Origin of the sequence: Micromonospora trifolii (genome assembly GCF_050516465.1) — a bacterium.
Taxonomy (GTDB): Bacteria; Actinomycetota; Actinomycetes; order Mycobacteriales; family Micromonosporaceae; genus Micromonospora; species Micromonospora trifolii.
Genome location: NZ_CP191526.1, coordinates 55,385 through 112,576, shown reverse-complemented (window position 1 = coordinate 112,576; position 57,192 = coordinate 55,385). Strand labels below are relative to the sequence as shown.

Here is a 57,192-nt window from a genome sequence, read left to right as displayed (position 1 = left end):
TCGGGATCGGTGACCAGTGCCGCAACCTCGATCAGTTTGTCCCTGCCGAGGTCCAACCCAGTCATCTCACAGTCGATCCAGACGAGGAGATCAGCCACCGGGACAGCCTACGCGCAGCCCACGCCCCGCGGCTGCGCGCTCTCGGCGGACCGGACCGCTAGGGTTTCGGGGTGCCAGCAGAACCCGTCGCACCGCCCGCCGTCACCGAAGACGATCCCGGCGGCCGTACGGTCCGTCGTCTGGTCGCGGTGGTGGCCCTCGGCGCTGTGCTGCCAGCGCTCTACCTGCCCGGCCTCGTGCACAACTTCTTCGATCTCAAGATTTACATGTCCGCGATGGACTGGTGGCGCGTCGGCCACCCGCTCTACGACTACGTCCAGCCCGATCGGGTGCAGGGCGAGTTGTACTTCACCTACCCACCATTCAGCGCGCTGCTGCTGTGGCCGTTCGGTCTGCTGCGGCTCGGCGCCACCGTGGCGATCTTCACGGCGCTCACCGTGCTGGCCGTGGTGCTGACCACCCGGTGGCTGGTGGCACCGGTGATCGCCCGACACGACCTGCCCCGAACGTTCACCCTGATCGCCGCCGTCCTGCTGGTGCTGGCCGTGGAGAGCATCCGCGAGACGATCACCTTCGGCCAGATCAACATGCTGCTGGTCGTGCTGATCCTGGCCGACCTGCTGTTCGCGGTACCGCAGGCGCGACGCTGGGCCGGGGTGGGCGTGGGGCTGGCGACGGCACTCAAGCTCTTTCCCGGCATCTTCATCGTGTACCTGCTGGCCACCCGGCGGTGGCGGGCCGCGGCGGTGGCGAGCGCGACCGCTGCGGCGGCGACCCTGCTCGCGGCGGCGATCGCCCCACGTGACTCGTGGCGGTTCTGGACGCACGAGCTGTGGACCACCGAGCGGGTCGGACGCACCGACATCGTCGGCAACCAGTCGCTGTTCGGCCTGCTCAGCCGGTTCACCGAGCCGGAGAAGCCGGACCGGCTGCTCTGGCTGCTGCTGGTCGCCGCGGTCGCCGGCTACGGGCTGTGGCGGGCCGCCCGCGCGGCGCGGGCCGGTGACGCGTTGACGGGCCTGACGTTGACCGGGTTGGTCGGCTCGCTGGCGAGCCCGATCACCTGGACCCACCACATCTACTGGTTCGTGCCGGCGGTGGTGCTGCTCGCCGACGCGGCGTTGAGCGCCGACCGCCCGGACGAGGCACGCCGACGTCGGTGGCTGGCCGGGCTCGCGCTGGGCATCACCGCCGTGACCATCTACGGGGTGGTGACGTTCCAGGCCTGGGGTGCGGGACCGGTCCGCACACATGATCCGGTGGACTTCGTCGTGCAGAACACCTACGTGCTGCTCAGCCTGCTGCTGCTGGCGGCGTTGCCGGTGCGCTCGGGGCTCGGTGCGGAAAATCGCACCAATTGGACAGACCTCCCGAGTAGCCATGTTCGGCGCTAACCTGTCCTCATCTACCTCAAGCGTCGCTCGGGTAGCACCGATCCCCCGGTGAGAGTGGCCCTCCGCGTCGGCAGCGCGGAGGGCCACTCGCCGTCTCACCCACCGCCACCGGCCGAGCCGTCATCCGGCCGAGCCGCCACGGGCCGGGTCGTCGCCCGGTGCGGCCGCCACCGGCCGGGCGGTGGGCTCGACCGCGTCGGCCGGCGGCCAGGCGAGACTCAGCGTCACCTCCGGTGGACGGGGCAGCCGGACCGGTTCGTCCAGGTCAGCGAGGGTGGCTGCGCGCGCCGCGCCGATCGCCGGCCGGGCGGGTTCCGCCGCTCCGAAACCGACCGGAGCGAGTTGTCGTGCCGGCAACGGCGGGGTCGGCTCGGGTCGCCGGGGGCCCAGGCCACTCAGCGAGGTGACCCCGAGCCGGCCGGCGAGCACCGGCACCTGATCCGGCTCGACCACGAAGATCACCTCGCGTGGCCGCAGCGGCCGCAGCAGGAGCAGCGCCGCGCACACCACCAGCAGCACGCCGACGGTCAGCAGACCCCAGGTGGCCGGGCCGGTCCACCCGGCCCGCAACTCGGCGCGCAGGTCCAGGGCCAGGTCCGCCTCGCCGTCGGGGCGCATCACCACCAGGCTCATGGGTTCGCCAGCGAGGTCGTCCGCGCTCCACTCCAGCGAGCCGATCCCCTCGCGTACCCAGAAGGGCCGGCCCAGCGGCGTGACCGGCCCGTCCGCCGTCGCGACGCCCGGGGTGTCGGCGGCCGGTCCGGCCGGGTCGAGCCGGACCGGCAGCGGACCCCGGGCCAGCGCCACCCGGCGGACCGTGGCGTGCGGCGACGCCTCCAGCCAGCCACGCACCTCGGCGGTGGGCGCCAATCCGACGAAGGCCGGCCCGCCCGTGGTGCGGGCGTCCAGGCGCAGCCGGGTCTGCGCGGTACGCGCGAAGGGCGCCTCCTGCCGCAGCAACCGGTCGAGGTCGGTGACCACGACCGCGTGACCGGGCGTGCGGACCGTTTCGAAGCGGGCGGTGAAGGACCCGCCAGGGTCGGCGTGTCGGGTCACCAGCCACAGCCCGCCACCGGCGAACAGCGCCGGAATTCCCACGACCAACAGCAGCACTCCGGCGATCACCCGCACGAACCGCATCCGCACCGTCCCCCTCCGTAGCCAAATACCCGGCCGACCTTACCGACGTACACGGTCTGATCAGGGGATATCCACGGCACGGCCGACATCGGCTCCGGAAAGCGCGCTGGCCCGCCGGAAGATCCGGCGGGCCAGCGGGTGGAACAGGGTCAGGTCTTGGCGACCGGCTCCCGGCGGGTACGCGCGAACGCCAACCCACCCAGCACCAGGCCGGCCAGACCGGCGACGAGACCGGCCACACCGAGGCCGACGGCGAGCCCGTTGCCGTCGTCGTCGTCATCGTCGTCGGGCGAGGCCACGGCTGCGGTCGGCGTGGCCGAGCCCGCCGGCGCCGCCGCGGCGGCCAGGGTGAGCACCGGAGCCGGGTGCTCCGGCTCCTCGGCGCCCGGCGCCGGGTCGTCGATCCACCGCGAGATGTTGCCGTCCGAGTAGGTCTGCAGGGTCTTGAAGATCATCGAGTCGACCTGCGGCAGCGGCCCCATCGAGACGGGGAACTCCTGGAACTGACCCGGCTTCACCCCCGCGTCACCGGAGGCCGTCCAGGTGATCTTGGAAACCGCTTCGGTGAGCTGACTGCCGTGCACCTCGATCGGCGGGTCCACCTTGCGCTTCTCCGTGGTGACCGTCCAGCCGGGCACCGGCATCGTCGACACCGAGCCGACCGGGGCGTTCTCCGGCAGCACCACCTCAAGCTTGATGGTCGACGCGGTGTCGCTCTCGTTGGGCACCCGGAACGCCACCCGGGCGTAACCGCCCTGGGTCGCCTCCTTCGGGTTCACCGTGACGTGCGCGGACGCCGGTCCGGCGAAACCGAGCACAGCGGTGGCGGCGGCGGTGAACGCCAGGGCGGCAGCGGCGGTTGCGGTACGCCGGAATCGGGTCATGGGTTTCGCGAACCTCTCTAACGGATGGGCACGGTGGCGGTCACCGTGGCCTGGTCGATGTCGGTCGTTCGGGCGGTGATCTTCAGTTGCCATTCGCCGGCGGTCGGCAGGCTGATGTCGCCGTAGGCGTGACTGTCCGTCAACCGCAGCAACGGCACCTCGATCGGCTCGATCCCGGCCGAGGGCAGCGCGACCGTCGCCTTCCACTCCGCGACCAGCAGTGGCTGGTTGGCCTTGTCGTACGCGTACAGGTGCACCGAGTTGTTGCCCCGCTCGGCGGGGCTCACCTCGACCTCGACGGACAGGAGCGGGCTGGAGAGCCTGGTGCTGAAGAGGCCGGCCTCGGCCCCGGCCGACGGGGCGGCTCCGGCGGTGCGCGCGGGCGTGGTCTGCACGAGCGTGGCGGACACGGCCAGCACCACCACGGTGACGGCCAACTCCACCAGGACCGCCCGGCGCACCGGCACCGGGCGTTGCGCCGCGACGCGGCTACGCACCAACTTCCGGGAGTACGCGGCCACGGCGATGACCAGCGCGAACAACCCGATCTTGGCGAGCAGCAAGCGCCCGTACGTGGTGTCGAAGAGCGCCTGCAGGGTGGCCACCTCGATCAGCGCCTGGACGGTGCCGGCCAGCAGCAGTGCCGAGACGGCCAGCGCCGCCCAGCGCGACCAGATCGGCAGGATCGCGCCCAACTCCCGCTCGTCGGCCTGACGCAGCAGGAAGACGGCGAGCATGAGCAGACCACCCAGCCAGACCGCCATGCTGCCCAGGTGGACCGCGTCGACCACCACAGAGACCGCCGGCGCCGGGGAGGCCGCCGGGTGTCCGGCCAGCGGCCAGGTCAGCAGGGCGGCGCCGCCGAGCACGGCCAGGATGATCGCGTCCGCGCGGCCGGCGGGTCGGGCCAGCAGCGGGCGGAGCAGGAAGACGGACGCCGCCAGCAGGCCGAGCCGGACCAGGTGGGCGGCACCGAAGGCGCTGCCGAACACACTGCCGAACCCCTCGCCCGTGACGTCGAAGAGACCACCGCCGGCCGTGTAGGGCACCTGCAACCACAGGTCGGCGAGGGTGGCGACGGCCACCAGACCGAGGCCGGTCCAGGCCAGCCGGGTCGGCCCCCGCCGGGAGAGCCGTCGTGGCCAGAGCGCGGCGAGCACCAGTGCCGGCCCCACCAGCAGCACCAGGCCGGCGTAGCCGAGGAAGCGGGCCACCTTCACCGCCGTCTCCACCACCGGGTTGGCGCGGCTGTCCGTGCCGGAGTCGACGGGTGGGGTCGAGGGTGCGCCGACCGAGTAGGTGAACGCCCCGGAGACCGGATGGCTGTCGGCGGAGATCACCCGGAAGCTGACCAGGTAGGTGCCGCGGGCGCCGGCCGGGTCCACCGGGATGGTCACCACGCCGCCGTTGAACGACGGTTCGCCCCGGTCGGCCCGGGAACCGTCCGGCGCGATGATCCGGATCTTGCCGGGCACCTTGCGGACCGACTCGCTGAAGGTGAGGACCACCTCGGAAGGCCCGCTCGGCACGATGGAGGCGGCGGCCGGGCTGCTGCTCTCCAGAACCGCGTGGGCGCTGGCGGAGGTGGCTGGCGCGATCAACAAGGCGACGACGGTGACCAGGAGGCCGGCGGCTGCGGCCAGCCTGGCGGCCCAGCGGCGGGGGGCGACAGTCATGCCGGCCATGGTCGCCGATGGGTGTTCCCTTCGGCGACCCGAGGGGGGTGGGGGCGTCGGTGGTCGCACGTCATGAACTGGTAGTCGGCCCGGATCGGGGAAAAGTTCCCGACGTGGCGCAGACCATCCAAGGGCCGAACGACCCTGACGCGCCGCCGACTGCCGCGTAACCTGATGTGTCGTGATCCCTGTCCCGCGTGACCCCGGTGCCGCCGGTCCGGCAGAACCGGTCGACGAGGTCGCCCGGGACCCGGCAACCGAGTGGGCGCTGACCGCCCGCGACGGTGACCCCACCGCCCAGGCGGCGTTCGTCCGGCTGACCCAGGCCGAGGTCTGGCGGTTCGCCGCCGCCCTGGTCGACCCGGACAGCGCCGACGACCTGACCCAGGAGACCTACCTGCGGGCGTTTCGGGCACTCCCCACCTTCGAGGGTCGCTCCAGCGTCCGCACCTGGCTGCTCGGCATCGCCCGCCGGGCCTGCGCCGACCACCTGCGCACGGTCATCAGGCGTCGGCGGCTCGACGAGCGCCTGGCGGCGAACGCGTACACCGACCGGCCGCACCCGGACCCGGCCGGCCAGTTCGGCGCCGCCGACCTGGTCCGCCGCCTCGGCCCCGAGCGGCGCTCCGCGTTCGTGCTCACCCAACTGCTCGGCCTGTCGTACGCCGAGGCCGCCGCCGTCGAAGGGGTGCCGGTGGGCACCATCCGGTCCCGGGTCGCCCGGGCCCGGGACGACCTGGTCGAGGCGGTCGGCGACGCCCTGACCGGCTGAACGGGGAACTTCCGGCGCGGACGGGACGACAAATGAGCGTGACAGCACCTTCCACCCGGGGTGGCCGTTGGCCCCTGGTCCGCCCGTGGCTCGGCATCGCGGCCCGACTCGGCCTCGCCGCCGTCTGGCTGCTCGCCGGTGCGTCGAAGGTCAGCGATCTCGCCGCCTCCGGGCGGGCGGTCAACGCGTACCAGGTGATGCCGTACGACGTGGCGACCGTGATCGGCGCTGCCCTGCCCTTCGTCGAACTGGCGTTGGGCGTGCTGCTGCTGCTCGGGCTGGCCACCCGGCTCGTCGCCGGGGTGTCCGCCGCGCTGCTGGTGGTCTTCATCGTGGGGATCGCCTCGGCCTGGACGCGTGGGCTGGCCATCGACTGCGGCTGCTTCGGCAGCGGCGGGCAGCTGGCGGCGGGGCAGGCACCCAGTTACCTCCCGGAGATCCTCCGGGACCTGGGATTCTTGGTTCTGGCCGGATTTCTGCTGATCTGGCCGCGTACGCCGGTATCGGTGGACGGGTGGTTGTCCGGCGAACCCGTTGTGGAGGACGAGGATGAGTAGTCGCAAGGGGCAGCGGGACGCCGCCCGGGTGGTCCGCGAGCAGTTGGCCCGCGAGCGGCGTCGCCGCCGCACGATCTGGGTCTCCGCCGCCGCGGTCGTCGTCCTGGTCATCGCCGGTGTCGTCGGCTGGGCCGTCTGGTCCAACCAGCGCTCCGACAGCTTCACCACCCCACCCGGCGCCAACGCGGAGGGCACCGGCATCGTCACCGGCGGCGGGCCGGTCACCGTCGACGTCTACGAGGACTTCCTCTGCCCGGCCTGCAAGCAGTTCGAGCAGACCAGCGGGTCGACGCTCGAACAGTTGGTGGCCGAGAACAAGGCGAAGGTGGTCTACCACCCGGTCGCGTACCTCAACCGTTTCTCCACCACCGAGTACTCCACCCGCTCCTCGGCCGCCTCCGGCTGCGCGGCGGCGGGCGGCAAGTACCACGAGTACGCCAAGGCGCTCTTCGCCCAGCAGCCGCCGGAGGGCAGCGCCGGGCTCACCGACGAGCAGCTCATCGACATCGGCACCGGCGTGGGCCTCGACCGGGGCTCCTTCGGCAGCTGCGTGAAGGACAAGACGTACCGGACCTGGACCGAACACGTCACCGACGACGCCAGCCGGAGCAACGTCACCGGCACACCGACGGTCAAGGTCAACGGTCAAGCCGTCGAGAACCCCACCCCGGACGCTCTCACCGCAGCCGTGGCGGCGGCCGGCAAGTGATCCGTACCCTGCTGGGCCGCGCCGGCCTGGTCGCCGCCGCAGCCGGCTTGGTGACAGTGACCAGCGCGGCGCCCGCCGCCGCGCACGGCGCGGACGCACCGGACGGCACCGACTACCGCACCCGGACCACCGGGGTCGCACCGGCGCGGCCAGGGCTCGAGGTACGCGTCATCGAGGCGGGCGCCCGACTGGAGCTGACCAACCGCACCGGCCGCGCCATCGAGGTCATCGGCTACTCCGGTGAGCCGTACCTGCGCGTGGGCCCGGACGGGGTCTTCGAGAACAGCCACTCCCCCGCCACGTACCTGAACCAAACCATCACCGGGGACACCGCCCTCCCGGCCGAGGCCGACCCGGCCGCCGCACCGTCCTGGCGACGGATCGACGACGGCACCACCGCGCGCTGGCACGACCAACGCGCCCTCTGGCAGGAGTCGGCGCCACCGACCGCGGTACGCGCCGCGCCGGACCGCGAGCACCGGGTCCGGGACTGGACCATCCCACTGCGCGACGGCACCGACCCGGTGGTGATCGGCGGCACGCTGGACTGGGTGCCGCCGCCGGACGCGTACACCTGGTGGGCGGTGAGCATCGTGGGGCTGCTCGCGGTGGGCGCGCTCGGCCTGTTCGCCGCCACCGCCCCGGCCGGCGCCCGCGCGCTGTCCGCGCTCGGCGTGCTGCTGATCGTCGGCGGCGCGCTGGCCGTCGGGTACCCGGTAGGGCGGGAGTTGGACGCGGGGGCCCAGGGCGTGGGCGGGGTGCTGGTCGGGCTGCTCTCCGGGCAGATCTGGCCCCTGCTCACCGGCCTCGGCGCGATCACCGCCGGCTGGTACGCGCTGGGCCGCCGCCCGGCCGCCGACTTCGTGGTCGCGCTGGCCGGGGCCTGCCTGGCGCTCTTCGCCGGGGCGTCGAACGCCGCCGTGTTCGCCCGCGCCATCGCCCCGGTGCCGTGGTCACCCGCGGCCGCCCGGGTGATGGTGGCGCTCTTCCTGATCACCGGCGCCGGCGCGACAGCCGCCGGCATCCTGCGCCTGCACGCCACCTCCCGCACCACCGCACCGGTCGTCCCAACCCCCTAGCCCCCGCCCGCCCGCGCCCCCACACCGCGCCGCGCCGCCCGCCCGCGCCGATCTTGCACTTTGGGTTGGCCATATGCGGCTTTAGCCCCAAAGGCGGGGACAGAAAGTGCAGGATCGCGCGAATGAGGGGGTGGGACGGGGCGGCTAGGGCTGCGGGGTGAAGCCGTGGGGGAGTTCCAGTCGGTGTCTGGCCAGCAGGGGGGCGTCGTTGAGCAGGGTGTTGGTGGGGGCGTCCGCGACGATCCGGCCGTTGTCCAGGATCACCGAGCGCTCGCACAACTCCGCCGCGTACGGCAGGTCGTGCGTGACCATCAGCAGGGTCACCGGCAGGCCGCGCAGGATCTCGGCGAGCTCCCGACGGGCCGCCGGGTCCAGGTTCGACGACGGCTCGTCGAGCACCAGGATCTCCGGATGCATGGCGAGCACGGTGGCCACCGCCACCCGGCGACGCTGCCCGAACGACAGGTGTTGCGGGGCCCGGCCCCGGTGCTCACTCATCCCCACCGCGGCGAGCGCCTCGTCCACCCGGGCGGCCAGCTCGGCCCCGCGCAGACCCAGGTTCGCCGGCCCGAACGCCACGTCCTCCGCCACCGTGGGCAGGAACAACTGGTCGTCCGGGTCCTGAAAGACGATGCCCACCCGGCGGCGTACCTCGGCCAGGGTGGCCCGATCCGGGGTGACCGTCAGCCCACCGACGCTCACGCTCCCCTCGGTCGGGGCGAGAATGCCGTTGAGGTGCAGCACCAGCGTGGTCTTGCCGGCGCCGTTGGGCCCGAGCAGCGCCACCCGGTCGCCCCGCGGCACGTTCAGGTCGACCCCCTGAAGGGCGACGTGCCCGTCCGGGTACGCGTAACGAACACCCCGAACGTCCAGCGAGACAGCGGTCTGCACGACACCGATCATGACAGCACGACGGCGGCGGCGGCGATGGAGGCCGCCAACACCGGCACGGTCGCCGCGACCAGCCACTGACCGGCGCTCGCCGCACCCTCGCCCTGCCACACGGCGGGCATCCGCCCGGTGTAGCCCCGGGACAGCATCGCCAGATAGACCCGCTCGCCGCGCTCGAAGGCGCGCAGGAACAACGCCCCGATCCCGGCGGCGAAGCCGCGCAACTGCCACAGGAAACGCGGGTCGTCGCCTCGGGAGATCCGGGCCACCCGCATCCGCCGCGCCTCGCCGACCAAGACGTCGAGGTAGCGCAGCATGAACGTGGCGATCTGGGTGAGCACCTGTGGGCAGTGGAGCCGGTCCAGCCCCACGATCAGGTCCCGGGTGGTGGTGGTCGCGGCGAGCAGCAGCGAGGCGAGCACCCCCAGGGTGCCCTTGGCCACGATGTTCCACGCGCCGTGCAGCCCGTCCTCGGACAGCCGCAGGCCCAGCACCTCGACCCGGTCGCCGCTGCCGAGGAACGGCAGGGCGACGGCGAACAACACGAACGGCAGCTCGATCAGCGCTCGGCTGAGCAACCACCGCGGCCCCACCCGGGCCAGCGCCGCCACCACCGCCACCAGCACGGCGTACGCGCCGAAGGCCCAGAACGCCTCGCGTGGGGTGGCCACCACGGCGAGGGTGAAGACCACCATCGCCACGATCTTGACCTCGGGCGGGAGCCGGTGCACCGGCGAGTCCGACTCGCGGTACAGCACGTGCCCGTGACCAGCCCCCATCCGCGTACCCCTGCTCAGCTGGCCGCGTCGGCGCGGCGCCGGACGTCGCCGGACGTCGCGGGGTCGCCCTCGGTGGGCGTCGCCGCGTCAGCGTCGGTCGGCGTGCCGCCTCGACGGCGCAGCAGCCAGAACCCGCCGGCCCCGATCGCGAAGGTGACCAGCACACCGAGCACCCCGGAGAGGCCGGTGGAGACGAAGCTGTTTCGCACGCCTCGTATGCCGTAGTCGGCGAGTGGGCTGTCGGCCAACTCGTGGTCACGGGCCTGCTGGGCCGGGCAGCTACCCCCGACGATGTTGTCGTCGGCGTCGACGGTGCAGCCCTTGAGCAGGGACGAGTCCAGCCCGTCCGGGTGGGAGGAGGCGTAGTTGCTCACCACACCGGCGAGCAGCAGGGCGACCAGCAGACCGCCGGCCAGGAAGGCCCAGGAACGGTTCTTCATCGGACACCTCCGGCGACCGGGACGGCGGGGGCTGCGGGCGCGCGCAGGGAACGCAGCGCGTACACCAGGTCGGGGCGCACCTTCGCGACGGTGAGCACCGTGGTCGCGGTGATCAGGCCCTCGCCGATGCCGATCAGCAGGTGGACGCCGGCCATCGTGCCGGCCAGGCCACCCAGGTTGTTGCCCAGATCGGTGGTGCCGCCCAGCCAGTACTCCAGGACGAAGCCCTGCGACGCCACCACCACGCTGATCGTCGCGGCGACGAACGCGGTCACGGCCAGACCGGCCCGCGTGCGGGGCAGCACCCGCAGCAGCAGCGCGATCAGCGCGTACGCCGCGGCGGTGCCGAGCAACGCCATGTTCGTGATGTTGAGGCCAAGCATCGCCACGCCGCCGTCGCCGAAGATCAGTGCCTGCACGATCAGCACCACGGCCACGCAGAGCGCGCCGACCCAGGGGCCGACCAGCATGGCGGCGAGCGCGCCACCGAGCAGGTGGCCACTGACCCCGGCCGTGAAGATCGGGAAGTTGAGCATCTGGACGGCGAAGATGAACGCCGCCACCAGGCCGGCCATCGGGGCCAGCCGGTCGTCCAGGTCGCGCCGGCCGCGCAGAACGCAGGCGGTGAGCGCGGCAAGAGCGAGCGCAGCGAAGATCGCTGCCACGGGACCGTCGATGATCCCGTTCGAGATGTGCATCGCCAGTGTCTCCACGCGACCTCCCACGCGTCAGCGGGCCCGACCGGGCCGGCGTGGGTCAGCCTATTTCCCAAGCATCGTTGTTGCCAGACTCTGGCAACAACGCATGGGCTTGATCACTCCAGGCCCGGCCCCGCCAGCCCATCGGTGCTCGGCCGGTCGGCGGCACGGCGGTAGGGTCGGGGCCATGACCTCGCCCGACCGCCTCTCCCCCGGTGACCCCGCACCCGAGTTCACCCTCGCCACCGACACCGGCGACCAGCTCTCCCTCGCCGGCCTGCGAGGTCGCAAGGTCGTCCTGTACGCCTACCCGGCCGCGATGACCCCCGGCTGCACCAAGCAGGCCTGCGACTTTCGCGACTCACTCGCCTCACTCCAGGCCGCCGGCTACGAGGTCGTCGGCATCTCCCCGGACAAGCCGGAGAAGCTGGCGAAGTTCCGCGAGCGCGACGCCATCACCTTCCCGCTGGTGTCGGACCCGGACAAGGCGGTGCTGACCGCCTACGGCGCGTACGGCGAGAAGCAGCTCTACGGCAAGACCGTCACCGGCGTGATCCGCTCGACGTTCGTGATCGACGCCGACGGCAAGATCGAGCGGGCGCTCTACAACGTCAAGGCCACCGGGCACGTCGCCAAGCTCCGCCGCGACCTCGGCCTGGACTGACCTGTCGTACCGGTTCGCTACGGTCCGTCAGTGGTTCGATACAAGTACACGCCCGAAGCGCTGGCCGCCGCTGCCGCCGTCGCCCGCAACATCACCGAGGTGATGCGGTTGCTCGGCGTACGCGTCAGCGGTGGCTCGCACGCGCACATCAGCCGGCAGCTCAAGCGGTTCGGCATCGACACTTCGCACTTCACGAGGCAGGCCCACGACAAGGGGCGGCGTGGCGAACGGCGCACCACATCAGCGCAGCTCCTGCTTGTCCTGCCCGACGGGTCCCGCCGGACGCCCGGCGTGCGGTTGAAGTGGGCGCTGGGCACACTCGGCGTGCCGGAGGAATGCGAGGAATGTGGGATAGGGCCGGTGTGGCGTGGCGCGTCGCTCATCCTGCACGTCGACCACATCAACGGGGATTTCCTCGACAACCGGCCACCTAACCTACGGATCCTCTGCCCGAACTGCCACAGCCAGACCGCCACCTACGCCGGCCGGCGAAACCGGGCTCGTGACCTCACCATTCCCACGGCAACGGCGACCGGTGGCGAGGAGCACTCGTACGAGGCAGCAAGTTCCGGTCGCAGACCAGCAACGCTAGAAGAGATCGTCGACCTGTTCGGTCGGGTCGACGCGCAACAGATGACGGCCCTTGATGCGGCACGACACCTGGGCTACCACCCGGCATACCTGTACAAGGTCCGGCGCACACTCGAGCAGGAGGGCGTGCTGACACCGCGTCCGGACCGCCGCTGGCGTACGAGGGCTCATCGCGACGCGGTGATTGAACAGGCGCTGGCCAATCCGGATGCTGGACCGAAGCGGCTGTCGGGGATCCTCCGCGACCTGCCTGGCGGGGCATGCAAGGTGAGTCATGGCACGGTCTCGACCATTCTCAAGGAGGCCGGGCTCAACACCGTCGGAGCCAGACACTCTAGACTCAGGCAGTTGGCGGGAGTGGCGTAACGGCAGCCGCGCAGGTCTTAGGAACCTGTATCCGGAAGGATGTGGGGGTTCGAATCCCCTCTCCCGCACAGGGCAACGAACACCACGTGCTGGACGGTGGTTGTCGGGTGCGTCACTGTCGCGGGTCGTGGCCCTGGTCGTCGGGTCAGGATGGCCAGCGTGAGTCTGCGCTTCGTCCTCGACCCCGCCCTCACCCCGCAGCTACGTGCCGAGATCGTCGACCTCTGGGTGGACGTCAGCAACGCCGGCGGGGCTGTCGGTTTCGTGCCACCGGTCACCGCCACCGACGTGCACGTCACCGCCGATCCGACTTTCGCCGGCATCGCCGACGGACCGGACCGGCTGCTGGTCGGCTACTCCGGGGACCGGCTGGCGGCAATGCTGATCTTCAGTGACAACCGTTTTCCGCTCACTGCGCACTGGTGTGTGGTGAAGCGGGTGATGGTCCACCCGGACACCCAGGGCACCGGCTACGGCTCGGCGCTGATGGTGGAGGCCACCCGGCTGGGCAGGGCGTTGGGCCACGAGGCGCTGCACGTCACGGTGCGCGACGGGCTGGGGTTGGACAAGTTCTACGGCCGCCTCGGGTACCGGGAGATCGGCCGGCTGCCGGGCGCGTTGCGGGTCGCTCCCGATGACGACCGGGACGAGATTCTGATGTGGCTCGATCTGACGGACGCCGACTGAGCGGTCAGCCCGCGCACCATCTGGCGTTGGCCCGGGCCGAGCTGGTGGTCGGCGCGTCGGTGGCCGGGGCGCTCGTCCTCGCCACCTCGACCGAGCGACGGGTCGGCGTCGGCGTGACGGCGGGCCGGTTGCTCGGTGGTCGGGTGGACGCGGACGGACGACGTGGGGCCGCCCCGCCGCCGGGTGCGTACATCCGGACCGTGCTGTTCTGCACCTGGCCCGGCGCCATCCGGATGCCGCCGACGGTGGCCCGCTTGCCGTACACGTCGGTGATCCGGACGTTGAACGGTCCCGGCCCGGCGCCGGAGGCGATCAGCCAGTAGTTGTAGTCCTGCCGGGCGGCCGACTGCCAGGGGTCGCTGTCACGCTGCCGGACCTCGACGGACCGCAGCGGGTTGCCGTGGTTGCCGACGCGGACGGCGAACCACCACTGCGACGCGCCCTCCTTGATCCGGAAGGTGAGTGGTCCGGGCAGCGGCGGGTTGACCACCGCGCGGTAGGTGACCGGAACGAGGCCCTGGACCGGGTCGGCGATCCGGGCGAACGCCTCGCGGGACAGGTCGAGGTGGCCGGGCTCGCACTCCGGGCACTGGTCCATGATGAGCACCCGGACGGTGCCCTTGGGGCCGACGACGTCGAGGAATCCGCCGCAGGCGGCACCGGCGGAGTATTCCGTCGGGCCGAGCGCGACGTAGAGCCGGTTGGCCGGGGCAGCCGGGTTCGAGCAGTTGCCGCCGGCGCCCTTCGAGTCGTAGAAGGTGGCCTTGCCGGTGTGCGTGGCGGTGCCGGTGGGCGGCGCGGCGGCCAGCGTCCGGCCGGCGGCGCAGGCCGGGGTGGAGCCGGACCGCAGGGTGAGGGTGAGCCCGAGCGTCGCCGCGAGGATGGTGACGCCGGTGGCGACGAGCCAGGGCTTCGCGCCGGACGACGGCGCGGGCCGGTCCTCTGGAGGATGGTCCAGGTCGATGTTGATGTCGACAGCGCTTCCGTCCGTCACGACGGCGATGCTGCCGGACCCGGTCGGGTACCGACAAGCGGGCTAAGCCAAAGCTAAGACTGCATCGACGCACGGTGACCGTGGGGTGCCGATTGCTGTTCGACGGTCCGGTCAGGGCGCGATGACGATCGGGGCGTCCACCGTCAGGGGTCCACTGTCGAGCGGCACCAGGTGCAGTCCGAAGAGGAGTTTCTGCTTGACGTTGCGGTGCCGCCCGAGGGTGCGCAGCGGCTCCTTGGTGCGTACCCCGGTCTCCTGGTCGGTGGTGGTCACCACGCAGCGGTCGCACGGCCCGGCGGCCTGGAAGGCCCGGTCGCCGATGCGCAGCCGCCGACCGACCCAGTCGTCCTCGGCCCAGGGCGGCGCACCGTCGACGACCAGGTTCGGTCGGAAGCGGGTCATCGGCACCGGTTCCTCCCCCTCTTCGGCCAGCCAGTCGTTGAGGGCGTCGAGGGAGGCGGCGTTCGCCAGCAGCACCGGGTAGGCGTCGGCGAAACTGACCTGGTCACCGGTGTCGTGTTCGCGGGTGCCAGCGGCCAGGTGGCGGGTCGGCTGGGCCAGCCAGACCAGCCGGACCGGTCGGCCGAGCAGGGCGCCGAGCCAGTCGTCGGCCGCCTGGCCGGCCGGCAGCGCGGGGACCGGGAACGTGCGGCTGCGGAAGGTACGCACCGCGACCGGTTCACCGCCGGCCGGCTCGGGCACGTCGAGGTCGGGCTGCCCGTCGGCGCGCAGCGACAGACCCCCGGGGCGCACCGAGGCGCGCAGGCCGACGAGCCGGGTCGTCTCCCGCTGGGTGACGCCGACCCCGTCGGCGTCCACGACCATCCAGCGCCGGTCGCCGGCCAGGCCCCAGGGGCGCACGAACGCGCCGTCGTGGTCGAGCCGGTGACAACCCTTGACGGGGTACGTGTGAATCGAGGTCAGCCGCACCCGGCTACCATGCCACGCCGATCCCGTCGCCCGGGTACCAGTGGTTGGCCGGGCTCTCCCGGTAGGCGAGGAACCGCCGGCTGGTGCGTTCGGCGTGTTCGGCGAGCACGTTGGTGCTGGTGACGTTGTCGGTGAGCAGGATCGCGCCGGGGGCGAGCTTGGGCTCCACGGCGTCGAACTCGCGCTTCTCGTGGGCGCGGCTGTGGTCGCTGTCGTGCAGGAACAGGTCGACCGGGCGGTCCAGCGCGCCGATCGAGGCGATCGAGTCGCCGATCACCAGGTCGACGACCTCCGACCACGGCGCGACCCGGGCGAGGTAGCCGGCCTCGGGGTTGATGTCCAGCGAGGTGACCCGGCCCGGGTGCCCCTCCTGGGCGTTGCGCAGCAGGGCGGACGCGAGGACGCAGGTACCCAACCCCTTGTCGACGCCGGTTTCCACAACGTGCGCGGGGTGGGTGGCACGGACGATCGCGTACCAGCCGACGCGTCGGGCATAGCGGACGTTCTTGTCGGCGAGACCACGGCGGGCTGCGGTGGCGGTGGCCTGCTCGATGTGGTGCCGCAGCACGTCGTCGGACTCGATTTCGGCGACGTAGCCACGGACCTGCTGGACCGGAATGTCGCAGACGACGCTGACGAACCAGGTCAGGTGGTGGCGACTGAGCTTGGTCAGCTCGTAGGTGTAGTTGTGATGTTCACGGGAGGTGACCAACCACCGGGCCGAGGCGCGCAGCACCTTGGCGTCGTGGCGGGCGACCCGGGCGAGCCGCTTGGGGAATGCGGCGACGGGTGCGAGTGGGGTACGGGCGATGGCTCGGCGCAGCTGCGTGGCGTCCACCGCTGCTTCATACCAGGTTCAGGCAATCGTTTGTGGGAAAAGTCTTTTGGTCAGGATGTGCAGCCGGATGGACCAGACAGGGGTACGTGAGCGTAACCCGCAATCAGTAGCATCGCGGCATGCAGTATCGCCAGGAGTACGTGGAACCCCAGACCCAGTTCATTGAAGCGCAGTCGCCGCCCGAGCCGACTGAGGAGCCCCGAACGCGGCGTCGCCGCCCTCGTTGGCAGAAGGTCGCACTCATCAGCTTTCTGGTGGTGGCGTTGCTCGGCGGTGGCGGTCTGATCGCAGGCGGGCTCTACTTCCGGTCGATCAATTCCGGGATCGAACGTGTCGACGCGTTCGACGGCGTGCCGGAGGCCGACCGCCCGCAGGTGGTTGAGAACGCCGAGGGCGCGATGAACATCATGCTCCTCGGCAGCGACTCACGCGATCCGGAGAGTGACTCCGGCTCCCGCACCGACACGATCATCCTGGCCCACCTCCCGAAGGACCGGTCCAGCGCTCAGCTCATCTCGATCCCCCGGGACACCTGGGTCAGCGTGCCGAAGTCAGCCAGCGGCCGGGGTGGTCGGGACGCGAAGATCAACGCCTCGTTCGCGTGGGGTGGCGTTCCGCTGATGGTGCAGACGGTGGAGAAGTTCACCGGCGTACGCGTCGACCACGTGACGATGGTCGACTTCGCAGGCTTCAAGGAGGTCGTCGACGCGCTGGGCGGCATCGACGTGACCGTGGAGGACAGCTTCACCACCCTGTACGGGCTGAACGGCCGCCGGACCTTCAACGCCGGCCCACAGAAGATGGACGGGGCGGCCGCGCTCGACTACGCACGCGAACGCCATGCCTTCGCCGACGGCGACTTCGCGCGTATCCGGCACCAGCAGCAGGTGATCAAAGCGATCCTGGACAAGGCGGCGTCGGGCGGGACGCTCGCCAACCCGGCCAAGCTGAACTCCTTCCTCAAGGCGACGGCGGACGCGGTCGCCGTGGACAAGTCCCTGAATCTGCTGGGCCTCGCCTCCGAGCTCCGCGATCTGCGCAGCGGCAACCTGACGTTCCTCACCTGCCCTGTAAAGGGGACCGGCCGGATCGGCACCGAGAGCGTGGTCTTGGCCGACAAGGAGAAGGCCGCCCGAGTCTTCGAAGCGGTCCGCAGCGACAACGTTCCGGCGATCTTGTCCGCCGCAAAGTAGGAACAGGAACTGCCTTGCCGGCCATGGTGGCGCACCTCGGTCAATCGTAAAGTTCTGTCGCCCTTCCGGTCGGAATGCGTAACCGAGGGCGTTCACGGGGAGGTCCACAAGTGTCAGGCCATCCGGCAACGAGCCATCCGTCCACACCACCACTCGGCGGACGACAATTTGATCTGCCGGGCGACGGGGACCGCCTCTACGACGGGGCACCACCCGTCCCTCAAGCTCGAGAGCCGGAGGTTCAGGCAAAGGTTCAGTCGGAGGTGGCCGGCCTGAGCACCACCGCCGTGCTGCCGTACGCCAGGTCCCGCACCTCGTCGCGGTTGCGGTGGATGCGGGCCTGGATGATGGTCGCGCCTGTCGACGCCGTCGCGCTGCTCGCTCCGCTGCTGCTGACCCAGAATCACTGGCGCGGAACCATCGCCAACGCCGCCCTGACGGTGGCCCTCTTCGCAGCCGGCGGCCTGTACCGGCCACGCCGGCACGTGAGCATCCTCGATGAACTGCCGAGCCTCTGTGGGCGATTGCTGGCCGCCGCCTCAGTAGTGGCCATCATCGCGGCGGAGCGTCACGCCTCGGTGACCTACGTCGGCGGATTTATGCGGAGCGTCGCGCTGTCAGCGCTGTTCGTGATCCTTGGGCGCGCGGCCAGCAGGGCGTTCACCGTCCTGTCCCGCAAGCGTAGGTGGGCGGAACACAACGCGATCATCGTCGGCGGCGGACCAGTCGGTCTCGAACTCGCACGGCTGCTGCGCCGCTACCCTCAGTACGGCCTGCGGTTCGTCGGCTGCGTCGACGCTCCGTCCCGACAGGACAACGAGGTCCTTCCCTTGAGCGGGACGCTGACGGACCTCGAACACCTCATACGGTTGGCAGAGTGCGAGGTCCTGATCATCGCTGACCCGGACTGCCACGAGTCCACGCTCATGGAAACGCTTCTGCAACCCCGCAGCTCACGCTGTGATCTCTGGGCCGTGCCGCGCTTGTGGGGATCACGCTCCCACAACGGCTACCCCGACCACATCGGCGCGTTCCCGATCGTCAAAATCGGTGACATCTCGCTGACCGGCCCACGGTGGGCCATCAAACGGGCGTCCGACATGCTGTTCGCCGCGATCGCCATCATCCTGTTGAGCCCGGTGCTGCTGCTCTGCGCCATTGCCACGTTCATCGATGGTGGCCGCGGAATCTTCTTCCACCAGGAGCGAATCGGCCGGTACGGCAAGCCGTTCAAGGTCATCAAGTTCCGGTCGATGCGTCCCGTGAACGAGCAAGAGTCGCAAACCAACTGGTCGATCGCGCATGACCGGCGGGTCGGTCCGATCGGCCGATTCATGCGCCGAACGTCGCTGGACGAACTGCCCCAGCTGTGGAACATCCTGCGCGGCGACATGAGCGTGGTCGGGCCGCGGCCGGAGCGGCCGTACTTTGTGGAGAAGTTCTCCGCCGAGTACCCAAACTACGCGGCACGCCACCGCGTTCCCGTCGGGCTGACCGGGCTCGCGCAGGTCAGCGGATTGCGGGGCGATACTCCGATCTCTGACCGGGCGCGGTTCGACAACTACTACATCGAGAACTGGTCGCTGTGGCTGGATGTCAAGGTGGTGCTTCGCACGGTCTCGGAGGTCTTCCGGGCTGGGGGTCGGTGACGAGCAGCACAGCGGACCGGCGCCGATGAAGATCTGACCGCTGAGTATCGACGCGGCGCGGGAGGTGAATTGTCTTGCCGGCTCTGGCGGGGTCGCTTACCAACCCATATTCTGCGATCGCATATTGCGCGCGACGACGCACGGCGGCGCGCGGCGGGGCGGCAACATCACACAACCGGGACGAGGGGATGCTTGCTGCCGTAGCAGGCGCGGGCTCTCCGAGTGGATGATGACTGCGCCCACCGACCTCGTCGCGCCGCTTCGAGAATTACCAGATCGAGAACTGGTCGCTGTGGCTGGACACCAAGGTGCTACGGCCGACGGTGGCGGAAGTGTTTTGTGGTAGCTGTCGCTGAGGTCCCACCGATCGGGCTGGGACCAGCCGCTGCATCACGAGGTACCGAACGATAGGGAGTTAAAGGTGATGTTCGAGGGCGTCTCCCCCAGGATCCGGAAGGTGCCTGCACAGCACCTGCAAGGTGGCGAGGCCTTGTGAGTACTACAGCCGGGCACACACCTGACGTCGGGCAGCATGAAGGACTCCCCGTTCTTGCCGGCTCGTCCGTGGCACTCGTCCACGAATGGTTCGGAGTTACCGGTGGCTCAGAGAAGGTCTTCAGGCAGATTGTCGACCTCGTCCCCCATGGGGAACGGTTCGTGCTGTGGAAGGACCGCGGTGTCGACGAGCCGAACCTCCGGGAATCATGGCTGGCCCGGAGTCCGATACGGCACAGCAAGGCCATGGCGCTTCCCCTCATGCCGTTGACCTGGCGGACGCTCACTCGTCAGCGGTTCGACGTGGTCATCTCGTCCAGCCATGCTTTCGCGCACACCGTGAAGCTGGGGCCGCCTGAGACGACGCGGCATCTCAGCTACATCCATGCCCCGGCTCGCTACATCTGGAGCCCCTCCTTCGACGGCCGGGGCTCAAGCCCCCTGCTCGCCCTACCACGGCGCGCGCTCCAGGCCATCGATGTGCGGTTCAGTCGACACGTACACAGCTACGCGGCGAACTCCCGTGAGGTGCAGGCCCGGATCCGCCACTACTGGCGACGGGACGCAGTTGTGGTCAACCCGCCGGTGGATGTCGGCTTCTTCTCATCCGCTCCCGCTGCGGACCAGGCCCAGTCTCGGGACTACCTGCTCGGCGTCGGCCGGTGGATTCCGTACAAGAAGTTCGATCTCATCATCGAGATCGCCGAGGCCGCCGGGCTGCCGGTCGTGATCGCGGGCTCAGGGCCCGAGGAGGCCAACCTTCGACGCCTCGCGGAACGCGTCCGCGTTCCTGTCACCATCGAGGTCATGCCGAGCAAGGAACGACTGCGGCAGCTCTACTGGGGCGCGAAGGCCTTACTATTCCCCGTTCACGAGGATTTCGGCATCATTCCGGTCGAAGCGCAGGCATGCGGCACGCCGGTCATCGGCATCAACCGCGGCGGGTTGCTGGAGACGGTCGTCGACGGCGAGACCGGCTTTCTCATCGAATCCACCACCCCGGACAGGTTCGCCGCGTTGACAGCCCGCCTGGGAGAGCTACACGAGGATCGGATCAGGGCCAACGCCTCGACATTCTCCGAGGCGGCGTTCGCCACGAAGTTCTCCGCTTGGGTATCAGATGCCGTCGCCTGAGCCAGCCGTGGTGACGTCCCGATGAGCACTCTCGGTATCGCCATCGTCAACTACATGAGCGCCGATGACACCGCAGGACTGGTGCGGTCGCTCGTGGCTCACAACACCGATCCCACCGCGCACGTCGCGATCACGATCGTCGACAACAGTGACCAACAGCAGGAGCTTGAGCCGATTCTCGAGTTCGCGCGACAACACGGCTTCCTGGCCAGGTTGATCCACGGGCACGGCAACGTCGGGTACGCCGCAGGAAACAACCTCGGCGCGCGTTGGCTTCTGGAGATCGGCGCTGACGTCATCTGGGTCCTCAACCCGGACACGAGGATCACCGGCGGCGTCCTTTCGTCAGCGCTAACCGTCTCCAGGGCAGGTGACTGCGCGATCGGTGCGACGACAAGCATCGACGCCGACGGTGGCAGTCGCCCGGATCTGGGCGCGCTGGACCTGTGGACCGGCCAGAGCGGACAGCCACCAGACCGGAATGCGGAGGGGCGCAAGCTTACCTATGTTGCGGGACACTCCATACTCATTACCCGCAGGGCGTTCGAGAAGCTGAACGGCTTCGCCGAGGACTTCTTTCTCTTCTACGAGGAGGCGGACATCGCGATCCGTTGCGGGCGCCTCGGAATACCGATCACGGTCGTCTCCGACCTCGAAGTCGAACATGCTGGCGGCGGCGCGACGGGCGCAAGCCGGGACATGAAGGCCAAGTCGATCACCACCTACTTCCATGCCAGCCGGAGCTGCATGATCTTTTTCCGCAAGCACTACGGCTACCGGCTTCCACTAGCAGCCTCCGCCCGGCTCCTCTACGCGGGCAAGGCATTGCTGGTGGCTGGCCCGAAGGCAGCGACAGCGGTCGTCCGGGGAGCTATTGCGGGGTTGCTGGCGTGACACGACCCCTGATTGATCCATTCCGGCGCGTGGTCGGAAGCGCCACGATGATGTATCTCTCCGCATTGGCAATGTCGGGCGTCGCCATCCTTCTCAGCGTCGCTCTTCCGCCAGCCGAACGTGGCCTCCTGGTAGCGACGACGACAAGCGCCACCATCGGCGTCGCGGTTGGCGGGCTGTCGTTGGAGACGTTTCTTCTGGCTCAGGGCCGTCGGTGGCTGGACGAAGGGGCCGGGCGGCGCAGCCTCGTCATCTACGTGGCCACCGTGCCACTGACGGCCGTTCTAGCCTGGATCTTCGCGCACTACTCCGAAGAGGCCACGCCGGGCATCGCCGCCGTGGGTGCCGCGTGTATCGCGGCGAGTAACATCCCTGCCGCGGCGGGGCTCACTCTGGGCCAGTTCCTGAGTGTCTACCGGTACCGCGCGGCGTTCGCCGCCGTCGCGCCGGCGCTCTATCTCCTGCTGATCCTCGCCTCCGTCAAGGATGCGGAACTGTGGTTGCTCGCCTGGCTCGGTTGCCAGGCGCTGATGGCGGTCGCACTTTGGGTGAAGCATGGAGTGCCACTGACCCGCATGGCGCGCAGGGCTTCGCCTCAGGCGGAACGTCTCAACCGGCTGGGTCTCACCCACTCGGGAGCGGTGGCCCAGGTCTTCACCTATCGCTTCGACCAGCTCGCGTTGGCCCGTTACCAAGGACCGGACGTGCTTGCCGTGTACTCCCTGGCCGTGGCGGCGATCGAGTTCACCCAGGCCGGCGCGGTCGTTGCGGCACAACGCACCCTCGGCGACCATGAGGACGGCTCGGCCCAGAGGCTGTACGGCATGCTGCGCCGGGCGCTGTATCTCGCGGTCGGCATGGGAATGGTCGTTCTCGTCGGGCTGGCGGCAATCGGCGTGATGACGAACGGATACGAGGCCGCGCTCCTAGTCGGGCTCGTACTGCTGGCGCGCAGTACCGCGGTGACCGTCGGCAAGGTCTTGAGCGCCAGGCTGGTCAATCTCGGTGGCGAACGCGCGACAGCGGCGATCGCAGCGGGCACGGCACTGGCCGCAGTCGTCGGCTACTCTCTCACCGCCCCCGAGTATGGCGCCATGGGTGTCGCCTCCGTCTCCGTCGTGCTGTTCGCCCTGCACAGCACGGTCACGGCCATTGTCCTCAGTAAGCGGCCCGATCCGCAGGTCGAGGCAGATCCCCAGGCGGATCTCACGAACAGTAAGGTTGGCAACGTTGCCTGACAAAGTCGTAGCAGTGATCCTCAACTGGAACTGCGCTGACGACACCATTCGATGCCTACAGGCCGTTGCCGGGGGCACCCATGTGCCAGAGACCATTGTCGTCGACAACGGTTCGAGCGATGACTCGATCGAGAAACTCGACAAACTGGACGGGCCCTTTACCCTGCTCCGGCTCGACGACAATCTGGGCTACGCGGGCGGGATGAACGCCGGCATCCGGGAGGCTCACGCCCGTGGCGCCGACTGGGTTTGGCTTCTGAACGCGGACGCGGTACCCCGGCCGCAGGCACTGTCGACCTTGCTACGGCATACAGATCAATTTGCGGTGTCGACGTCGTTGCAGACGACCTCCTCCCAACCGAGCGATGCGAATCCCGAACCCTACGTCGTTGCCGCAATGCTGCCGAAGGGCAAGGTCCGCCCATTTCGATGCGGAGGCTGCGAGGAAGGAGCGCACCAGGTGGACATGGTTACTGGCGCCTCGCTCTTCCTGCGGCTTTCCTCGGTCATGCAGGTCGGGCTCTTCGATGAACGATTCTTCCACTACAAGGAGGAGTTCGATCTGGTTCGCCGGATCGCCGATTCGGGTGACCGCATCGGATTCGTGTGCGGATCCGAGGTGTGGCACAAGCGGGGCGGCAGCCTCAGCGGATCCAGTCCCAGGGCCCGCTACTACCACCATCGCAACGAGGTCCTCTACGTGCGGAAGCACTACCCTCATCCGGTGCGGAGGCTGGTCAGCGAGCCGATCCACTACAAGAATGTGGCGGGGTCGCTGTTCCGGGTCGCGGTCGGCAAGCGGGAGCGCAGACGCGCCTCACTCGCCGTGCTGGCAGGGTACTGGGATGGCGTACGGGGCGTTCACGGTCCCACCGAGAGGTTCTAGGTGCACATCTTTTTCGTAAGCCACTCTTCGGACCTCATGGGCGCGGAACGTTCGCTGGTCGCGCTGGTGCGGGAGGCAGTCGAGGTCCGTGGCCACCGTGCCACAGTGTCGTTGCCGGACGACGGCCCGCTGCGGGCCGAACTCACCCGGGTGGGCGCCGAGGTCGTGGTCCTGCCGACGAAGCTGTGGATGGGGAAGCGGCACACGCCGTTGGTCGGGCTGGTTCGATCAAGCCAGTCGGCAGTCTCCGTCCCCGGGTACTGGCGATACATCCGTCGGGCCAGGCCCGACCTGGTGGTGACCAACTCGGCCGTTGTCCCGGCCGGCGCGATCGCCGCCAGGATGGCTCACGTTCCGCACGTCTGGACGATCAGGGAGAGTCTGCTCAGCAACCCGAGCCTGCGGTCAGCGCTGCCGAGGCGGATGATCGCCAGGATCATCGCCAGCCTGGCGGACGGTCTCGTCGTGATCTCGAAGTACGTTGCCGATCAGATGCTGTCCGCGGCTCCCGACGCCGGGCGGAAACTGCGGGTCATTCCGCCGTCGGTCGCACCCCGCCCCCTGGAGTCGGTACCGGACGAGCGCCGTGACACGGGGACGCTGGAAAGACTTGTGCTGCTGGGGCGCTACTCGCCAGAGAAGGGGCAGGCCGAGGCCATCGAGGCGCTCGGGAGATGCCTCCGAGCGGGACGCCCTTTTGAGCTGATGCTGGCCGGCGTCGGCGACCTGGCTGCGCAGCGAGCACTCCACGCACTCGCCAAGGAGCACGGGGTCAGTCACCTCGTCAACGTGTCCGAGTGGACGGACGATCCCCACGCCCTCTACTCGGAGGCGGATGCCACCCTGATGCTGTCTCGTAACGAAGCGTACGGCCGGGTGACACTTGAGTCGCTCATGTCGGGAACGCCGGTCATCGGGTTCCGTGCGGGCGCCACGACCGAGATCCTCGCCGAAGGCGGCGGAGTCCTGGTAGAGCCCGACGCTGAGGCGTTGGCGCGGGCCTTGGTGGCCTTGGCCGAGGACCACGTCGCGGTCGACAGGCTCACGTCCGAAGCGATGCGGCGGGCGCGTGAACTGAATTCCGCACCCTCGTCGGCGCCGAGCTTCATCTCCTATCTTGAAGAACTTCAAGCGACACGCCCGTGACAAGCTCCGCGAAGGTCTTCGGCCTGCCTGCCGTGCTAGCTGTCGCGGTCGGCGTCCTGGTGAGCTGGAAGCCCTTCCTGCTGGGCGTCCTGGGGTTGGCCGCTCTGCTCATCTGGGGGCTGTGGACCCCGGCCCGGTTGACGTACGCGCTGTTCGCAGTGTTGCTCCTGGTGCCGGTCACCGCAGACCCCGGTTATCCCGCCAAGCCGGTATGGATCGTCCTGCTGGCCGCAACAGCCATCGCCCTGCTCGGACGCCTTCAGCGCTTCCACCCGGACACACCACTCGCATCCGTCGGAATGTCTGCGTTCGCTCTGCCAGCCGCGGCCGTCGTCGCTGCCCTGCCGAATTGGAGCGGACCGAAAGACCTGATCGTCTCGCTCGTGCCATTCGTCTGCTATGCCGTCATCGCATGGCACGTCATAGAGGAAGCACGGCAAGACGCTGACGGGTTCAAGCGCCTTGCCAGGGGGTTCGCGTGGATCGGTGTACCCATGACGCTCCTCGCGCTCTATCAGCGCGTGACCGGGACGTGGCCGATCCTCGACGAACTGGCGATCAGCAATGCATTCACCTCATCAGCAGGCGCTGGCAGATCGGTAGGTACGCTCGGACACCCCATCGTCTACGGCACCTACTGCATGATGTCCATGTGCATTGCGGTCGCCCTACGAGGCCGCCTATGGCAGTTGCCATTCTTCGCCGGCGCGGTCGGACTGCTGCTTTCCGGCACGCGCAGCGCGTGGATTGGTATGGCATGCGCGATGGTCGTCTGGTATCTCGCGCAGAAGCGAAAGGTGACGCGCAGAGGCGTTACCCTCGTCGGGGTTTCCGTCGCGGTCGGAGCGGGTTTGATGGTTGCCGGTCCCAGAGCCATGGACGGGGTGGTGGAGATGATCAATTCCCGACTCTCCAACCTAACCGGACAAAGCTCTGCCACCGCGCGGTACAGCCGATACGAGACGGCATGGTCCAGCCTGTGGGAGGGCTTTGACACCGTCGTCTTCGGTCTGGGACCGGAGGCACACGTCCGGTTCTTCCAGCAGGTAGGAATTGGTGACCAGTTAGCGCAGACCTTCGACAACAGCTATCTTACTTTGTGGTACGACTTCGGGCTGATCGCTCTCCTGCCCTTCCTCATCATTCTGGCGATACTGCTCGTCAGAGCGAAGTCGTTGGCCGCCCGGATGCTGGTGGCGGGATTCGCGGTGCAAATCTTTTTCTTTGACTACTACCTGTGGCCGTGCGCTGCCGCCGTCCTGATTCTAGCGGCCGGTTTGGCAGTTTCTGAGGGTTCCGGCCGCGGCGACACCGTTTCCCGAGACACGGGCTCATTAGCTAATGTTCCGCTTGCTCGGACGGGATGAGCGAAGCCAGCGGCGGGCCGAAGCCCGCGGACTGCTAGTATAGTCGAGCGTATTTCGCACGAGTTGACCTTTGGCTTCTGGTTGGCGGGAGCCCGAAGCGGGTGGGGATCAAGAGTGAGGCTTTCAGGCGGATTCCTGCCAGCTGGGGTGTCCAGTCCGCCATCGGACACTTCGCGACACACGACAGGCTTCCGTGGCGTCGTCAACAGAACACGTTCTTCAGTCAGCCAATGGACCCAGTTGACGCCTCGGCATCACCTGCAGGCCTTACGCACGTATCGGTGGACGGTACTCGCACTCGTCCTCCTTGGCGGAGCAGGCGGCGGCCTGGCATCTTTGCTACAGACCCCTACCTACAAGGCGAGCGCGCAACTGTTCTTCTCGCCGAACTTTCCGACGACGGACATTGGTCAGCTCGACGCGGGCGGGAACTACATCCTGCAACGCGTCCGGTCGTACACCGAAATCGCCAACAGTCCCGGAGTCGCCGCGACGGTGATAGATCGGCTGGATCTTCCTTATACACCTGAGCAGCTCATGTTAAGGGTCAGCGTCACGGGCAAGGCCAGCACAGCTGTCCTTAATGTCGAGGTCAGCGATCCGTCCCCTGAGCGGGCGCGTGACATCGCCAATGCGATCGCGGAAGAGTTTCCGACATTTATCGGTCAGCTCGAGAAGCCTGCGGGGATTAATACATCACCGGTGAAGGTTTCCATTGTTCGCCCGGCGACCGCGCCGTCGTCACCGGAATCGCCGCAGCCCCTCAACAATGTCGGCCTCGGCCTTGCAGGTGGTTTGTTTGTGGGCGCAATAACGGCGATCACGGGCTACGCCAGGGCACGCGCCGTACGGGACGAGCACCACGCAAGTGAGGTTGCCGCCCTGAGCTTGGTCGGTGTTGTCAAAGTCAATACGAAGACACCAGTTCTCATTGCGGACAACGAGCAGTCCGTCCGTGCGGAGAATTTTCGGCAAATGCGGGCAAACGTTCGACTACAGGCGGTCGGCGAACGTCTGACCAGCATCACGGTCACTGGTTGTTCCGCCGGTGACGGCAGAGCTGCTACTGCGGCGAACCTGGCGATCGCGTTCGCGCGGGCCGGCGAGACGGTGGTGCTGGTAGACGGGAACCTGAGGAACCCTGAGGTCCACGAACTGCTTGGCATTCCCAACGAAGCCGGATTGGCGAACATCCTCCGGGGTGAGGCATCGGTCAACGACGCCGTAGTTCGATGGCGCCAAGATCTCCCGCTGTACGTCCTTCCCACTGGCCGAGTCGAACCAGGGCCCAGCGAGAGGTTGTTTCGACCGGACGGGCTCGCCAAGGTGACGGAGGCCCTTCGCCGAGGCCAGGCCTTCGTCATTGTCAATGGCCCGCCGCTGTTGTCGGACGCCGAGGCAACGTTCCTGATCACCGCCACGGACGCCACCGTGGTCGTGGCCCGGGTCGGCGTGACGCACACCGAGCAGCTCGCCGCCACCGTCGGCGTGCTGCGGGAGATGCGCGCGAACCTGCTGGGCCTGATCGCGGTCCGGTCCACCAAGTAGCACGTGGACAGATCACCCGAACCCACCGCATGCCTACACAGTGGACTCGTTATCATCGAATTCGAGTGCCAGGGCCGGGATCCGAACCCTCGCCCTCGGCCCGTCGAGCTGAGGAGCAGTTTCCACTAGACTGAATCGCGCCTGGTCCCGGCCGGGGCTGCGGACGGCGGAGCCGGGTCTTGAGATCCGGCCACCTCTACATAGGTTTACGGGGATGAGCGATAACGTCGCGATGCTGTTGAGGCGAGCGGGCTTCGGTCCGACCATGTCCGAGCTGGCCGCAGCGAAGAAGGCGGGTTACGCGGCAACGGTTTCAAGGTTGATGGCGCCTACCAACCCGGATCGAGGTGCCGCCTCTTCACCGATGCCGGACCCCGGGCCCGATCCCTTCAACGATCTACCGAACCCGACTACCGAGCAACGGGCTGCGGCAGAGTCGGCACGGAAAGAACATACCGATGCGATCATTCGATGGTGGCTGGACCGCCTGACAGCCGCGGACCACCAGACCAACGAGAAGCTGATTTTCTTCTGGCACGGACACTGGGCTACCTCGATACGAAAGGTCGGTAGTCCGCAGTTCATGCTCGCGCAGCACAAAAAGTTCCGCAGTTCACCGAACTTCGGGGTGATGGCAAGGAAGTTGGTTTCCGACGCGGCCCTGATCTATTGGCTCGACGGGCAACTCAACACCAAGGCCGCACCGAACGAGAACCTCGCTCGGGAGCTGATGGAGCTGTTCATGCTAGGTATCGGGAACTATACCGAGCAGGACGTAAAGGCGGCAGGGCGCGCGCTGACCGGATGGAAGACGGACCTGGGCGTCCCGGAAACGGCAATCTTTTTTCCTGATGCTCACGACGCCAGACCCAAGACGATTCGTGGCACCACTGCCAAATTCGATGCTTACACGCTGGTTGATTTCCTGGCGAAGCAGCCGGCCTGCAGGCGTTTCATCGCCTCCCGCCTTTGGTATCGATATGTCTCATCCACCGAGCCGATCGCCAGATCCACCCAGGAGAAGATGGCAGCCGCATTCCCAGTAGGAATGCAGATGCTACGAGTCCTCTTCGAGGACGAAGAGTTCCGGTCGGCTCGCCATCGGCTCGTGAAGCAGCCGGTTGAATGGCTCGTCGGAGCGATGCGGCAGTTGAACATCCGGCCTGCCCACTTTTCGAAGCAAACACTGCACCAGGTAGTGGGTGGACTGCAGGGCCTCGGCCAGGTTCCCTTCGCGCCACCGAGCGTCGGTGGTTGGCCAGGCGGGACTGCCTGGCTCAATTCGGCAGCTGCTCAGGTTCGCCTAGGTTTCGCCGACCTGCTCGCTGGGCTTGTCCAGGTCGATCGAATGACCCCGGAGGAGCTGGCGAATGTTCTCGCGATCGAGACGTGGACCAACCGGACGCATCTCACATTGAAACAGGCGAAAAATCCGCGACAGCTCTTAACCCTCGGCCTTGCAAGCCCAGAGTATCTGGTGAACTGATATGGATCCGCTGACCCGACGCAAGTTCCTCCTCGCCTCAGCCGGGGTCACCGGTGCCGCCGCACTTGCCGCCGGCGGAATCGGCCTTGCCGAGCTGTTCGCGACCGCCAGAGACAACCAAGACTCCAATGCAGGCGACGAAACCGACAAGATAGTTGTCGTAACTCTCTACGGCGGCAACGACGGGCTCAATACGGTAATCCCCTACGCGGATTCGGCGTATTATTCCGCGCGCCCCGAATTGGCCTACGCCCCTGAGCAGGTGCTGCATCTCAATGACTCGCTGGGGCTAAACCCGGGGATGACCGGGCTGAAACGACTCTGGGACGACAAGCAGGTGGCCGTCGTTCTCGGTGTCGGCTATCCAAGGCCTGATCGGAGCCACTTCCGGTCGATGGACATATGGCAGACAGCCTCGCCGGAGCTGCCCGTCGCCAGCGGATGGGTGGGTCGCTGGCTCGACGGTACCAGCGCTCCTGCCTCGGCCGCCGTCAGCTTTGATCCGGTACTCCCGCCGCTTCTCGTCGGCGAGACGCGCGTGGGAGCTTGTGTGGCGGTCGACGGACTGCAACTACCGCCCGGGATCAACGTCGATATGATCACCGCACTCGCGCAGAAGCAGGATGGCGAGTCGGACCTGCAGGTACGCGCAGCGGAGGCGTATCAGGACCTCCTCCGGGTGAATGAGCTCGTTCAACAGGCAAAGAACGCCGACATCCCCCGGGAGGTGGCCGAGCTTGGGCCCCTACCGGCGACTGCGACTGGCGGTGAGAGTTCACTAGCCGCCCAGCTCGACCTGGTCACCCGGTGCGTCGAGGCGGGTGTGCCCACGCGGGTCTACTCGGTGAGCCTGGGTGGGTTCGACACGCATGCGAACGAACGGGTCGGACAGGAGTGGCTGCTGAAGCAGCTCGACAACGCATTGTCCGCGTTCATGGACCGGCTAGCGAAAACGAAGGCCGGACGGCGGGTATCCGTAGCCGTTTACAGCGAATTCGGCCGCCGAGTCAGGGCCAACGCATCGGATGGCACCGACCACGGAACAGCTGGACCGGTTTTCCTGATGGGCCCCGGCATAGCGGGCGGACTATACGGCGATCAGCCGAGCCTGACCGATCTGGACGATGGCGACCTCAAGGCGACGATGGACTTTCGCGACGTCTTTGGCACGCTTCTTGACTCCGTACTGCAAGCCGATCCGGCCAAATACCTCAACGGCTACCAACCAAAGTTGCTGCCGCTCGTCCGTCGCGGGCTGTAGAGCGAGATGGTGCGGCCTGCGCGGTCTGGACCAGCCACCGCGCCCGCTGCCATGTCACCGCCTGTTCCGGCTTCTAGCCGCCACCAGCAGGACGACGAGCGCGACGATCAAGGCCCCGCCGAGGGCGGCAATGAGGACGATGGCCCAGGCCGGAAAGCCTTCCGTCTCCCCCTCGATGTTCTGGCGGTCGATCGCGTTCTGGCGGTATGTCTGCGCGACGAGGTTGGTGGGTGAGTTGTTGGCGGCAGCCTGAAGCTGGGTGACGGCGTCCGAGTACCTGCCGGCGAAGTAGGCATCGAGCCCGCTTCGATACAGCTTGTCGGCGTCGCCGAGTTCATTGGTGATTCCGGCTTCCCTGAGCAGCGCGGCGAGAGTGGGCACCGGCACGATCGCCCGGTTCGCTTTGCTGGACAGTTCCTCATCGTTGTCCAGGATTCCGACAACACGGCCGCTTGAGTCGATGGCTAGCCCGCCGCGGGAGTGGCCCCCGATATCGTCGTTGACCCGATACACGGACAGCTGCCCCAAACTGCCCGAGCCGGTCACGGTCACAGGTTTCGATTCCACGGTGTAAGCGGCGGCAAGGGGATCCTTGTCGCTCGTGGCATAGCCGATCGAAAGCAGTGACGTACCTTGCTGGACATCGGCCGACGTGTTCAATTCGGCGACGGGGAGGCGATCATTGGCGAGCTTGACGAGGGCGACATTGCCCGCTTCTTGATCCCACGTCTTGACAATCTCGCCCGGAATCGCCGGGCTGTCGGTGAGATTTCCCTTAGCCAGATTCGACTGGCCGAAGAGTCGCACTTCCGGTTCTTGTTCAGAATCGATGCCGGTGAGAACCGTAGTCTTGATCTTCGTCGCAACGAACGCGTCGAGTCCCCCGGAATCGAGCTGCTTCTCCTCGATCAGTGTTCGGCCCAGTACGTAGAGGGCGTTCTGACGGGCGGTGTCGTCTGCGGGCTTCACGCAAGGGCCACTGGTGAGCACGTGGCCGGCCCGACTCACCACAAATCCGCTACAGCGGCGGTTGAAGGTGATCGGCGTCGCACGCAGGGGCGTTCCGGTTTGCTTGTCCCGGAGGTAGCCAGTAATCAGAACCTCTACGTAGACCAGAGATGGCGAGGCTATCGCCACCGCTCTTTCCTCGAGGCTGTACGGCGGCGGGGGCTTCTTGGTGCCACCCGATCCGAGCCAGAGAAAAGCCCCACCGGCTCCGGCCAGTACTACCACGACCAGTGCGGCGATCCCGATCCAGAGCCCGGTGCGCCGGGGTGGCGGCGTGGACGGGGTGATCCGGCGCACGGGTGTGGTGAACGCATCGGCACTCGGCCCGCTCACCGGGGAGACGTGTGCGGCCGGCGGTGACGAGGTCACTGCGGTCGGCGACGTGGGCACGCCGGAGATCGGGTGCGGGACCGCGGAGACCAGCTGGCCGGGGATCGGGCCGGTTTGCACCGCCCACGGCGCTTGCGGCCCACCGGAGACGGGCTGCGGCGGGGCCGACACGGGCGGGGCGGACACCGCGGGCGGGGCGGACACCGCGGGCGGGGCTGAGACCGCGGGCGGGGCGGACGTCGGTGGGATCGCCGGCGGGGCGGGGGTGTACTCGACGCCGAGGGCCCGGAACAGCTTCTCGGCGCCAGGGCCGGCCTCGGCGGGGTATGCCACCCAGGGCGCGGCGGCCGAGAAGTCGGCGTACGTGTAGGGCATCGGGTCGGCCGACCGGGCCAGCAGGTCGGCAGCCCCGGCGAACGCCTCACGCCAGCCGGGTGTGGCGGCCACTGTGGCGTCGAGCACCGCAACGGTGACGAATCGGCCTTGCTCGTCGATCGCGGCCCATGCTTTCCCAACTGGAGACCCGCCGAGCGCGTGGGTGTACCTGTAGGGGCCTTCCGGCTGCATGCGCACTCCTCCGTTGAACCGCCGTGCGGATAGTACCGACCGTCGGCCAACCCGGCCTGCCCCGCCCGGGGCGACCGGTGGCGGCCGGCGCCGCTTGCCAGTGAAAATTCTCATGCATAGAGTCGGCTCATGAATGAAGGAGCTGTCGAGGCACCCGCTGACCGGGTGCTCGACCTGTTCCAAGGGGTGCGGCTCACCCCCACCCAGCGCCGGATCGCGCACTGCCTTGTGCAGCACGCCCCCGCCGTGGCCTACCTGTCCGCCGCCGAGGTCGCCGAGTTGGCCGGGGTCAGTCAGCCGTCGGTCACCCGGTTCGCCGTCGCGCTCGGCCACGACGGCTACCCGGCGCTGCGCCGCCGGCTGCGCGACCTCACCGCCACCACGCCGGGCGGGTCGACGGACGCCGGCAACGAACTCCAGCAGGCGGTACGCGCCGAGATGGGCAACCTGGACCGACTGGCCGGTCAGCTCGCCGACCGGGACCGGATCGCCGAGACCGGGCGGCTACTCGCCGAGAGCCGCCCACTGCCGGTGCTCGGCCTGCGCGCCGCCGCGCCGCTGGCCGCGTACTTCGCCTACTTCGCGGCGAAGGTCCACCCGGACGTACGGGTCCTCGACGACGGCGGCAGCCTGCTCACCGACCGCCTGGAGCAGGCCGCCGAGGCCGGCGCGTCCGCCGTACTGGCCTTCGTGCTGCCCCGCTATCCCCGGGAGACCCTGGACGCGCTGCGCGACGCCCGCCACGCCGGGTTGACAGTGGTGGCGATCACCGACTCGCCGGTCAGCCCGGCCACCGAGTACGCCGACGTGGTGCTCGCCGCGGCGGTCGGCGCGCAACTCGTCTTCGACCTGCACACCGCACCGATGACCCTGGCCATGGTGCTGTTGCAGGCGATCTGCGACGCCACCCCGGCCGACACCCAGCGCCGTCTGGAGGCGTTCGAAGCCTCCGCGGCCCGCCGACAGTTGTTCCTCGGTTGACCGGAGGAGAACCAGAGATGACCCAGCCCATTCGTGCCGCACGGGGCAGCCAGCTCACCACCCGCGGGTGGCAGCAGGAGGGCGCCCTGCGGATGTTGATGAACAACCTCGACCCTGAGGTGGCCGAACGCCCCGACGACCTAGTGGTCTACGGCGGCACCGGCAAGGCGGCGCGGGACTGGCCGTCGTACCACGCGTTGGTCCGCACGCTGACCGACCTGCGCGAGGACGAGACGATGCTGGTGCAGTCGGGCCGCCCGGTCGGGGTGATGCGCACCCACGAGTGGGCGCCCCGGGTGCTGCTGGCCAACTCGAACCTGGTCGGCGACTGGGCGACCTGGCCGGAGTTCCGCCGCCTGGAGCAGCTCGGCCTGACCATGTACGGGCAGATGACGGCCGGCTCCTGGATCTACATCGGCACCCAGGGCATCCTCCAGGGCACCTACGAGACGTTCTCGGCGGTGGCCGCCAAGAGGTTCGACAGCACCCTCGCCGGCACGCTGACGCTGACCGCAGGCTGCGGCGGAATGGGCGGCGCGCAGCCACTCGCGGTCACCATGAACGGCGGCGTCTGCCTGATCGTGGACGTGGACCGCACCCGGCTCGACCGTCGGGTGCACGACCGCTACCTGGATGAGGTCGCCGACTCCCTGGACGACGCGATCGCTCGGGTCCGCGCGGCGAAGCGGGAGCGCCGGGCGCTGAGCGTGGGCGTGGTCGGCAACGCCGCCGAGGTCTTCCCGGAGTTGCTGACCCGGGGCGTCGAGATCGACATAGTGACCGACCAGACCAGCGCGCACGACCCACTGGCGTACCTGCCGGTGGGGGTGGAGCTGGCCGAGGCCCGGGACTACGCCGCCGCGAAGCCGGCCGAGTTCACCGACCGGGCCCGCGCGTCGATGGCGAAGCACGTCGAGGCGATGGTCGGCTTCCTCGACGCCGGCGCCGAGGTGTTCGACTACGGCAACTCGATCCGGGGTGAGGCGCAGCTCGGCGGCTACCAGCGTGCCTTCGACTTCCCGGGCTTCGTGCCCGCGTACATCCGGCCGTTGTTCTGTGAGGGTAGGGGTCCGTTCCGGTGGGCGGCGCTCTCCGGGGACCCGGCCGACATCGCGGCCACCGACCGGGCGATCCTCGACCTTTTCCCGGAGAACGAGTCGCTGGCCCGTTGGATCAAGCTGGCCGGTGAACGGGTCGCCTTCCAGGGCCTGCCGGCCCGGATCTGTTGGCTCGGTCAGGGCGAACGGGACAGGGCGGGCGTGCGGTTCAACGACATGGTCGCCTCCGGCGAGCTCTCCGCCCCGGTGGTGATCGGCCGCGACCACCTGGACACCGGCAGCGTCGCGAGCCCGTACCGGGAGACCGAGGGGATGGCCGACGGCTCCGACGCCATCGCCGACTGGCCGCTGCTCAACGCCCTGGTCAACACGGCCAGTGGGGCTTCCTGGGTGTCCATTCACCACGGCGGCGGGGTGGGGATCGGCCGGTCGATCCACGCCGGGCAGGTGTGCGTGGCCGACGGCACCGCCCTCGCCGGTCAGAAGATCGAGCGGGTGCTCACCAACGACCCGGCGATGGGCGTCATCCGGCACGTCGACGCCGGCTACGAGAGCGCCCGCGAGGTCGCCGACCGCACCGGCGTCCGCGTCCCCATGACCGAGGGGGGACCCGCGTGAGCGCGAGGAGTGCAGCGCAGCGGGGCCCCGCAGTCGCGAACAACAGAGACGCAGCGAGCGACGAGCTTTCCGCCCGGTTCCGAGCGCTGTGGGACGAGATCGCGCCGGTCGGGCGGGACGCCGACAGCGGCGGCTACCTGCGGTACGCGTTGACCGAGCCGGAGCGGGAGCTGCGCACCTGGTTCCGGGCGCAGGCCGAGCGCCGTGCCCTGCCGGTCACCGAGGACGGCAACGGCAACCTCTTCGCCCACTGGGGTGACCCGGAGGCGTCCGACGCGGTGCTCACCGGCAGCCACTTCGACTCGGTGCCGCACGGCGGGGCGTACGACGGGCCGCTCGGCATCGTTAGCGCGTTCCTCGCCGTGGACGAGCTGCGCGCCGCGGGCGTCACCCCCGGCCGGCCGCTGGTGCTGGGTGCCTTCGTCGAGGAGGAGGGTGCGCGCTTCGGCGTACCGTGTCTGGGGTCGCGGCTGCTCACCGGGGCGCTGTCGGCCGACCGCGCGGCCGGCCTGCGCGACGCCGCCGGGGTGAGCTTCGCCGAGGCGCTGGGCGACCGGCCGGCGGGCGCCCGCCCGGAGTTGCTGGGCCGGTTCGGCGCCTTCGTGGAGTTGCACGTCGAACAGGGCCGCGCGCTCGTCGACACGGACTCGCCGGTCGCGGTGGCCAGCGCGATCTGGCCGCACGGCCGGTGGCGCTTCGACGTGGTCGGCGAGGGCAACCATGCCGGTACCACCCGGATGGCCGACCGGCGCGACCCGATGCTGACCTACGCGTTCACGGTGCTGGCGGCCAACAAGGAGGCCCGGCTGCGCGGCGCGCACGCCACAGTGGGCCGGGTCGCCGTCGAACCCAACGCCACCAACGCGATCCCGTCGAAGGTGACCGGCTGGCTGGACGCCCGGGCGGCCGACCCGGAGACGCTGAACGGGCTTGTCGACGCGGTACGCGGCAAGCTCGCCGAGCGGGCCCGCCGCGACGGTACGGCGGTGACCGTCACCGAGGAGTCGGCCACCCCGGTGGTCGCCTTCGACGGCGGGCTGGCCGACCGACTGGCCACCCTGCTCGGCGCGCCGGTGCTGCCCACCGGCGCGGGGCACGACGCCGGGGTGCTCGCCGCGTACCTGCCCACCGCGATGCTCTTCGTGCGCAACCCGACCGGTGTCTCGCACTCCCCCGCCGAGGCCGCGACCGACGACGACTGCGCGGCCGGGGTACGGGCGCTGGCCCGGGTGCTGGAGGAGCTGACATGCCGGTGACACCGACCCGTTGGCTCGCCGAATACGCCTGGCTGCCCGAGCACGCCGAGCCCACGCCCGACGTGCTCATCGAGGTCGAGGACGGCCGGATCGCGGCGGTGACGCCGCTGACCCCGGGCAGCAGGCCACCGGCCGGGGTCGAGGTGTACGCCGACGCGTTGCCGCTGCCCGGTCTGACCCTGCCGGGCCTGGCCAATGTGCACTCGCACGCCTTCCACCGAGCGCTGCGCGGGCGTACCCACGGCGGGCGGGGTGACTTCTGGACCTGGAGGGACCAGATGTACGCCGTCGCGGACCGGCTGGACCCGGACACCTACCTCGCGCTGGCCCGCGCCGTCTACGCCGAGATGGCGCTCGCCGGCATCACGTGCGTGGGCGAGTTCCACTACCTGCATCACCGGCCGGACGGCGGCGGGTACGACGACCCGAACGCGATGGGCGCGGCGCTGGTGGAGGCCGCCGCGCACGCCGGGATCCGACTCACAGTGCTGGACACCTGCTACCTGACCTCCAGCGTGGACGGTCGGCCTCTCGCCGGGCCGCAGCGCCGCTTCGGCGACGGTGACGCGGGCCGCTGGGCCGAGCGGGCCGCGGCGTTCCAGCCGGCGGACCCGCACGCCCGGGTCGGCGCTGCCGTGCACTCGGTGCGGGCCGTCCCGGCCGATCAGATGCGCACGGTCGGCGACTGGGCCCGGGAGCGGCAGGCGCCGCTGCACGTGCACCTCTCCGAGCAGCCCGCCGAGAACGACGAGTGCCGGGCCGTGCACGGGCGCTCGCCCAGCGGCCTGCTCGCCGAACACGGCGTGCTCGGGCCGAACACCACCGCCGTGCACGCCACGCACCCCACCAGCGCCGACCTGAGCCTGCTCGCGGACAGCCGGACCGGGGTGTGCCTCTGCCCGACCACCGAACGGGACCTCGCCGACGGGATCGGCCCGGCCCGGCTCATGGCCGACGCGGGCATCCGGCTGAGCCTCGGCAGCGACAGCCACGCCGTGATCGACCTGTTCGAGGAGGCCCGGGCGGTGGAGCTGGACGAGCGGCTGCGTACCCGCCGGCGCGGTCACTTCGCGCCGCTCGACCTGCTGAGCGCGGCCAGCGTCACCGGGCACGCCGCGCTGGGCTGGGCCGACGCCGGAAGGATCGCGGTGGGCGCCCGCGCCGACCTGGTGACGGTACGCCTGGACAGCGCCCGCACCGCCGGGGTGCCGCCGGTGGGCGCGTTCTTCGCAGCCGGGGCGGCGGACGTCGAGCAGGTAGTGGTGGACGGCCGGGTGGTGGTGGCCGAGGGCCGACACCTGACCGTCGACGTGCCGGCCGAACTGTCGGCGTCGATCGAGGCGGTGACGCCCGCATGAGTGGCAGTCTGCTGGTCGACAACATCGGTGAGCTGGTCACCAACGGCGCCGGCGAGGGACCGCTCGGCATCCGCCGCAACGCCGCCGTGCTGGTCGAGGAGGGCCGGGTGGTCTGGGTCGGGCCGTCCGCGTACGCGCCGGCTGCCGACCATCACGTCGACGCCGGTGGGGCCGCCGTGCTGCCCGGTTTCGTGGACAGCCACGCCCACCTGGTCTTCGCCGGGGATCGGGCTGCCGAATTCGCCGCCCGGATGGCCGGTGAGCCCTACACCGGCGGCGGCATCCGAACCACTGTCGGTGCCACCCGGGCCGCCACCGACGAGGAGCTGCGGGCCACCGTGCGCCGGCTGCGCGGGGAGGCGCTGCGCCAGGGCACCACCACCATGGAGATCAAGAGTGGGTACGGCCTGACCGTCGCCGACGAGGCCCGCTCGCTGCGGATCGCCGCCGAGACCAGCACCGAGACCACCTTCCTGGGCGCGCACGTGGTGCCCGCCGAGTACGCCGACCGCCCCGACGACTACGTGGGGTTGGTCTGCGGGCCGATGCTGGCCGCTGCCGCCCCGTACGCGAAGTGGATCGACGTGTTCTGCGAACAGGGTGCCTTCGACGTGGACCACGCCCGCGCCATCCTGGCCTGCGGTCAGGCCGCCGGGCTGGGCGTACGGCTGCACGCCAACCAGCTGGGCCCCGGCCCCGGGGTGCAGCTGGGAGTGGAGCTGGACGCGGCCAGCGTCGACCACTGCACCCACCTGAGCGACGCCGACGTGGCCGCGCTGGCCGACACGGCCCGCGGCGACGGGCCGGGCACCCGCACGGTGGCGACCCTGCTGCCCGGCGCGGAGTTCTCCACCCGCTCGCCCTACCCGGATGCCCGCCGGCTGCTCGACGCCGGTGTCACAGTGGCGCTGGCGACGGACTGCAACCCCGGCTCGTCGTACACCTCGTCGATGCCGTTCTGCGTGGCCCTCGCGGTCCGCGAGATGCGGATGACCCCGGCGGAGGCGATCTGGGCCGCCACCGCCGGTGGCGCGCGAGCGCTGCGCCGCGACGACATCGGTGTCCTCACCCCCGGCGCGCGGGCCGACCTCGTCGTCCTCGACGCGCCGTCGTACCTGCACCTGGCCTACCGGCCCGGTGTCCCCCTGATCCGCCAGGTAATACGCAACGGAGTTCCGCAATGACGAACGTGACCATCCAGCCCACCGGGATCACCGCCGACGACGTGCTCGCGGTGGCCCGCGGCACCGCCACGGTCGTCCTCGCCCCGGCCACCATCGACGCGATGGCGACCAGCCGGGCCATCGTGGACGGCATCGAATCGTCGGGCCGTCCCGTCTACGGGGTCTCCACCGGGTTCGGCGCGTTGGCCAACACCTTCATCGCCCCGGAGCGGCGGGCCGAGCTGCAACACTCGCTGATCCGCTCGCACGCCGCCGGAGTGGGCGCCCCGATGCCGCGCGAGGTGGTCCGGGCCATGATGCTGCTGCGGGTCCGGTCCCTCGCCCTGGGCCGGTCCGGGGTCCGGCCGCTGGTCGCGGAGGCCCTGGTCGACCTGCTCAACCACGACATCACCCCGTGGGTGCCGGAGCACGGCTCGCTGGGCGCCTCCGGTGACCTGGCGCCGCTGGCGCACTGCGCGCTGGTGCTGCTCGGCGAGGGCTGGGTGCTCGGCCCGGCCGGTGAGCGGCAGGACGCGGCCGACGCGCTGACCGCCGCCGGGCTCAAGCCCATCGAGCTGGCCGCCAAAGAGGGGCTGGCGCTGATCAACGGCACCGACGGCATGCTCGGCATGCTGCTGCTGGCCATCCACGACGCGGCGCACCTGTTCGCCATGGCCGACGTGACGGCCGCGCTGGCCATCGAGGCGATGCTCGGCTCGGAGCGGCCGTTCCTGCCCGAGCTGCACGCGATCCGGCCACACCCCGGTCAGGCGACGTCGGCGGCGAACATCCACCGGTTGTTGCAGGACTCCCGGGTGATGGACTCGCACCGCGACGACCTGGCGCACGCCGTGCAGGACGCGTACTCGATGCGCTGCGCGCCGCAGGTGGCCGGCGCGGCCCGCGACACCCTGGACTTCGTCCGCACCGTCGCGGGTCGGGAGCTGGTGTCCGTTGTGGACAACCCGGTGGTGCTGCCGGACGGCCGGGTCGAGTCGACAGGTAACTTCCACGGCGCGCCGCTCGGCTTCGCCGCGGACTTCCTCGCCATCGCCGCCGCCGAGGTGGGCGCGATCGCCGAGCGGCGGGTGGACCGGCTGCTCGACGTCACCCGCTCGCGGGAGCTGCCGGCGTTCCTCTCCCCCGACGCCGGAGTCAACTCCGGGCTGATGATCGCCCAGTACACGGCGGCCGGGATCGTCGCCGAGAACCGTCGGCTCGCCGCCCCCGCCTCGGTGGACTCGCTGCCCACCAGCGGAATGCAGGAGGACCACGTCTCGATGGGCTGGGCGGCGGCCAAGAAGCTGCGTACCGTGCTGGACAACCTGACCAGCCTGCTCGCGGTGGAGCTGCTGGCCGGCGTACGCGGCCTCCAGCTGCGCGCACCGCTGGAGCCGTCCCCGGCCGGCCGGGCGGCCGTCGCCGCGCTCGGTGCTGCGGCCGGTGAGCCCGGCCCGGACGTGTTCCTCGCCCCGGTGATGGAGGCGGCCCGTGCCGTCGTCGCCGGGCCGGAGTTGCGCACCGCCATCGAACGGGAGGTCGGCCCGCTGGGCTGATCTCCGTCGGGTCGCTGTCGTCCGCCGCGGGTCAGGCGGCGGGCGGCAGCACCTCGCGCCCGTCAGGCGGCGGGCGGCAGCACCTTGGCGATCAGTTTGGCCAGCTCGCGCAGCGCCTTGCCCCGGTGACTGATGGCGTCCTTCTCCGCCGGGGTCAGCTCGGCGTTGGTCCGGTCCTGTCCGTCACCCAGGAAGATCGGGTCGTAGCCGAACCCGCCGTCACCGCGCGGCGCGCGCAGCACCCGCCCGGACTGCCGGCCGTCGACGAGGTGCTCCTTGCCGCCCGGCAGCACCAACGCCACGGTGCACACGAACGAGGCGGCCCGCTGCTCGTCCGGCACGTCGCCGATCTGGTCCAGCACCAGCTGGAGGTTGGCCCGGTCGTCGCCGTGCTGGCCGGACCAGCGGGCGCTGAACACCCCCGGCATGCCGTTGAGCGCGTCGACGGCGAGCCCGGAGTCGTCGGCGATCGTCGGCAGCCCGCTCTGCCGGCAACCCTCCCGCGCCTTGATCAGCGCGTTCTCGCCGAAGGTCAGGCCGGTCTCCGGCAGCTCCGCGTACTGCTCGACGTCGTCCAGCCCGAGCAGGGCGATCCGGTGCGCGCCGAGCGCGCCGTCGAGGATCCGCTGCAGCTCGACGAGCTTCTTGCGGTTACGGGTGGCGAGCAGGACCTTGTTCATGCTGAAACACCTTTGTTCGCGACTGCGGGGCTCGCAAGCTCACTCCTCGCGCTCACGCGAGTGCCTTCCGCTGGGCTTCGGCCAGATCCGCGCAACCCGCGACGGCCAGGTCGAGCAGGGCGTCGAGCTGGTCGCGGGCGAACACGCCCGCCTCGCCGGTGCCCTGCACCTCGACGAAGTCGCCCGCGCCGGTGCACACCACGTTCATGTCCACCTCGGCGGCGACGTCCTCCTCGTAGCAGAGGTCGAGCCGGGCCTCCCCGGCGATGATCCCCACGCTGACCGCGGCCACCGAACGGTGCATCACCTTCTCCGGCTTACCGGCCAACGACTTCCGGGCGGCAAGCCAGCCCACCGCGTCGTGCAACGCGACGTACGCGCCGGTGATCGCGGCCGTGCGGGTGCCGCCGTCGGCCTGGAGCACGTCGCAGTCGAGCACGATCGAGTTCTCACCGAGCGCCTTGAGGTCGATGCTGGCCCGCAGGCTGCGGCCGATCAGCCGGGAGATCTCGTGGGTCCGGCCACCGACCCGGCCCTTGACGCTTTCCCGGTCGGAGCGGGTGTTGGTGGCCCGGGGCAGCATCGCGTACTCGGCGGTCACCCAGCCGAGCCCGGAGCCCTTGCGCCAGCGGGGCACCCCCTCGGTGACGCTCGCCGTGCAGAGCACCCGGGTGCCGCCGAACTCGACGAGCACCGAGCCCTCCGGATGGGTGCTCCAGCCACGGGTCAGGGTCACCGGTCGAAGTTGAGAGGGCCCTCGCCCGTCAGGTCGCGCCATGCCTGCACCCTATGCGGTGCGGCGATCCATCTCGCTCGGGGTGCCCCGGGGAACGTCCGCGCCGTGCACACCGAGGAACCCGGCGACCGCCGCCGGCCAGCCGAACTCCTCGGCCCGTACCCGGGCGGCCCGCCGCCGCTGCGCCTCCGGTCGGGCCGCCAGGCGGGTCACCGCCGCCGCCATCGACACCCCCGTGCCGTACGCCGCCAGCCCGGCCTCGCCGACCACCTCGGGTAGCGCGCTGGCCGCGTTGACCACTACCGGAGTGCCGCAGGCCAGCGCCTCCAGGCCGGTGAGGCCGAAGGTCTCCACCGGGCCCGGCGCCAGCACCACGTCCGCGCTGGCCAGCAACGCGGCCACCGTGGCGCGGTCCGGCAGGAAGCCGGTGAAGGTGACCGGCAGCCCCGCCGCCCGCCGGGCCAGCGCCCCGCGTAGCGGACCGTCGCCGGCCATCACCAGCACCGCCGGTACGCCCTTCCGGTGCAGCTCGGCGAGGGTCTGCACGGCCAACTCCGGCCGCTTCTCCGGGGAGAGCCGCGCGCAGTGCACCAACAGCAACTCGCCGGTGTCGGCGTACCGCTCGCGTACCTGTGGGTCGGCCCGGTGCGGCGCGAAGGTGTCCAGGTCCACCCCGAGCGGCACCAGGTCCACGTTGTCGGCGCCGATCCGGTCGAACTCCTCGGCAGCCCATCGGGTCGTGCAGACGATCCGGTCGTACGCCCGACTGGTCGCCCGGTTGAGCCGGTCGGCGGTCGGTCGGCGCAGCGCGTCCGGCACACCCCACTGGCCGAGCAGCCCGGTCAGCGACTCGTGCGACACCATCACCGACGGCACCCCGTGCGCCCGCGCCCACCGGCCCGTCCAGCGCAGCGACGACCGGTCGGAGACCTCCAACCGGTCCGGTGCCAGGTCGGTGAGGAGCCGGGCCAACCGGCGTCGGCCGGCCAGCAGCCGGTAGCCACCGCTGCCCGGCAGCTGCGGCCCGGGCAGGGTGACCACCCGCCCCCACGGGTACGTCTCGTCGGCGGCCCGCTGACCGGGTATCACCAGCACCGGATCGTGCCCGGCCGCCCGGTAGCCCGCGCCGAGGTGCCGCAGCGCGGTACGCAGACCACCGGACCGTTCCGTGACGAAGTTGGCGAGCCGCACGATCCGCAGCCCGCCGACGGGCCCGGTCACGAGGCGGCCGGCAGGCCGACGGTGGCGGCAACGGCGCGTACCGCGTGGTAGTGCCCGATCAGCTCGTCGCCGACCGCCGCCCAGCTGCGGCGACTGACCGCGACCCGGGCGGCCAGCCCGTAGGCCTGCCGCCGGCCGGCGTCGCCGGTCAGCTCGGCCACCGCCGCGGCGAGCGCGTCGCCGTCGCTCGGCGGCACCAGCAGGCCTGTCACACCGTGGTCGACGAGGTCGACCGGGCCGCCGCTGGCCGGCGCCACGACCGGCACCCCGGAGGCCAGCGCCTCCTGGATGGTCTGGCCGAAGGTCTCGTGCGGTCCGGTGTGCACGAACAGGTCCAGGCTGGCGTAGAGCCGCGCCAGATCCTCGCCCTGCTGCACGCCCAGGAAGGTCACCCCGGGCAGCTCCCGCGCCAACTGGCGGCGGGTCGGGCCGTCGCCGGCCACCACCACCCGTACGCCGGGCAGTCGGGACGTCGCCGCCAGCAACTCCACCCGCTTCTCCGGGGCGAGCCGACCGACGTAGCCGACCAGCAGCTCACCGCCGGGCGCCAGCCGGTCCCGCAGCGCAGCGCACCGCTTGGCCGGATCGAAGCGAACGGCGTCCACACCGCGCCGCCACAGCCAGATCCGCTGCACCCCGTTCGCGATCAGGTCGGCGGCGGCCCGGGTGGAGGGGGCGAGGGTGCGCTGCGCCGAATTGTGGATCTCACGGATCCGCCGCCACGCCGCGGCCTCGCCCCAACTGACCCGGTACGCCCGGGCGTACGCCGCCACATCGGTCTGGTAGACCGCCACCGTGGGCAGCCCGTGCCGGCTGGCCAGCGTGGCCGCCCGGGCGCCCAGGACGAACGGACTGGCCAGGTGGACCACGTCCGGCTCGGCCGACAGCAGCGCCCCGGTCAGTCGGGCGTTGGTCGGCACACCCAGCCGGAAGCCCTGGTAGCGGGGCAGCGGCACGCTCGGGATGCGCACCACCGGGTACGGCAGCCGGTCGATGCCCTGCCGGCCGGCGCCCGGCGGGGCGGGCGCGATGACCACCGGCTCATGGCCCTGGTCGAGCAGGTGCTCCGCCGTCCGCACCACAGAGTGCGCGACGCCGTTCACATCCGGTGGGAACGACTCGGTCACGATGGCGATCCGCATGCCCACACCGTGCGGGTGCCACGGGTGCGCCAGACGACCGCCCGCTGACCGGCCGGCGAACAGTACGGCACAACACCGCGGCCCGGCCTCGCAAACCGGGACTCGGTGCGTCAGACGTCGTAGCTGGCGCCGGGCCGGACCACCTCGAGCGGCCCGGTGTACGCGGAAGCGGCCGACTCCAGCGTGTGCGCCTCGCTGCCCCAGGCGGGCACCAGGTGGGTGAGCAGCAGCCGGCCCACAGCGGCCTTGGTCGCCGCCTCGCCGGCCTCCCGACCGGTCAGGTGCAGGTCCGGCGGGTTGTCCATGCCGTCGAGGTAACTGGCCTCGCAGAGGAACACGTCGGCGTTCTGGGCCAGCCGCAGCAACGCCTCGCAGGGTGCGGTGTCCGACGAGTAGCACAGCGAACGGCCGTCGTGCTCCAGCCGCACACCGTACGTCTCGACGGGGTGGTTGACCCGGTCGACGGTGACGGAGAACGGGCCGATCGGGAATGTGCCCGGCTGGAGCGCGTAGAACTGGTACACGTCCTCCACCGAACCGTCGTCGCCGTACGCGGCGCTGAGCCGGTCCGGCGCGCCGGCGGGCGCGTACACCGGCAGCGCCGGGTAGGGGCCGTCCGGGGCGTACCGGCGCACCACCACGTAGAGCACGGCGTCGAACATGTGGTCACAGTGCAGGTGGGTCAGCAGGATGGCGTCCGGGGCGTGCAACCCCGCGTACCGCTGGAGGCTGGACAGCGACCCCGAGCCGAAGTCGACCAGGAGCCGGAAGCCATCGGCCTCGATGAGATAGGCCGAGCAGGGCGACTCGGGGCCAGGGAAACTGCCGGCGCTTCCCAGAACGGTCAGTCGCATCGAGTGGTCTCGCTGTCACTATCAGTAGCACCCGCACCGGCGACGGTCCCGGCCATGATCTCTACCGACGCGTACGCCACGCTGCGCAGCCTACGCTGGCGCACCCGGCAGCAAGAATCATCCAACGGAAGTTGTCACGAACGTGACACCCGCTCGCGGTACGTCGGGAAGCGCACGGGCCGTCGACGAATGTCGACGGCCCGTAGTCGGCAGACCAGATCGGTCAGGCCCAGAGCTGTCCCTCCAGGGCGTCCTCGGCATCGGCGAGTGTGCCGCCGTACGCGCCGGTGGACAGGTACTTCCACCCGCCGTCGCAGACCACGAAGGCCACATCGGCCCGCCGGCCGTCGCGCACCGCCTCGTGCGCCACCGCCAGCGCGGCGTGCAGGATCGCACCGGTGGAGAACCCGGCGAAGATGCCCTCCACCTCCACCAGCTGGCGGGTACGCAACACCGCGTCCCGGGTGCCGACCGAGAACCGCCGGGAGAGCACTGAGGCGTCGTAGAGCTCCGGAACGTACCCCTCGTCGATGTTGCGCAGGCCGTAGACCAACTCGCCGTAGCGCGGCTCGGCGGCCACGATCTGAATGCCCTCGACCTTTTCCCGCAGGTAACGCCCGGTGCCCATCAGGGTGCCGGTGGTGCCCAGCCCGGCCACGAAGTCCGTGATGCTGGGCAGGTCGTGCAGCAGCTCCGGCCCGGTCGTCTCGTAGTGCGCCCGTGCGTTGGCCTCGTTGCCGTACTGGTAGAGCATCACCCAGTCGGGGTGCTCGACGGCGATCTGCTTCGCCGTGGCGACCGCCTGGTTGGACCCACCCGCCGCCGGCGAGAAGATGATCTCGGCCCCGTACATCCGGAGCAGCTGCACCCGCTCGGTGGAGACGTTCTCCGGCATCACGCAGACCAGCCGGTAGCCGCGCAGCTTCGCCACCATCGCCAACGAGATGCCGGTGTTGCCACTCGTCGGTTCGAGGATGGTGTCACCCGCGCGGAGCCGGCCAGCCTCCTCCGCCGCCCGGACCATGAACAGCGCCGCACGGTCCTTGATGCTGCCGGTGGGGTTGCGGTCCTCCAGCTTGGCCCAGAGCCGCACCGGAGGAGCCCCGTCGGGCACCGTCGGGGAGAGTCGGGGCAGGCCGACCAGCGGCGTACCCCCGCAGGCGTCGAGCAGGCTGTCGTACCGCGCCATGGCGGCCGACCTCAGCGAGCCGCGACGGCGTCGCGGGCGGCGGCGCTGTGCGAGCTGATCGCCGCGGCGGCGGCGAAGCCGAACGCGCCGCCGGCCACGGCCGGCAGGATGGTGACGCTGTCGCCGTCGGAGAGCTTCGCGTCGAGCGCGCCGAGGAAGCGGACGTCCTCGTCGTTCACGTAGACGTTGACGAAGCGGTGCAGCGTGCCCGCGTCGGTGATCAGCCGGCCGCGCAGACCGCCGTGCCGGGAATCCAGGTCGGTGAGCAGATCGGCCAGCGTGTCACCGGTGCCGTCGACGACCTTGGCGCCGCCGGTGTAGCTGCGCAGGATGGTGGGGATGCGAACCTCAATAGCCATGATGTGGAAACTCCTCGATCGGGTGTGCCTACGGTGACGGGACGAGCGGGCTGCGGCGCTGACAGGTCAGCGGCCGGAACACTCGTAATCGACCGTCGCCGGGCTCTGCCCGAACATGTAGGACTGGACGGCGTGCGGGTCGACACCGGCCTCCACGACACGCACCGGCTCCTCGGTGACCACGCCGTCGACGATCCGGAACGACCGGATCTCCTCCGAGTCGGGCTCACGGGTCGAGACGAGCAGGTAGTGCGCCCCCGGCTCACCGGCGAAGGAGACATCCGTCCGCGACGGGTACGCCTCGGTGGCGGTGTGCGAGTGGTAGATGACGACGGGCTCTTCGTCCCGGTCGTCCATCTCCCGCCAGACGCGCAGGTGCTCCATCGAGTCGAACTCGTAGAAGGTCATCGACCGCGCGGCATTGTCCATCGGGATGTGCCGGGTCGGGGTGTCGCTGCCGACGGGACCGGCGACCACGCCGCACGCCTCGTCTGGGTGATCCCGGCGCGCGTGGGCGACGATCGCGTCGATGATCGACCGGTCGATGCTCAGCACGTGCACCAGCCTAACGCCTGCCGGGCACGGGCCGAAGTGGTGCCGGTCACCCCTAGTCGATCAAGGCGTTGAGCAGCGACTCCTGTAGATACCCGAGATAGGCGTAGACCGAAAGCTGGAACACCCGGCTGGAACCCGGGTCCTCCGCGACCGCGTCGTCCAACTCCTCGCCCAGATCGGTGCCGTCCTTGATCTCCAGGCGGACGCCCATCGCGAGCCGGGCGTCGTTCAGCGCCCGCAACCAGGCCTCGGCGGCCTCGGCGTCCAGCCGCACCTCGCCACCGGCGTCGTCCGGCAACGCGGCCAGGATCGCCCCCGCCTGATCGATCTTCGCGGTCTTCAGGTCGCCCTCGGTGTAGCGGCGAAACTCTGCGGTGTCCGGAGCGTCCTTCGGGTAGACCGCCGGAAAGAGCCGACCGACGACCGGGTCGGTGTGGTCGAAGCCATCGGTGAGCAGACCCACCACCTCGGTGGCGACCTTGCGCAGCACTCGCACCTCGTCGACGGCGAAGACGGCGACGTAGCGACCGGCCTGGCGATGGAACATGCTCATGATCTGTCCACCGTCGCCCACAGCCCGTACGCGTGCAGCTGCGACGCGTCGTGCTCCATCCGTTCGCGGGCACCGGTGGAGACCACGGCACGGCCCTTGTGGTGCACGTCCATCATCAGCTGTTCGGCCCTCTCCCGGCTGTAGCCGAAAAGCTTCTGAAAGACCCAGGTCACGTACGTCATCAGATTGACCGGGTCGTCCCACACGATCGTCACCCACTGCCGGTCGGACGCCGGCACCTCGTCAGTGTCCGGCGTCTCGACCGGTGCAACCTGCGGAGCCGCCATGCCCCCCATCGTGCCACCGGTTTCCCGGAACCGAGGAACCGGAACGCCGGCCCGGCGCGGATCACCCACCCCGGGCCCTCCCGACCCGCCCCGGACGCCATCGGAGGCGGGGTCCGGCCCGGACCCGGACCCCCCGGTGGGCGCGCCGTCAGGCGAGCAGAATGCCGTGATCGACTGCATCGGAGAGCACCACGCCCAGCGAGAGGCGGATCACCTCGAACCGTCGGGAGATCTCCCTGGACAACCCCAACTCGACCTCGCGTACCGCCCGTTGGGACCAGGCCCGCGCCGCGCTGTGGTCGTCGTTACCGGGCGTACGCCACTGCTGCCAGCAGCCGCCGGAGAGGGCCACCGCGACCGGCGGGAGCACCTCGTCCCGGGAGGCCGCCGGATAGCTGGCGGCGGCGTCGATCGCCTCCAGGCCGGTCAACTCGGCCACGCCGGCCGTGCTGGTGATCAGCAGAACCTTGTCCAATTCGTGGCCGGGCCGGTGATCGGCCAGGCCGTACTGCACGGCGGCGGCGATCCGACGTCGCACGCCTTCGGACGGCGGCGCACCGAGCACCTGCGACGCGACGTCGGTCACGATGCCGCGCACCGCCTGATCGCACTGCGCGGTGGCCAACAGCGACAACGCCGCCATCTCCCGGTCGAGGAGATCCGGTAGGCCGGCACAGCCGACGCCGAACACGATCTCCTGAACGGCCCGCAGGTGGATGTTCGCCAACTCCAGGGCGAGGTGCTGGCGGATCCGCTGAGCACACGAGCGGGCGTGGCGGTCGAGCCGCTCGGACCAGTCACCCGGATCGGCGGCCACTGCGACGCGGCCCTGTTGGCCCGGCAGGACCGGTGGGTCGACGCTGGCCCGCCGCAACCCCTCACGCGACGCCCAACCCACCAGCGCCCGCCGCAGGTCGGCGGCGGTGTCGGCGTCGTCGACCGGGAACCACCGCGCGCCGGCCAGCGACGGCACCGCTGCCAGGAGCGCCGCGCGATGTGCCTCCACCGTCACCGCGACCGCGTCCACCTCGGTCTCCGCACCCCCGACCGGCGGGACGGACGCCCCCGCGCCCTCCGTAGTCGCCGTGCCGTCGGTCAGCGGAGCCCACCCCGCCGCGCCGGGGGTGACCGCGAAGACGACCTCCACCGAGGTTGGGGCGACTTCGGCGAGCAGGTTCAACTCAGCGGCGGTGAAGGCCTGGTCGGCGGCGATCACGAAGAGCAGCGCGCCGGCTCGGCCCACCGCTTCGAGCAGCACCCGGGTGCCGGACACGCCGAGGGTGGCGGTGTCCGGAACGTCGATCAGGGTGAAGTGCCGCAGCAGCGGCTCGGGCACGCTCAGCTCGACACGCCGGGGCGGGCGGGCCAACGCCGGACCGGCGGCGTCCCGGTCCGCGCCGTAGGAGTGCGGCAGGCGGTAACCGGGCACGAACGCCGCCCGGGTGGGCGCCTTGGCGTCGCGCACCACCAACCAACTGCCCGCCGGCACGGTGAGCATGACCGGATCGAGCCCGAGCAGGGTGGCGAGCACCGCACGCCGCTCGGCACCGGCCGGGCCGACGGCGACCACACCGAGCGGCTCGTCCGGGGCTGCGCCGGACACGCCGACCCGGGTGGGGAGGGGGCCGCAGGTGGGTAGGTCGGTTGGGCCGGTCATGTCGTCCGGCGAGTCGACCGAGGGGAGAGGGCCCTGCTTCATCAGGTGCCTCCCGTTGCAGGTGACCGGAGGTCCGGTCGCGAAAATTCCGGTACAACAACCCGGATGTCGGAAGACTACGGGCGGCCTGGCAACCGGGCGGAACACCTCGAATACTCACCGGTAATTGTGCGATTACTCAACTTCGCACCGTGACGGTACGGGCGCGGACGGATTCCGGTCGATATGCTGCGCGAATGAGTCGGTGGGAGTTCGTCGGCCGCACGGATGAGCTCAACCGCCTGCTGGAGGCGGTGACCGGTGAGGCCGGCCGCGGGCTCTTCTTCAGCGGCAGCGCTGGCATCGGCAAGAGTCGCTTGCTGCGCGAGGGCGTGGGCGCGTTGCCCACCGACCGGTTCGCGATCTGGTCCATCGCCGCCAGCGCCACCACCGCGGCGCTGCCGTTCGGTGGTCTGGTCCAGGTCCTCCCCGCCGAGCAGCCCCAGGGCCTCTCCCCCGCCGGCATCCTGCGCTGGGCGCTCAACGTGCTGCAACAGCAGGCGGCCGGCCGACGGATCGTGCTCGCCATCGACGATGCCCACCTGCTCGATCCCCCCTCGGCGGCGCTGGTGCACCTGGTCGCCCGCGCCGAGAACGCCACAGTGGTCGGCACCCTGCGCGACGGCGAGCAGATCCCGCTGCCGATCCGCGCACTCTGGACCGACGACCTGGTCGAGCACGTCGAGCTGACTCCGATGCCGCAGGCGGAGACCGCTGGCCTGCTCGCGGCGATCCTGGGCGGCCCGGTCGACGCCGGCTCCGCGGACCGGCTCGGCCGGCTGTCGGCCGGCAACCCACTGCTGCTGCGCGAGCTGGTGCACGCCGCCAACGGCAGCGCCGAGTTGAAGCGCACGTACGGGATCTGGAAGTGGACCGGGCGACTGGAGCTGGCGCCCAACCTGACCGACCTCATCGACACCCGGGTCGGCAAGCTCACCGACGGCGTCCGCGCGGTCGTCGAGCTGGTCGCGTTCGGCGAACCACTGGGCCTGCACCTCCTGAAGCAGGCCGCCGAGCAGTCGGACGTGGAAACCGCCGAGGAACGCGGGCTGATCACCGTCATCCAGCACGACCGGCGCACCAACGTCCGGCTGGCGCACCCGCTCTACGGCGAGGTGATGCGCCGTCGCTGCCCGGTCAGCCGCACCCGCCGACTTCAGGCACACCTCGCCGAGCTGCTCGAGCAGGTCGGCAAACGCCGCCGCGACGACCTGTTGCGGGTGGCCGTCTGGCGACTCGACTCGGGCACCGCACAGGACCCGGCTCTGTTGCTGGACGCCGCGGTGCAGGCGTTCACCCGCTACGACGTGCCTCTGGCGACCCGCCTGGCGCGGGCCGCGCTGAACGCCGACGGCGGCTACGACGCGGCGGAGCTGCTGGCCACGATCCTGATGTTCGCCGACCGGCCCGACGAGGCGATCGACGTCCTCGACGCGGTCACCCCCGAGCCCGGCGACGAGCGGCGGCTCTGCCGGTGGCTGACCGTACGCGGCATGGTCAGCTACTGGGGGCTGAGCCGGCAGTCCACGGTGGAGGAAATCGCGAGCCGGGTCGAGCAGCTCAGCGACTCCGCCGACCGGTCCCGGGTGCACGCCTTCGAGGCGATCATGCGCCTGCACCGACTGGACACGGCCACCGCGGTGCAACTCAGCCGACGAGTACTGGACCGGCCGGCGGCCGGCGTCGCCGCCCGCGAGCTGGCCCGTTCCACCATCGCGTACGTCCAGGCCGCGCAGGGCGAGCTGACCCGCAGCGGTACGGCGATCGCCCAGGTGCACTCGGCCGCGGCGAGCTGGCGCACCGACATGCCGTACCTCCAGTTGGCACTGGAGCTGGCCCGAGGCACCCGGCTCATGCTCACCGGCGACCTGGCCGGGATCGACGCGATCGTGGCCGACGAGTTCGCCGACCTCGCCGGAGCCGGCGACTTCCGCCTCGGCACCGGCTACCTGGCCATCCTCCAGGCGTACGCGGCCCGGCTGCGCGGGCAGAGCGACGCGGCCATGCGGACCTCGCTGGGCGCCTGCGCGGTGCTGGCCACGAGTCGGGTCTACGCCGGTCTGGCTCAGGCCGAACGCGCCCAGGCGGCGGCGCTGCGCGGTGACGCGGCACAGTCGGTTGCGGCGATGGCCGAAGCGGACCGCACCCACGCGCCGGGCATGGCGGTGCTCTACCCGTGGCTGGAGCAGGCTCGGGGCGCGTCGCTCGCCGCCTCGGGCGACCTGCCGGGCGCTGTCAAACACCTCGGTGACCTGGTGGATCGGCTGCGCTCGGACGGCTTCGCCGGGCACGAGGTGCATGTGCTGCACGACCTCGTCCGACTGGACCAGGCGGGCATGGCGGTCGGGCCCACCTGCTCCGATGGTGGCCGGCGCACCGTCGCGCAGCGCCTCGCCGAGCTCTCCGAGCGGGTCGACGGAGTGCTGCCGCCGCTGCTGGCCCGGCACGCCCGCGCCGCGGTGACCGACTCCCCCACCGATCTGCTCGCGGTCGCCGACGACTATGCGGCCTTGGAGTTGACCGTGTACGCCGCCGAGGCCACCTCCCAGGCCGTCCAGCGGCTGCGCCAGCAACACTCGGTTGCGGCCAACGACGCCCGGGAGCGCCTCGCCGGGTTACTCGGGCGCTGTGACCTGATCCGGACGCCGGCGCTCCAGGCCGGCGCGCCCGTGCTCACCGAGCGGGAGTGGCAGGTGGCGCGCCTCGCCGCGCACGGCGCCCCCAGCCGGGCCATCGCCGAACGGCTCTACCTCTCGGCGCGCACGGTGGAGAACCACCTCCAGCGGATCTACGCCAAGCTCGGCGTCACCGGCCGGGCCGAGCTGTGGGCGGCGTTACGTTCGATCCCGGGCCACGACGGCGGCGACCCGAGCTGAACCTTAGGCTGGGGCGGTGAGCATCCACCGCCCCGCGCTCCTGACCGACCACTACGAGCTGACCATGGTCAGCGCGGCACTGAAGGACGGCACCGCCGACCGCCGGTGTGTCTTCGAGGTGTTCAGCCGCCGGCTGCCCAGCGGCCGCCGGTACGGCGTGGTCGCCGGGACGGCCCGGCTGATCGACCTGATCCGCGACTTCCGGTTCGACCCCACCGAGGTCGAGTTCCTGCTGCGCAACGGGGTGGTCGACGAGACGGCGGCGGCGTGGCTCACCGACTACCGCTTCACCGGCGACATCGACGGGTACGCCGAGGGCGAACTCTTCTTCCCCGGTTCACCGATCCTCACCGTCTCCGGCGGCTTCGCCGAATGTGTGGTGCTGGAGACGCTGGCGCTGTCCGTGCTCAACCACGACAGCGCGGTGGCCGCCGCGGCGGCCCGGATGGTGACCGCGGCGCGGGGCCGGGCACTGATCGAGATGGGGTCGCGTCGGGCGCACGAGGAGGCGGCGGTGGCCGCGGCGCGGGCCGCGTACCTGGCCGGGTTCCGGTTCACGTCCAACCTCGCCGCCGGCGCGCGCTACGGCATTCCGACGGCGGGCACGGCGGCGCACGCGTTCACCCTGCTGCACGACGACGAGCGGACGGCGTTCGCCTCGCAGGTCGCCACGCTGGGCAAGGACACCACGCTGCTGGTCGACACGTACGACATCAGCCAGGGCATCCGCAACGCCATCGCGGTGGCCGGGCCGGACCTGCGGGCGGTACGGATCGACTCCGGCGATCTCGCGGTGATCGCCCAGCAGTCCCGGGAGCTGCTCGACTCGCTGGGCGCCACCGAAACCAAGATCATCGTTTCCGGTGACCTGGACGAGTACGCGATCGCCGCGCTGGCCGCCGAACCGGTGGACATGTACGGCGCCGGCACGGCCGTGGTCACCGGCTCCGGGGCACCGACCGCCGGTCTGGTCTACAAGCTGGTCGAGGTCGAGGGACGGCCGGTGGTGAAGCGCTCCGAGCACAAGGCCACCATCGGCGGCCGGAAGGTCGCGGTGCGCCGGCACAAGCCGACCGGCACCGCCACCGAGGAGGTCATCGTCCCGCAGGGTGTTCCGGACCGGCAGCCCAACGACCGCCTGCTCCAGCGGTCGTACGTGGTCGCCGGCGAGTCGGTGCCGCTGCCCACCCTCGACGAGTCACGGGAGCACCTGCGGGAGTGCCTGATCTCCATTCCGTGGGAGGGGCTGAAGCTCTCGGCCGGCGACCCGGCCGTGCCAGTCACCGTCGTACCCGCTGGCTGAGTCAACCCCCGAGCGCCACCGACCGACCGTGCGGAGAGAGGAAGCCCCCCGATGGCCAACGCGCTGATCATCGTGGACGTGCAGAACGACTTCTGCGAGGGCGGCTCGCTGGCCGTCGCCGGCGGCGCAGGGGTGGCCGCCGGCATCTCCCGGCTACTCGCTGCCGAACCGGACCGGTGGACGCACGTGGTCGCCACCAAGGACTACCACGTCGACCCGGGTGCCCACTTCGGCGATCCGCCGGACTTCGTGGAGTCCTGGCCCCGGCACTGCGTGGTCGGCACCAGCGGTTCGGAGTTCCACCCGGAACTGGACACCGCCCGGGTCGAGACGATCTTCCACAAGGGCGAGCACGCGGCGGCGTACTCCGGTTTCGAGGGGCACGCCGACGACGGCGAGTGCCTGGCCGACTGGCTGCGCCGACACGACGTGGACCGGGTCGACGTGGTCGGCATCGCCACGGACCACTGCGTCCGAGCGACCGCGCTGGACGCCGCCCGGGAGGGTTTCACCACCACCGTGCTGCTGGAGTTGACCGCCGCCGTCGCCCCGGCGACCACCGACGTGGCCCTGCGCGCGATGGACGGCGCCGGGGTGATCATGCAGGGCCAGCCTGTGATCAGGGCCGCATGAGGCGCTAATTGGTTGGCCAAGGGGCCGCCGCCGGTCAAGGATGTCGCCGGAGGTACGGACCCACGTGAACATGAAGCCTTACCGGCGGGCGCTCGCCCTGCCCGGCCTGCGATCGCTGCTGGTGGTCGCCGTCCTCGCCCGCATCCCGCTCACCGCGACCGGGGTGACGCTGACCTTCCACGTGGTGCTCGACCTTGATCGGGGCTACGGGGCGGCCGGCCTGGTGGGTGCGGCCGTCACCGTGGGGGCGGCGATCGGCGGGCCGCTGCTCGGTCGACTCGTGGACCGGCGTGGACTGCGCCCAGTCCTGGTGCTCACCGGGATCGCCGAGGCGATCTTCTGGTCCACCGCGCCCACGCTGGCGTACCCCGTGCTCCTGCCGGCCGCCTTCGTGGCCGGCTCCCTGGCCCTGCCCATCTTCTCCGTGGTCCGTCAGTCGATCGCCGCGCTGGTCCCCGAGGACCAACGCCGCCCGGCCTACGCACTGGACTCGATGTCGGTGGAGCTGTCCTTCATGATCGGTCCGGCGCTGGCGGTGGCGCTGGTCACCGCGATCTCCGCGCAGACCACCATGTATCTGGTCGGTGGCGGCATCGTCGCCGCCGGGATCGCCCTGTGGGTGGTCAACCCACCGATCCGGGAGGCCACCGAGCCCACCGGCCCACAACGCCGGGTGCCGCGCCGTGAGTGGCTGACCCCCCGACTGCTCGCCGTCCTGGCGCTCAGCGCCGCCGCGACCCTGGTGCTCGGCGGCACCGACGTGGCGGTGGTCGCCGTCCTGCGCGCCAGCGGCGAGGTCGGCTGGACCGGCGCGGTCCTGGCCATCTGGGCGGTCGCCTCGCTGGCCGGCGGTTTCGCCTACGGGGCCGTGCACCGCTCGTTCTCTCCGCTGGCACTGACCGCCGCACTGGCCCTGTGCACCATTCCGGTGGGGCTCGGCGGTGCGCACTGGTGGCTGCTGTGCCTGGCGCTGATCCCCGCCGGCGCGCTCTGTGCGCCGACCATCGCCGCCGGCTCGGACGCGGTCAGCCGCCTGGTGCCGGCCGAGGTACGCGGCGAGGCGATGGGTCTGCACGGCTCCGCGGTCACCGTCGGCATCGCCGTCGGCGCGCCGCTCGCCGGCGCGGTGATCGACGCCAGCGCGCCACTCTGGGGCTTTGTGGTGACCGGGGCGCTCGGCGCGCTGGTCACCCTGGTGGTGCTCCCGATCGAGCTGCGCCGCCGCCGCAACGCCGAAGCGGCCACCCCGCCGCCCGTCGAGGTCGACCTCACCCCCGCCCACTGACGACCCCGCCGTCGCAGCGAACTGAAGGTCGGCGTCCCTAGCCGGTCCCGCGCTGCGCTGTCTTGTGCTGGGCGCACCGGCCGACCCTGCTGCTCTGCCGGAACGACGCAGCGCCACACCGGTCGGCGATCTGCCTCGACCGCCCGACAGGCGGCACACCTGCTCACCGCAGATATACCTGTGAGGCATATTTATGACTCACAGGTATATCGCTCGTCAGGACTACCGCCACCTGGAGATCCGGCCACGCAGGTGCGACGCGGGCCCGGCCGGGCCAGGCAGGTGCGACGCGGGCCCGGCCGGAGCAAGCGACGCGGAGCGGCTGGAACGGGGCGAGACGCGAGAGCGACGGTGGGCTGGACATGGCGACGGGCGCCGCTCCCGGTGTCCCGGGGGGCGGCGCCCGTCGTACTGCTGAGCTTGAGCGTCAGTGCCGGTCGACGTCGCTCGCGGTGTCCTCGCGGTAGCTGGCCCCGCCGTCCGACTCGCTGGTGAGCGGCTTGGCGCCACCCTCCGGCGGGCCGGCCAGGCTCTGGCCACCGGCCGCCAACTCCGGGAACTTCATGTCGAACGCCGGCCGCTCGGAGCGGATCCGCGGCATCCGGTCGAAGTTACGCAGCGGCGGCGGGCTGCTGGTCGCCCACTCCAGCGAGTTGCCGTGACCCCAGGGGTCGTTCACCTCGACCACCGGGCCGGTCTTGTACGACTTCCAGCAGTTGTAGATGAACGGCAGCGTGGAGATACCGGTGATGAACGCGCCGATCGTGGAGATCGTGTTCAGCGTGGTGAAGCCGTCGCTGGGCAGGTAGTCGGCGTACCGACGGGGCATGCCCTCGTTGCCGAGCCAGTGCTGCACCAGGAACGTGGTGTGGAAGCCGATCATGGTGAGCCAGAAGTGCACCTTGCCCAGGCGCTCGTCGAGCATCCGGCCGAACATCTTCGGGAACCAGAAGTAGATGCCCGCGAAGACCGCGAACACGATGGTGCCGAAGAGCACGTAGTGGAAGTGCGCCACCACGAAGTACGAGTCCGACACGTGGAAGTCGATCGGCGGGCTGGCCAGCAGCACACCGGTGAGACCACCGAAGAGGAAGGTGACCAGGAAGCCGACCGCCCAGAGCATGGGCGTCTCGAAGCTGATCTGGCCCCGCCACATGGTGCCGATCCAGTTGAAGAACTTCATACCGGTCGGCACGGCGATCAGGTAGCTCAGGAAGCTGAAGAACGGCAGCAGCACCTGGCCGGTGGCGAACATGTGGTGCGCCCAGACGCTCATGGAGAGCGCGGCGATCGCGACGGTCGCGGCGACCAGACCCTTGTAGCCGAAGATCGGCTTGCGGGAGAAGACCGGGATGACCTCGCTGATGATGCCGAAGAACGGCAACGCCACGATGTAGACCTCGGGGTGCCCGAAGAACCAGAACAGGTGCTGCCAGAGCATCGGCCCACCGGTTGCCGGGTCGTACACGTGCGCGCCGAGGA

Annotated in this window: 53 protein-coding genes and 1 tRNA gene (2 of these 54 only partly in view); 30 read left to right on the top strand and 24 right to left on the bottom strand. The window is 70.3% G+C overall.

Translation table 11 applies throughout. From position 1 onward, the window contains the following. Window positions 1–98, bottom strand: the 5' portion of a protein-coding gene (gene orn / locus ACQRWP_RS00540; RefSeq protein ID WP_430500287.1) for an oligoribonuclease. Its footprint begins 493 nt before the window's first position; the window shows 98 of its 591 coding nt (coding positions 1–98); its start codon is at window positions 96–98; its stop codon lies off the left edge, out of view. A 72-nt stretch (window positions 99–170) separates the two neighbouring features. On the opposite strand from orn, the gene ACQRWP_RS00535 reads away from it, so the two are divergent. Then, window positions 171–1,454, top strand: a complete 1,284-nt coding sequence (locus tag ACQRWP_RS00535; RefSeq protein ID WP_430500286.1) for a glycosyltransferase 87 family protein — start codon at window positions 171–173, stop codon at window positions 1,452–1,454. 120 nt (window positions 1,455–1,574) lie between these two features. On the opposite strand, the gene ACQRWP_RS00530 is transcribed toward ACQRWP_RS00535, so the two are convergent. The 3 genes from ACQRWP_RS00530 to ACQRWP_RS00520 form a co-directional block, all read right to left on the bottom strand. Continuing rightward, on the bottom strand, window positions 1,575–2,594 hold the full coding sequence (locus ACQRWP_RS00530; protein WP_430503375.1) for a hypothetical protein: 1,020 nt from the start codon (window positions 2,592–2,594) through the stop codon (window positions 1,575–1,577). 149 nt (window positions 2,595–2,743) lie between these two features. Then, window positions 2,744–3,478 (bottom strand): YcnI family protein, encoded by a 735-nt coding sequence (locus tag ACQRWP_RS00525; protein ID WP_430500284.1) that lies wholly within the window; start codon window positions 3,476–3,478, stop codon window positions 2,744–2,746. 17 nt (window positions 3,479–3,495) lie between these two features. Then, a complete protein-coding gene (locus tag ACQRWP_RS00520; RefSeq protein WP_430500282.1) occupies window positions 3,496–5,163 on the bottom strand; it encodes a copper resistance CopC/CopD family protein in 1,668 nt (555 codons plus the stop codon). A 172-nt stretch (window positions 5,164–5,335) separates the two neighbouring features. Between ACQRWP_RS00520 and ACQRWP_RS00515 the strand changes: the two genes are divergently transcribed. The 4 genes from ACQRWP_RS00515 to ACQRWP_RS00500 are packed head-to-tail and all read left to right on the top strand — an operon-like array spanning window position 5,336 to window position 8,271. Continuing rightward, window positions 5,336–5,926, top strand: a complete 591-nt coding sequence (locus ACQRWP_RS00515) for a sigma-70 family RNA polymerase sigma factor (RefSeq protein ID WP_430500281.1) — start codon at window positions 5,336–5,338, stop codon at window positions 5,924–5,926. Between the two features lie 32 nt (window positions 5,927–5,958). Further along, window positions 5,959–6,483 carry a MauE/DoxX family redox-associated membrane protein gene (locus ACQRWP_RS00510; RefSeq protein ID WP_430500280.1) on the top strand — a complete coding sequence of 175 codons (525 nt, stop codon included), beginning with the start codon at window positions 5,959–5,961 and terminating at the stop codon, window positions 6,481–6,483. After that, window positions 6,476–7,192 (top strand): DsbA family protein, encoded by a 717-nt coding sequence (locus tag ACQRWP_RS00505; protein ID WP_430500278.1) that lies wholly within the window; start codon window positions 6,476–6,478, stop codon window positions 7,190–7,192. The genes ACQRWP_RS00510 and ACQRWP_RS00505 overlap by 8 nt, the downstream gene beginning before the upstream one ends. Further along, a complete protein-coding gene (locus ACQRWP_RS00500; protein WP_430500277.1) occupies window positions 7,189–8,271 on the top strand; it encodes a hypothetical protein in 1,083 nt (360 codons plus the stop codon). Before ACQRWP_RS00505 ends, ACQRWP_RS00500 begins: the two co-directional genes overlap by 4 nt. Before the next feature lie 144 nt (window positions 8,272–8,415). On the opposite strand, the gene ACQRWP_RS00495 is transcribed toward ACQRWP_RS00500, so the two are convergent. The 4 genes from ACQRWP_RS00495 to ACQRWP_RS00480 are packed head-to-tail and all read right to left on the bottom strand — an operon-like array spanning window position 8,416 to window position 11,094. Then, the gene (locus ACQRWP_RS00495) at window positions 8,416–9,174 is read right to left on the bottom strand and encodes an energy-coupling factor ABC transporter ATP-binding protein (protein WP_430500275.1); all 759 of its coding nucleotides are present in this window, start codon (window positions 9,172–9,174) and stop codon (window positions 8,416–8,418) included. Next, the gene (gene cbiQ, locus ACQRWP_RS00490; protein WP_430500274.1) at window positions 9,171–9,941 is read right to left on the bottom strand and encodes a cobalt ECF transporter T component CbiQ; all 771 of its coding nucleotides are present in this window, start codon (window positions 9,939–9,941) and stop codon (window positions 9,171–9,173) included. The genes ACQRWP_RS00495 and cbiQ overlap by 4 nt, the downstream gene beginning before the upstream one ends. A gap of 14 nt (window positions 9,942–9,955) precedes the next feature. Next, a complete protein-coding gene (locus tag ACQRWP_RS00485; RefSeq protein WP_430500273.1) occupies window positions 9,956–10,381 on the bottom strand; it encodes a PDGLE domain-containing protein in 426 nt (141 codons plus the stop codon). Then, a complete protein-coding gene (locus tag ACQRWP_RS00480; RefSeq protein WP_430500272.1) occupies window positions 10,378–11,094 on the bottom strand; it encodes an energy-coupling factor ABC transporter permease in 717 nt (238 codons plus the stop codon). The genes ACQRWP_RS00485 and ACQRWP_RS00480 overlap by 4 nt, the downstream gene beginning before the upstream one ends. A gap of 172 nt (window positions 11,095–11,266) precedes the next feature. On the opposite strand from ACQRWP_RS00480, the gene bcp reads away from it, so the two are divergent. The 4 genes from bcp (at window position 11,267) to ACQRWP_RS00460 (ending at window position 13,387) form a co-directional block, all read left to right on the top strand. Further along, window positions 11,267–11,743 carry a thioredoxin-dependent thiol peroxidase gene (gene bcp, locus ACQRWP_RS00475; protein WP_430500270.1) on the top strand — a complete coding sequence of 159 codons (477 nt, stop codon included), beginning with the start codon at window positions 11,267–11,269 and terminating at the stop codon, window positions 11,741–11,743. A 30-nt stretch (window positions 11,744–11,773) separates the two neighbouring features. Next, a complete protein-coding gene (locus tag ACQRWP_RS00470; RefSeq protein ID WP_430500268.1) occupies window positions 11,774–12,700 on the top strand; it encodes an HNH endonuclease in 927 nt (308 codons plus the stop codon). Continuing rightward, window positions 12,686–12,768: transfer RNA gene (locus ACQRWP_RS00465), tRNA-Leu, on the top strand. The genes ACQRWP_RS00470 and ACQRWP_RS00465 overlap by 15 nt, the downstream gene beginning before the upstream one ends. 91 nt (window positions 12,769–12,859) lie before the next feature. Continuing rightward, window positions 12,860–13,387 (top strand): N-acetyltransferase family protein, encoded by a 528-nt coding sequence (locus tag ACQRWP_RS00460; protein ID WP_430500266.1) that lies wholly within the window; start codon window positions 12,860–12,862, stop codon window positions 13,385–13,387. Window positions 13,388–13,391: 4 nt separating this feature from the next. On the opposite strand, the gene ACQRWP_RS00455 is transcribed toward ACQRWP_RS00460, so the two are convergent. From ACQRWP_RS00455 to ACQRWP_RS00445, 3 genes are all read right to left on the bottom strand, one after another. Then, on the bottom strand, window positions 13,392–14,381 hold the full coding sequence (locus ACQRWP_RS00455) for an expansin EXLX1 family cellulose-binding protein (RefSeq protein WP_430500265.1): 990 nt from the start codon (window positions 14,379–14,381) through the stop codon (window positions 13,392–13,394). 111 nt (window positions 14,382–14,492) lie between these two features. After that, window positions 14,493–15,311: an MOSC domain-containing protein gene (locus ACQRWP_RS00450; RefSeq protein ID WP_430500263.1), complete on the bottom strand. Its 819-nt coding sequence runs from the start codon at window positions 15,309–15,311 to the stop codon at window positions 14,493–14,495. Window positions 15,312–15,315: 4 nt separating this feature from the next. Then, the gene (locus ACQRWP_RS00445; RefSeq protein WP_430500262.1) at window positions 15,316–16,149 is read right to left on the bottom strand and encodes a class I SAM-dependent methyltransferase; all 834 of its coding nucleotides are present in this window, start codon (window positions 16,147–16,149) and stop codon (window positions 15,316–15,318) included. A gap of 119 nt (window positions 16,150–16,268) precedes the next feature. Between ACQRWP_RS00445 and ACQRWP_RS00440 the strand changes: the two genes are divergently transcribed. From ACQRWP_RS00440 to ACQRWP_RS00390, 11 genes are all read left to right on the top strand, one after another. Further along, a complete protein-coding gene (locus ACQRWP_RS00440) occupies window positions 16,269–17,342 on the top strand; it encodes an LCP family protein (RefSeq protein ID WP_430500261.1) in 1,074 nt (357 codons plus the stop codon). 263 nt (window positions 17,343–17,605) lie between these two features. Next, a complete protein-coding gene (locus ACQRWP_RS00435) occupies window positions 17,606–18,991 on the top strand; it encodes a sugar transferase (protein WP_430500260.1) in 1,386 nt (461 codons plus the stop codon). Between the two features lie 564 nt (window positions 18,992–19,555). Further along, entirely contained in the window at window positions 19,556–20,620 is a 1,065-nt protein-coding gene (locus ACQRWP_RS00430) for a glycosyltransferase (protein WP_430500259.1), read from the top strand. 21 nt (window positions 20,621–20,641) lie between these two features. Then, on the top strand, window positions 20,642–21,514 hold the full coding sequence (locus ACQRWP_RS00425) for a glycosyltransferase family 2 protein (protein ID WP_430500257.1): 873 nt from the start codon (window positions 20,642–20,644) through the stop codon (window positions 21,512–21,514). After that, window positions 21,511–22,752, top strand: coding sequence for a hypothetical protein (locus ACQRWP_RS00420; RefSeq protein WP_430500255.1), 1,242 nt, complete (start codon window positions 21,511–21,513; stop codon window positions 22,750–22,752). Before ACQRWP_RS00425 ends, ACQRWP_RS00420 begins: the two co-directional genes overlap by 4 nt. A 13-nt stretch (window positions 22,753–22,765) precedes the next feature. Further along, complete coding sequence (locus ACQRWP_RS00415; protein ID WP_430500254.1) at window positions 22,766–23,638, top strand: glycosyltransferase family 2 protein; 873 nt, start codon at window positions 22,766–22,768, stop codon at window positions 23,636–23,638. After that, window positions 23,639–24,784 carry a glycosyltransferase gene (locus tag ACQRWP_RS00410; protein WP_430500253.1) on the top strand — a complete coding sequence of 382 codons (1,146 nt, stop codon included), beginning with the start codon at window positions 23,639–23,641 and terminating at the stop codon, window positions 24,782–24,784. After that, window positions 24,781–26,151, top strand: a complete 1,371-nt coding sequence (locus ACQRWP_RS00405) for an O-antigen ligase family protein (RefSeq protein ID WP_430500252.1) — start codon at window positions 24,781–24,783, stop codon at window positions 26,149–26,151. The genes ACQRWP_RS00410 and ACQRWP_RS00405 overlap by 4 nt, the downstream gene beginning before the upstream one ends. A 114-nt stretch (window positions 26,152–26,265) precedes the next feature. Next, window positions 26,266–27,699: a Wzz/FepE/Etk N-terminal domain-containing protein gene (locus ACQRWP_RS00400; protein WP_430500251.1), complete on the top strand. Its 1,434-nt coding sequence runs from the start codon at window positions 26,266–26,268 to the stop codon at window positions 27,697–27,699. A 214-nt stretch (window positions 27,700–27,913) separates the two neighbouring features. Beyond that, the gene (locus ACQRWP_RS00395) at window positions 27,914–29,185 is read left to right on the top strand and encodes a DUF1800 domain-containing protein (RefSeq protein ID WP_430500249.1); all 1,272 of its coding nucleotides are present in this window, start codon (window positions 27,914–27,916) and stop codon (window positions 29,183–29,185) included. Window position 29,186: 1 nt separating this feature from the next. Continuing rightward, the gene (locus ACQRWP_RS00390; RefSeq protein WP_430500248.1) at window positions 29,187–30,446 is read left to right on the top strand and encodes a DUF1501 domain-containing protein; all 1,260 of its coding nucleotides are present in this window, start codon (window positions 29,187–29,189) and stop codon (window positions 30,444–30,446) included. 54 nt (window positions 30,447–30,500) lie between these two features. On the opposite strand, the gene ACQRWP_RS00385 is transcribed toward ACQRWP_RS00390, so the two are convergent. Then, window positions 30,501–32,351, bottom strand: coding sequence for a trypsin-like peptidase domain-containing protein (locus tag ACQRWP_RS00385; protein ID WP_430500246.1), 1,851 nt, complete (start codon window positions 32,349–32,351; stop codon window positions 30,501–30,503). Between the two features lie 129 nt (window positions 32,352–32,480). Between ACQRWP_RS00385 and ACQRWP_RS00380 the strand changes: the two genes are divergently transcribed. The 6 genes from ACQRWP_RS00380 to hutH all read left to right on the top strand — a co-directional run bounded on the left by ACQRWP_RS00380 (window position 32,481) and on the right by hutH (window position 40,341). Further along, window positions 32,481–33,332 carry a MurR/RpiR family transcriptional regulator gene (locus tag ACQRWP_RS00380; RefSeq protein WP_430500245.1) on the top strand — a complete coding sequence of 284 codons (852 nt, stop codon included), beginning with the start codon at window positions 32,481–32,483 and terminating at the stop codon, window positions 33,330–33,332. Between the two features lie 17 nt (window positions 33,333–33,349). Further along, entirely contained in the window at window positions 33,350–35,008 is a 1,659-nt protein-coding gene (gene hutU, locus ACQRWP_RS00375; RefSeq protein ID WP_430500244.1) for a urocanate hydratase, read from the top strand. Window positions 35,009–35,094: 86 nt separating this feature from the next. After that, entirely contained in the window at window positions 35,095–36,264 is a 1,170-nt protein-coding gene (locus ACQRWP_RS00370; protein WP_430503374.1) for an allantoate amidohydrolase, read from the top strand. Continuing rightward, window positions 36,255–37,622, top strand: coding sequence for a formimidoylglutamate deiminase (locus tag ACQRWP_RS00365; RefSeq protein WP_430500242.1), 1,368 nt, complete (start codon window positions 36,255–36,257; stop codon window positions 37,620–37,622). The genes ACQRWP_RS00370 and ACQRWP_RS00365 overlap by 10 nt, the downstream gene beginning before the upstream one ends. Continuing rightward, window positions 37,619–38,806, top strand: coding sequence for an imidazolonepropionase (gene hutI / locus ACQRWP_RS00360; protein ID WP_430500241.1), 1,188 nt, complete (start codon window positions 37,619–37,621; stop codon window positions 38,804–38,806). Before ACQRWP_RS00365 ends, hutI begins: the two co-directional genes overlap by 4 nt. After that, window positions 38,803–40,341: a histidine ammonia-lyase gene (gene hutH / locus ACQRWP_RS00355; protein ID WP_430500239.1), complete on the top strand. Its 1,539-nt coding sequence runs from the start codon at window positions 38,803–38,805 to the stop codon at window positions 40,339–40,341. The genes hutI and hutH overlap by 4 nt, the downstream gene beginning before the upstream one ends. Window positions 40,342–40,403: 62 nt before the next feature. On the opposite strand, the gene rdgB is transcribed toward hutH, so the two are convergent. The 11 genes from rdgB to ACQRWP_RS00300 form a co-directional block, all read right to left on the bottom strand. Further along, complete coding sequence (gene rdgB / locus ACQRWP_RS00350; RefSeq protein ID WP_357270395.1) at window positions 40,404–41,021, bottom strand: RdgB/HAM1 family non-canonical purine NTP pyrophosphatase; 618 nt, start codon at window positions 41,019–41,021, stop codon at window positions 40,404–40,406. Window positions 41,022–41,073: 52 nt separating this feature from the next. After that, window positions 41,074–41,799 carry a ribonuclease PH gene (rph, locus tag ACQRWP_RS00345; RefSeq protein ID WP_238678305.1) on the bottom strand — a complete coding sequence of 242 codons (726 nt, stop codon included), beginning with the start codon at window positions 41,797–41,799 and terminating at the stop codon, window positions 41,074–41,076. A 9-nt stretch (window positions 41,800–41,808) separates the two neighbouring features. Continuing rightward, a complete protein-coding gene (locus tag ACQRWP_RS00340) occupies window positions 41,809–42,978 on the bottom strand; it encodes a glycosyltransferase (protein ID WP_430500237.1) in 1,170 nt (389 codons plus the stop codon). Beyond that, on the bottom strand, window positions 42,975–44,120 hold the full coding sequence (locus tag ACQRWP_RS00335) for a glycosyltransferase family 4 protein (protein ID WP_430500236.1): 1,146 nt from the start codon (window positions 44,118–44,120) through the stop codon (window positions 42,975–42,977). The genes ACQRWP_RS00340 and ACQRWP_RS00335 overlap by 4 nt, the downstream gene beginning before the upstream one ends. 110 nt (window positions 44,121–44,230) lie before the next feature. Further along, entirely contained in the window at window positions 44,231–44,974 is a 744-nt protein-coding gene (locus ACQRWP_RS00330) for an MBL fold metallo-hydrolase (RefSeq protein WP_430500234.1), read from the bottom strand. A gap of 223 nt (window positions 44,975–45,197) precedes the next feature. Then, entirely contained in the window at window positions 45,198–46,163 is a 966-nt protein-coding gene (locus ACQRWP_RS00325; protein WP_238683413.1) for a PLP-dependent cysteine synthase family protein, read from the bottom strand. 11 nt (window positions 46,164–46,174) lie between these two features. Continuing rightward, complete coding sequence (locus ACQRWP_RS00320; protein ID WP_430500233.1) at window positions 46,175–46,522, bottom strand: MoaD/ThiS family protein; 348 nt, start codon at window positions 46,520–46,522, stop codon at window positions 46,175–46,177. 66 nt (window positions 46,523–46,588) lie between these two features. Further along, complete coding sequence (locus tag ACQRWP_RS00315; RefSeq protein WP_030487200.1) at window positions 46,589–47,077, bottom strand: Mov34/MPN/PAD-1 family protein; 489 nt, start codon at window positions 47,075–47,077, stop codon at window positions 46,589–46,591. Window positions 47,078–47,129: 52 nt separating this feature from the next. Next, window positions 47,130–47,630: a DUF2017 domain-containing protein gene (locus tag ACQRWP_RS00310; RefSeq protein ID WP_430500232.1), complete on the bottom strand. Its 501-nt coding sequence runs from the start codon at window positions 47,628–47,630 to the stop codon at window positions 47,130–47,132. Continuing rightward, complete coding sequence (gene clpS / locus ACQRWP_RS00305) at window positions 47,627–47,917, bottom strand: ATP-dependent Clp protease adapter ClpS (protein WP_430500231.1); 291 nt, start codon at window positions 47,915–47,917, stop codon at window positions 47,627–47,629. The genes ACQRWP_RS00310 and clpS overlap by 4 nt, the downstream gene beginning before the upstream one ends. 148 nt (window positions 47,918–48,065) lie before the next feature. Next, window positions 48,066–49,616, bottom strand: a complete 1,551-nt coding sequence (locus ACQRWP_RS00300) for a hypothetical protein (protein ID WP_430500230.1) — start codon at window positions 49,614–49,616, stop codon at window positions 48,066–48,068. A 194-nt stretch (window positions 49,617–49,810) separates the two neighbouring features. Between ACQRWP_RS00300 and ACQRWP_RS00295 the strand changes: the two genes are divergently transcribed. Genes ACQRWP_RS00295 through ACQRWP_RS00280 form a run of 4 tightly spaced genes read left to right on the top strand, consistent with a single transcriptional unit; the run spans window position 49,811 to window position 55,710 of the window. Next, on the top strand, window positions 49,811–52,489 hold the full coding sequence (locus ACQRWP_RS00295; RefSeq protein WP_430500226.1) for a LuxR C-terminal-related transcriptional regulator: 2,679 nt from the start codon (window positions 49,811–49,813) through the stop codon (window positions 52,487–52,489). A 16-nt stretch (window positions 52,490–52,505) separates the two neighbouring features. Then, entirely contained in the window at window positions 52,506–53,792 is a 1,287-nt protein-coding gene (locus tag ACQRWP_RS00290) for a nicotinate phosphoribosyltransferase (protein WP_430500225.1), read from the top strand. Between the two features lie 51 nt (window positions 53,793–53,843). Beyond that, complete coding sequence (locus tag ACQRWP_RS00285) at window positions 53,844–54,425, top strand: isochorismatase family protein (protein ID WP_430500223.1); 582 nt, start codon at window positions 53,844–53,846, stop codon at window positions 54,423–54,425. Window positions 54,426–54,465: 40 nt separating this feature from the next. Beyond that, window positions 54,466–55,710 (top strand): MFS transporter, encoded by a 1,245-nt coding sequence (locus ACQRWP_RS00280; protein WP_430500222.1) that lies wholly within the window; start codon window positions 54,466–54,468, stop codon window positions 55,708–55,710. 427 nt (window positions 55,711–56,137) lie between these two features. Here ACQRWP_RS00280 and ctaD read toward each other — a convergent pair whose 3' ends face one another. Next, on the bottom strand, window positions 56,138–57,192 hold the 3' portion of the coding sequence (ctaD, locus tag ACQRWP_RS00275; protein ID WP_354949227.1) for an aa3-type cytochrome oxidase subunit I. It continues 706 nt past the right edge of the window; only the last 1,055 of its 1,761 coding nucleotides appear in the window; the start codon falls outside the window, past its right edge; its stop codon occupies window positions 56,138–56,140.

What these genes read in the sequence shown, in the direction of transcription:
- ACQRWP_RS00385 (WP_430500246.1), bottom strand. Translation starts at nt 32,351, where the DNA reads ATGCAGCCGGAAGGCCCCTACAGGTACACCCACGCGCTCGGCGGGTCT.
- hutH (WP_430500239.1), top strand. Translation starts at nt 38,803, where the DNA reads ATGACGAACGTGACCATCCAGCCCACCGGGATCACCGCCGACGACGTG.
- ACQRWP_RS00310 (WP_430500232.1), bottom strand. Translation starts at nt 47,630, where the DNA reads ATGAGCATGTTCCATCGCCAGGCCGGTCGCTACGTCGCCGTCTTCGCC.
- ACQRWP_RS00485 (WP_430500273.1), bottom strand. Translation starts at nt 10,381, where the DNA reads ATGAAGAACCGTTCCTGGGCCTTCCTGGCCGGCGGTCTGCTGGTCGCC.
- ACQRWP_RS00510 (WP_430500280.1), top strand. Translation starts at nt 5,959, where the DNA reads ATGAGCGTGACAGCACCTTCCACCCGGGGTGGCCGTTGGCCCCTGGTC.
- ACQRWP_RS00520 (WP_430500282.1), bottom strand. Translation starts at nt 5,163, where the DNA reads ATGGCCGGCATGACTGTCGCCCCCCGCCGCTGGGCCGCCAGGCTGGCC.
- ACQRWP_RS00330 (WP_430500234.1), bottom strand. Translation starts at nt 44,974, where the DNA reads ATGCGACTGACCGTTCTGGGAAGCGCCGGCAGTTTCCCTGGCCCCGAG.
- clpS (WP_430500231.1), bottom strand. Translation starts at nt 47,917, where the DNA reads ATGGCGGCTCCGCAGGTTGCACCGGTCGAGACGCCGGACACTGACGAG.
- bcp (WP_430500270.1), top strand. Translation starts at nt 11,267, where the DNA reads ATGACCTCGCCCGACCGCCTCTCCCCCGGTGACCCCGCACCCGAGTTC.
- ACQRWP_RS00505 (WP_430500278.1), top strand. Translation starts at nt 6,476, where the DNA reads ATGAGTAGTCGCAAGGGGCAGCGGGACGCCGCCCGGGTGGTCCGCGAG.
- ACQRWP_RS00425 (WP_430500257.1), top strand. Translation starts at nt 20,642, where the DNA reads ATGAGCACTCTCGGTATCGCCATCGTCAACTACATGAGCGCCGATGAC.
- ACQRWP_RS00280 (WP_430500222.1), top strand. Translation starts at nt 54,466, where the DNA reads ATGTCGCCGGAGGTACGGACCCACGTGAACATGAAGCCTTACCGGCGG.
- ACQRWP_RS00525 (WP_430500284.1), bottom strand. Translation starts at nt 3,478, where the DNA reads ATGACCCGATTCCGGCGTACCGCAACCGCCGCTGCCGCCCTGGCGTTC.
- ACQRWP_RS00335 (WP_430500236.1), bottom strand. Translation starts at nt 44,120, where the DNA reads ATGCGGATCGCCATCGTGACCGAGTCGTTCCCACCGGATGTGAACGGC.
- hutI (WP_430500241.1), top strand. Translation starts at nt 37,619, where the DNA reads ATGAGTGGCAGTCTGCTGGTCGACAACATCGGTGAGCTGGTCACCAAC.
- ACQRWP_RS00285 (WP_430500223.1), top strand. Translation starts at nt 53,844, where the DNA reads ATGGCCAACGCGCTGATCATCGTGGACGTGCAGAACGACTTCTGCGAG.
- hutU (WP_430500244.1), top strand. Translation starts at nt 33,350, where the DNA reads ATGACCCAGCCCATTCGTGCCGCACGGGGCAGCCAGCTCACCACCCGC.
- ACQRWP_RS00530 (WP_430503375.1), bottom strand. Translation starts at nt 2,594, where the DNA reads ATGCGGTTCGTGCGGGTGATCGCCGGAGTGCTGCTGTTGGTCGTGGGA.
- ACQRWP_RS00380 (WP_430500245.1), top strand. Translation starts at nt 32,481, where the DNA reads ATGAATGAAGGAGCTGTCGAGGCACCCGCTGACCGGGTGCTCGACCTG.
- ACQRWP_RS00365 (WP_430500242.1), top strand. Translation starts at nt 36,255, where the DNA reads ATGCCGGTGACACCGACCCGTTGGCTCGCCGAATACGCCTGGCTGCCC.
- rph (WP_238678305.1), bottom strand. Translation starts at nt 41,799, where the DNA reads ATGGCGCGACCTGACGGGCGAGGGCCCTCTCAACTTCGACCGGTGACC.
- ACQRWP_RS00320 (WP_430500233.1), bottom strand. Translation starts at nt 46,522, where the DNA reads ATGGCTATTGAGGTTCGCATCCCCACCATCCTGCGCAGCTACACCGGC.
- ACQRWP_RS00495 (WP_430500275.1), bottom strand. Translation starts at nt 9,174, where the DNA reads ATGATCGGTGTCGTGCAGACCGCTGTCTCGCTGGACGTTCGGGGTGTT.
- ACQRWP_RS00440 (WP_430500261.1), top strand. Translation starts at nt 16,269, where the DNA reads ATGCAGTATCGCCAGGAGTACGTGGAACCCCAGACCCAGTTCATTGAA.
- ACQRWP_RS00295 (WP_430500226.1), top strand. Translation starts at nt 49,811, where the DNA reads ATGAGTCGGTGGGAGTTCGTCGGCCGCACGGATGAGCTCAACCGCCTG.
- cbiQ (WP_430500274.1), bottom strand. Translation starts at nt 9,941, where the DNA reads ATGGGGGCTGGTCACGGGCACGTGCTGTACCGCGAGTCGGACTCGCCG.
- ACQRWP_RS00325 (WP_238683413.1), bottom strand. Translation starts at nt 46,163, where the DNA reads ATGGCGCGGTACGACAGCCTGCTCGACGCCTGCGGGGGTACGCCGCTG.
- ACQRWP_RS00300 (WP_430500230.1), bottom strand. Translation starts at nt 49,616, where the DNA reads ATGAAGCAGGGCCCTCTCCCCTCGGTCGACTCGCCGGACGACATGACC.
- ACQRWP_RS00395 (WP_430500249.1), top strand. Translation starts at nt 27,914, where the DNA reads ATGAGCGATAACGTCGCGATGCTGTTGAGGCGAGCGGGCTTCGGTCCG.
- ACQRWP_RS00390 (WP_430500248.1), top strand. Translation starts at nt 29,187, where the DNA reads ATGGATCCGCTGACCCGACGCAAGTTCCTCCTCGCCTCAGCCGGGGTC.
- rdgB (WP_357270395.1), bottom strand. Translation starts at nt 41,021, where the DNA reads ATGAACAAGGTCCTGCTCGCCACCCGTAACCGCAAGAAGCTCGTCGAG.